The following is a 57,671-nucleotide window of genomic DNA, read 5'->3' on the forward strand; positions in this document are numbered from 1 at the left end:
GGCCGCGGGGATCACGGCGGGCATCGTCGTGGTGGCGCTCGCGTACTTCTGGTTCCACAGCAGGCACCACCTGGTCGCCGCCGCGCCCGAGGAGGAGTTCGCGGCCATCGCGCGGGCGGAGCGGGAACTGGGCTGAGGCCGGCCCGCTCGGCGGTGCCGGCGCGGCCGGCGGGACGCGGCGGCGCGGTCGGGCGGCTCTGCGCGTGATCGGCCGGTCAGGCGGCGCGGTCGGCCGGCAGACGGCGCGGCCGGTCGGTCGGGCGGCGCGGCCGGTCGGTCGGTCGGGCGGGCGGCGCGGCCGAGCGGCGGTCGCCGGGTGGTGGGCTCGCCGTCACCCACCGCGACCACCTCCGGCGGAGGTTGTGCCCGCGGGTGGCGGCCCTGGCAGGATCGGGGCGTGAGTGACATTCAACGTGTTGGAGTGGTGGGGTCCGGGCTGATGGGCTCCGGCATCGCCGAGGTCTGCGCGCGCGCCGGCCTGGACGTGCTGGTGGCCGAGGTCGACCTGGACGCCACCGAGGCCGCGAAGGGGCGGATCGCCTCGTCGTTGGGCAAGGGTGTGCGCAGCGGCAAGCTGACCGCCGAGGACCGGGACGCCGCACTGGAGCGCCTCCGGTTCACCACCGACCTCGCCGACTTCGCCGACCGGAACCTGGTCGTCGAGGCCGTCGCGGAGAACGAGCAGGTCAAGACGGACGTCTTCACCGCGCTGGACAAGGTCGTCGAGGACCCGCGGGCGATCTTCGCCTCGAACACCTCCTCCATCCCGATCATGAAGCTGGGCATGGCGACCGGGCGGCCGGAGCAGGTCATCGGGGTGCACTTCTTCAACCCCGTGCCGGTGCTGAAGCTGGTCGAGCTGGTGCCCTCGCTGCTGACCGGCGAGCGGACGCGGGCCCGCGCCGAGGAGTTCGTGACCGGCGTCCTGCACAAGCAGGTCATCCGGTCGCAGGACCGGGCGGGTTTCGTGGTCAACGCCCTGCTGATCCCCTACCTGCTGTCGGCGATCCGGATGCTGGAGTCCGGGTTCGCGAGCGCGGAGGACATCGACAACGGCATGGTGCTGGGCTGCGCGCACCCGATGGGCCCGCTGCGCCTGGCCGACCTGATCGGCCTGGACACCACCAAGGCGATCGCCGAGTCGATGTACGAGGAGTTCAAGGAGCCGCTGTACTCGCCGCCGCCGCTGCTGCTGCGCATGGTCGACGCGGGGCTGCTGGGCAAGAAGAGCGGTCGCGGGTTCCACGACTACTCGTCCTGACGCGGCGCGGGTCTCCGCCGTCGCACGGAGACCCGCTCCCGTCACGCGTGCGCGCCGTCCACCGGGGTGTCGTAGACGGCGAACCGGAAGTACACGCCGACGTCCGGCCGTTGGGAGGCCGTGCGGAAGCTCATCAGCTCGTGCAGCCCGGTGGTGGTTTCGAGCGGGCGCGGCGCCAGGGCCCGCGCGACGTCGAGGTACTGCCGGTGGTCGATGCCGAACCGGCGCATCACCGACGTGATGCGCGCGGCGGCGTCCGCGTCGGACTCCACCTCCCCGGCCAGTCGCAGGTAGACGTTCGCCTCCTCCGGCGCCGACCGCCCCGACCGGAACGCCAGGCACGTCATGGGCTCGTTGGCGGGCAGCGCGGGCGAGCCGTGCACGTCCCGGTAGGCGGGTCCCGCCAGCACCGGGTCGTGGGTGCGCGCCAGCGACGCCACGCGGTCCAGGTCGACCCGCCCGGTGTGCCGGAAGTAGACCTTCACCCGCGCCTCCGGGCGGTCCGCCAGGTCGAGCGCGACGAACTCGAGCTGGTGGCCCTCCGCCGCCAGGTCGCGGTACCCGGCGGCGACGACGTCCCACGCGCGCGACAGCCCCAGGCGGGCCATCGTCTCGCGCATCACCTCGGGCACCGCGCGCCGCCCGTGCGCCTGCGGGTTCAGGTAGACCTTGTAGCACGGCGGCTCACCCGCCCGGACGGCCAGCGAGTGCCACACCGTCGGCCGGAACGGCAGCGGGTCCTCCACGACGTAGAGGTCCTCGATCGCGAGGTACCGCGCCAGCGAGACGCCCGGCCGCCCGGCCAGCGAGCGGGTCAGCGCCCGGCCGGCGTCCTGCGCGGCCCGCGCCGTCGGCACCGCGCCCAGCGATTCGAACAGCACCCGCAGTTCGGGCACACCGCCGCGCCAGCTCACCGAGATCTCCAACGGGAATCCGTCGCGGGAAACGAAGGACGGGTATTCCCGGACGTCGCCGATCCGCTGATCCGCCCAGTCCCCGAGCACCGCGTCGAGTTCTCCGAGCGACGCCGCTAACCGCCCACCGGTGAAACGCAACGCGGTACCCGCGGCGAGCCATTTGTCGCGCACGAAGTCTCGATAGGTCGACTGCGCTGCGCCGAACAGGGCCTCACGACGTGAGGCCGGGGCCACAGCGGTGGAACTGGACACTAGGCACCTCCGGGCGCAAGGCTTACCCGGTGAACAGGGTGCACGCAATGGAGGATCGCGTTGGCGGCCGAGATCACACGTCCGGGTGACTGGACACGCAGCGTGACGGAATTGAGCCGAAAGGGTGGCCGTTCTTGTGGCTGAATTCCTCTCCAGTCAATACCCCGAACGTATGGTTCACGATCACACCTGCGTGATCGGCGCGGGCATCTCCGGGCTCGCGGTCGCCGGAACGCTTCGCTCGCGCAACCTCCCCGTGACCGTACTGGAGCGGTCCGACGGCGTCGGCGGGCTCTGGCGCTACCCCGATCCGCCCGTGCCCGGCCCGGCCTACCGCTCGCTGCACCTGAACACCTCGGCCCGGCTCACCGGCTACGGCGACTTCCCGATGCCCGCTGACTTCCCGCGCTACCCGCGGCACGACCAAGTGGCCGACTACCTGCGCCGTTACGCGGATCACAAGGGCGTCACCGGGCACGTCGAGCTGGGCGCCGAGGTCGAGTCGCTCGTCCGCGAGGACGACGGCACGTGGCTGGTGACCACCCGTCACCACGACGGCGCCCGACGCCGCAGGCGGTTCGGGCACGTGGTGGTCGCGAGCGGCCACCACTGGTCGCCGCGCCTGCCCTCGCTCCCGGGTGATGAGACGTTCCCCGGTCGCAGAACGCACTCGTTCGACTACTCCGATCCGGCGACGCACGCGGGCCGGAAGGTGGTCGTGATCGGGTTCGGCAACTCCGCCGCGGACCTCGCGGTCGAATTGTCGCGGGTCGCGGAAAAAACCGTGCTGGTGCAGCGCCGGGGTGTGCACGTGGTGCCCAAAACGATGCTGGGAATACCCATCGACGAGATCGCGTCCGCACCCTGGTGGGCCCGGATGACCTTCCCGGAACAGCGCCGGTTGATCGAGGCCCTGTTGCGGATCATGCGCGGCAGGCTGACCGACTACGGGCTGGCGGAACCGGACCACCGCATCTTCGGCGGACCGCTCACCATATCCGACGAACTGCTCAGCCGCATCAACCACGGCGCGCTGGAGGTGCGGCCCGCGATCGACCGGATCGTGAACTCCACCTTGCATTTCGTCGACGGGAGCACGACGGAGGCGGACGACCTGGTCTACTGCACGGGCTACCGCATCGAATTCCCGTTCCTGCCGTTCGAATGGGTGTTCGAACCCGGCGGTCAGGTGGCGCTGTACCAGCGGGTGGTGTCGCTGACCGCGCCCGACCTGTACTTCGCGGGCCTGATCCGGCCGTTCGGCGCGATCACCCGACTGGTGGAGGCCCAGGCCGAGTGGATCGCCGACCTGGTCGAGGGCGTCGCGGAGCTGCCGCCGGCGCGGGCGATGCGCCGCGAGGTCGACGCGCACCTCGCCGCGGCCAAGGCCCGCTACGGCCCTACGGCGGCCGACTCCGTCCAGGTGGACTTCGCCGCGTACCTGGCGGCGCTGCGCAGGCAACGCCGCTCGTCGGTGCTCACCACCCGCCGGGGGTGACCGCGCCCGCGGTCACCCGGCCGCGGGCGGTCACGCCATCGCGTCCAGCCGGTCCATCGTGTGCTGGATCAGGCTGACCAGGACGGACTTGGACGACTCGCGGTCCCGCGCGTCGCACAGCACGAGCGGGATCGCCTCGTCCACGTCCAAGGCGCGGCGCACCTCGGCCACCTCGTAGGTGTGCGCGCCCTCGAAGCAGTTCACCGCGATGATGAACGGTATGCCGCGCCGCTCGAAGAAGTCGATCGACGGGAAGCTGGAGTCCAGCCGGCGGGTGTCGACCAGGATCACCGCGCCGATCGCGCCGTAGGCCAGTTCGTCCCACATGAACCAGAAGCGGTTCTGGCCGGGCGTGCCGAACAGGTACAGCACCACCTCGGGGTTGATCGTGATGCGGCCGAAGTCGAGGGCGACCGTGGTGGTCTCCTTCTGCTCCAGGCCCAGCACGTCGTCCACGCCCACGCCCGCTTCCGTGAGCAGCTCCTCGGTGTGCAGCGGTGGTATCTCGCTGACCGAGTTGACCAGCGTCGTCTTGCCGGTGCCGAACCCGCCGGCGACGACGATCTTGACTGGGGTGGGGACCAGCAGTTCCCCGCCCGGCCGCTCAGATTCCACGGACACCATCCAGCACTGCCTGCAACAGGTTCCGGTCCGGCACTTGCGGGACACGGGAGGGGTCTCGGATCACGACGTCACCGCGCTGGATGAGGTCGCTCAGCAGCACCTTGACGACCACCAGGGGCACGTCCAGGTACGCGGCGACCTCGGCCACCGACAGCGGGCGCCGGCACAGCTCCATGATCTCAAGGTGCTCGACGGACAGCGCGTCCGGGTCCGCGGGCGACGGCATCGCCCGCACCTGGGTGACCAGGTGCAGCTCCGGGCGCAGCGGACGGGTCCGGCCGCGCACCATCGCGTACGGGCGGACCAGCGGACCCGCGGCCTCGTCGTACCACCAGTCCTCGCGCCCGGCCATCAGGACGACCTGCGGGCCGCGGGCAAGGCCGACGACGTGCCGCGCGGCGCGGACGACAGGTACGTGCCCACGCGCTTGACCAGCATGTTCATCTCGTACGCGATCATCCCCATGTCGGAGTCCTCTTCGCCCAGGACGGCGAGGCACGCGCCGTGGCCCGCCGCGGTGACGAAGAGGTAGGCGTGCTCCATCTCGACGATGGTCTGGCGCACCGCGCCGCCGCCGAAGTGCCGCCCGGTGCCGCGGGCGAGGCTCTGGAACGCCGACGCCATCGCCGACAGGTGGTCGGAGTCGTCCTTGGACAGTCCGGGTGAGCGACCGAGCAGCAGACCGTCCGCGGACAGCACCACCGCGTGCCGAGCACCCACCACGCGGCCGACCAGGTCCTCCAACAACCAGTTGAGTTCGTTGTGCTGGCTGGTCATGTCGTTCATCGCCGTTGCCTTTCCGGTTTCCAGTCGTCCGGCCACTGCTGGTCAGGGTTCGAGCGCGTCGTCCGAGCGGCGGGCCTCAAGGGTGCCCCGCTGGAACGCCGACAGGCCGTCGCGGACCCGGTCGGCGGACTGCTCGGCGTCGACCTCGGCGAGCGGTTCGGGCGAGGGGTGGAAATCGTTGCGCACCAACTGCGGCGCGAGGTTCTGCTGCCGCTTGCGGCGCGGCAGCTCCGGCCGGCCCGCGGTGCCGCCGGACGGCTCGTCGGCGGGCCACTCGGCGGTCCGCTTGCGCTGCGGCAGCTGGAGGTCGCCGCTGTGCTGCGGCAGGTCGGGGTCGTCGATCACTCGTCGGCCGTCCGCTGGAACGGGATGCTGGTTGGCCGCGGCCTCGGCCTGCGCCCAGAACCCCTCCAGCTCGCGGGAGGTGTCGGGAAACCTGGCGTCTCGCACTGAGTCGTCGCCCTGCTCCGGGATCACGGGGTCGTCGGGGAAGGGGCGGCGCGGCAGCTCGCGGGTCTCCGCGGGCTCCACGGCGCTGGTGGGGCCCGCGACGATAGCGGACGGGATCAACACCAAGGCGAGCGTGCCACCGTAGGGCGACTCGCGCAGCTCGACGTGGATGCCGCGCCGGGCCGCCAGCCGGGCCACCACGAACAGGCCGAGGCGGGACTCGCCGCGCAGCCGCATCGCGTCGAACTCCGGCGGGTCGGCCAGCATCGCGTTGTGCTGCTCGCGGTCGTCGGGGTTGATGCCCAGGCCGTGGTCCTCGATCTCGACCACGATGCCCTGCGGCACCTCGCTGGCGTGCACCTGGACCTGCGAGCGCGGCGAGGAGAACGCGGTCGCGTTGTCCACCAGCTCGGCCACCAGGTGGATGGTGTCGGCGACGGCCGCGCCCACCAGCGCCGTCTCCGGCACCGGGTTCACCTTGACGCGGACGTACTGCTCGGTCTCGGCGACGGCGGCGCGCAGCACGTCCAGCAGGCGCACCGGCTTCCGCCACTGCCGTCCGGGCTGCTCGCCCGCGAGGATGATCAGGTTCTCGGCGTTGCGGCGGGCGCGGGTGGCCAGGTGGTCGAGCTGGAACAGCGCGTCGAGCTGCTCGGGGTTCTCCTCCTCGCGCTCCAGCTTGTCCAGGATCTTGAGCTGGCGGTGCACGAGGCCCTGGTTGCGGTGGGCGATGTCGAGGAAGACCCGGTTCACGCCCTCGCGCGCCTGGCTCTCCTTCACCGCGGCGGCGACGGCGGTGTACTGGGCGGCGTTGAACGCGTCGGCCACCTGGCCGATCTCGTCGCTGCCGTAGTCCAGCGGCGGCACCTCCACCTCGACGTCGACGTGCTTGCCCTCGCGCAGCCGGTCGACGATGTCGGGCAGCCGCTCGTGGGCCAGCGCGAGCGAGTCCTTCCGCAGGGCCGCGAGGCGGGTGATCAGCGCGCGGTTGACCAGCCGGTTGGAGATGCGGACGGCGAACACGATGCCGCCGAGCACGACCACCAGGGCGACCAGCGCGCCGATGAGGACGGTGACGAACCGGTTGTTGCCGCGCTCCAGGCCGACGTCGGCCGCCTTCGACGCCTGGGCGGTCGCGAGGTCCACCAGGCGCTCGGACACCGGGCGCGACACCGCCTGCCACTCGTCCAGGGCGACCTCGGGGTCGGCGGCCGAGACCAGCGAGTCCTCCAGGCCGGTGAGCCTGCGCCAGTTGTCCGACTCCGTCAGGGCGCGGTGCTCGCGCCGGACCTCGTCGTAGGCGAACGGCGTGGTGGTGTTCAGCTGCGCGTGGTAGGAGCCGATCAGGTGGACGAACTCCAGCCGGTCCTCGGGGCGGGCCGTGTCGGAGGTCAGCGCGCCGGCGACGACCGAGGACGCGCGCGACATCCAGTCGGCGGCGCGGAACAGGTCGGTGGCCGTGAGACCGCCCTGCGAGGCCACCGCGTCCGGCACGACGCGCGCCTGCGTGCCGAACAGCGCCGTGCCCGCGTCGACCACGCTGTTGTAGTACTGGTAGATCCCGTTCTTGTCCACCTTGCCGGACTCGACACCGGCGCGGCGCTGCGGTAGTTCACCCAACAGGGCGTTCAACTCGCCGATCTTGGCGTTCACCTCGTCCGGCGCGCTGCCCGAGACCTCGGCGAACGCCTTCTTCATCGCGGCGGTCGTGTCGTCCACGACGCGCTGCTGCTGGTGCAGCTCGCCGAGGTCCGGTCCCTGCCTGCTCAGCGCCGTCATGGAGAGCTGGCGCTCCCGCTGGATGGCGACGAAGGCGTTGATCGCGGGGATGGAGGCGTCCTTGACGCTGACCGCCACGGCGCGGGTGTAGAAGCCGTCGAACACCGTGTAGGAGGAGAACGCCAACCACATCACCAGCAGGACCACGCTCGGCACCACCACCACGCCGGTGAGCCGTGAGCGGATCGTCTTCTGGTTCGTCTCCGCCTTGTTCTTCTGCTTCACAGCGCTCCGCAGCCTCGTGAACTAGTCCGCCTCGTCAGGCGCAGCACAAGGGGCGCTGCCTCCTCTTCACCCGACCGGCCACGGAACGGTAACACCAGATGATCATCATTACGAAGAGACAGCGATCACTTGCGCGGCGCGTCGCCGAGGTTACCCAGTCGAGTGAGGCGACCGACAGGGGGCCGATGTGAACATTGGGCTCATCGGCCCCCTCGCTTTCACCTGTTGGGAACCGCGATCACGCGGTACGGCGTAGTCGGGGTGGGCGGCGTGCCGAACCGGGCGTTGGGCAGGTAGAGCCGGTCACCGAACGCAGCGACCGTGGTGGGCACGTCGAACCGCTCGTCGGTGATCGTGGTCACCGGCTTTCCGCTGGTGCCGGCGCGGTTCAGGGCGAACACGGCCACCCTGTTCAAGGCGTTCTGGACGACGTAGAGCGTGCGCCCGCGCACCAGCAGCCCGTCACCGGCGGTGAGCGCCTGGCCTCCGAGGTCGACCGTGGCGGCCACCCCGTCGTCACCGACGCGGAACAGCTTGCCGGTGCTGCTCTGCACGACGAGCAGGGCTTTCCGATCGGGCGTCGGCGCGATGCCGTTCGAGTTGAACGAGTCGGGAACGAGAACGAAATCGCCGGTCAGCGGGATCGTCGTGGCGGTGTCGGGCAACTCGCCGCGCCGGCCGAACGCGATCTTGTAGAGGACGGCCTTGCTGGAATCCGTGAAGTAGGCGGCGTCGTCGGTCAGCGCGACGTCGTTGACGAAGGCGCCGGGCCCGCCGAATTCGTACGACTTGAGCACCGCGCCATTCCGGGCGTCCACGACGCGGGCGTTCCCGGCGTTCCCGCCCGCGACGAACAGCCGGTCGCGGCGGTCGACCTTGAGCCCGACCGAGGGCGTGCCGGGCCCCTGGCTGATCACCGCGCTCCGGCCGGTGCGCAGGTCGAGGCGCAGGATGTCGCCGTCGGCCAGCGAGCCGAGGTAGGCGGTGGGCTCGTCGCCGATGGCGATCCCCTCGGGGCGGAAGCCGTCGGGCAGCGGCAACTCGGTCGGGTACCGGTGATGCGCGCCCTCGGCGGTGGCGGGCGCGGCGGTGACGAGCGAGAGCCCGACGACCACCGCGGCCAGCGCACCGGACATGCGAGACATGACCACTCCTTACGGTTGTCCGTTTCGCGAGTCTTCCGCAGCACCCCGGCCGCGGGTAGCGCCGATCGGCACCGGCGATGCGCCCGATCCGGTCCTCGTCACCAGCCAGTCGAGACGGTCGCGCCCGCTTCGGACGCTCCTCTCGGACACCCCGCCGGCGGAGTCCCACGTCCCTGCCGCAGCGTCCGCCCGAACCTCGGCAGTGGTCCTGTGCGCCGGAGAGGTCACGGGCATCGGCGGGATTCAGGGCCCCGGGTGATAGCGCCGATGGCGACGGCGAGACGAACTGTCCGGCGACGAGGGCGAGATCCAGCGGCCCGAGGTCGGCGACATCGCCTTCCGCGCGGCAGCCCACCGGTGGGGTCGGGCAGGCACCGGCCCGACCCGGCTCAGGGATCACCGGTCCGGCGGCTCGCACCGCCGCTGCCACGACGTTCGAGCCGGCCACTTGACCGTCGCTTAATTCCTCTCGACTGGGAATTACCTGAACAGTCCGAGCCCGTTCGGGTGAAACCGATGTGCGGCACGCGTGGTGCCGTACCGTGTGCGGGCAATCTAACCATTCTTACACCGTAACAAGAGCGTGCCCGGCTCGGCGGCAACCAAGCCGGGCACTATGCGAATGGGGCGTCACCTCAACACTGGCTCAAACCAGTGTGTGCACCAGGTTGTCATCCCCATCGCATGGAATCGGAGCCCACCTCGCAATTCGCGTGGTGGGCACCAGTCGGGTCGACCGACGCGGCGGCCGCGCCGGCAGGCGTGGCCGCCCCCAAGACGACCATCACCGTGTAGACGGCCCCTACGACGGTCCGGGCAAGTGCTCGGCTCCGCCGGGCGTCGGTGCTTCCCTGTGTTCTTGGGTTACTCATAGTGACAGATCAAACAGCATGGCCTTGGTCAGCTTGCTAGCCCCCCACTACAAGTGACGGCACCGCACCGGCCAGGTGAGTGGATCACCCCTGAGTGAGAGGGCGCAAGCCGCACAATGGCGGAACACCCGGTCGCAGTAGTTCAAGAACCTCGAACAGGTGAAGAATCGCCCACGGTTCCCTCCACCCGACCGGGTGGCACTTCAGGCTCGCTGTACTCGGTCAACTGTGCGGATATTCCGAATGCACGGGAATCACCCAGCGCAGCGTACAGGTCGTGCGCGATCTCCCAGTACCGCTTGGCGTCCAGGTGGGCACCTTGGCGCCACCGGACCTGCGCCAGCACGTCGGCGGCGGACGCCTGGCGGCGTGCGTCACGGGCGGTTTCCGCCAACTCCACCGCGCGTACGGCGTAGAAGCCGGCCTTCCTCAAGTCGCCAAGATCGCGGTGCACAGCCGCCAGGGTGACGCACACCTGCGATTCCAAGCCGATCTCACGCACTTGGCGCAGTTCCAGGGAAGCGCGGTGCCCGATGCCGAGCGCACCGTAGTGATCCCCTTGCTGATGATGTGCGGCCGCCATCGACGCCAGCGTGGCAGCGGCACCGGCACGGTCACCGATCCGCTCGCGCAGCGACCACGCCAGGTTCAGTTGGGCGATCGCCTCACCCAGCCGATCGCTGAGGCGCATCGCCTCGCCCATGCGGTGCAGCACCCCGGCTTCGGTGTCCAGGTCTTTCTCGGCGCGCGCGATGGCCAACGCGCGCTCGAACATCTCGAACGCCGGTATCGTGTCACCGGTCATGGCGCGCCGCTCGGCCATGTTCCGCAGCGCGACCGCCACGCCGATGCGATCGTCGATCTCCGACGAGATCGTGTAGGCGGCGCGGTAGCAGCGGTCGGCTTCCTCGTGCTCGTTGAACCGCGACAAGGCGAACCCGAGGTTGGCCAGCGAGCCGGCCTCGCCGAACCGGTCCCCGGCCGACCTGGCCGCCTCCACCGCCGCACGCAGCCCGTGCACGACCTCGTCCCGGAAGCCCAGTCGCATCAGGACCTCCTGCGCGTTCGTCAGCCGCCACAGGTGCTCGTCGAACCCGTTCGCCGCCGCGTACTGGCAGACCGCGCTCAACTCGCCGCGCTCGCGGACACACCAGTCCATCGCGGACTCGGCGTCGTCGAACACCAGCGGCGTCACGCCGGCCGACAGCTCCAACATCGGCACGCTCTCCCGGTGCGCGTAGATCCGGCGGTCGGCGTTGTTCGACGTGTGCAGGAACCAGTCGAGCATCCGCCGCGTGGCCAGGTCGCGCCCGTCCTCCTCCTCGTCCCGGTCGACACACTCGGCGGCGAAGTCCCGCAACAGGTCGTGCAGCGCGTACCGGTCGCCCTCCCGAGCCTCCAGCAGCCTCGCCCAGACCAACGACTGCAGTTGGTCGTGCACCTCCTCCGCGCGCAGGCCCACCAACGCGGCGGCCACACCCGTCGGGATGGCGAGTCCGGGGTACAGCCCCAGCAAGCGGAACAGCCGACGCACCGCAGGATCCAACGCCCGGTACGAGCAGTCGAAGACCGCGCGCACGGAGAGCATCGCCCGCCCACCGTTGATCTCCAGGCCGAGGATCGCTCGGCTCGCGCGCAACCGGTCGACGAAGTCCCGCAGCGGCTTGTGCGGCTGGGCGGCGACGTACTCACCGATGATCCCCAGGGCCAGCGGCAGGCCGGCGGCCAAGGAGGCCAGGTGGTCCACCGCCTCAGGCTCGCGGGCGGCGCGGAGGCCCAGCCGGTCGCGCAGCCAGCCGGCGGCGAGCGAGCGGTCGAACGGCGGGACGGTGAAGCAGCGGGCGCCGTGGTGCAGGGTCAGCTCACTGAGCCGAACCCGGCTCGTCACGACGACGACCGAACTCGAGACGAGCGGGAGCAGCCCTTCGACGTGCGCCGCGTCCGCCGCGTTGTCCAGGACCAGCAGCAGTTGCCTCGTGGACAGCAGATCGCGGAGCTTGGCCCTCCTCACCTCGGTGGTGGGCAGGCTGTCGATCGACACCCGCAGCGCTTCCAGGAGGCCGGTGACCACCTCTTCCCCGGTGACCGAGGGACCGTCGCCGAACCCGTTCAAGTTGACGAACCAGAAACCGTTCGGGAACCGGTCACGCACGCGGTGCGCCCAGTGCACCGCGAGCGTTGTCTTGCCCACACCCGGCAGGCCGTCCAACGCGATGAGACGGGGCTTGGGCCGGTCGGTGAGCAATCCGTCCAGCTCGGCCAGCAGGTCGGCGTGCCCTGCGAAGTCGTCGATGTCATAGGGCAGGTGGCGTGGTGGGACAACAACGTCGCCGGTGCGCGGTGGCACCGGCTCATGTTCCGGGCCCGCGAGGAGGCTGTCGTGGAACCGGCGCAGTTCGTCGGCACGTTCCGGGTCGTCCGCGGCCTTCGCCCGCCCGTAGAAGTCGAACAGGTACTGCACCGCCTCCTCCTTGCGGCGCAACGCGTACAACGCCTGCAACCGCCGTTTGGCGAGCAGCACGTCGGTGTCGTGATCGATCTGGGCGACCTTGACGAGGCGGAGCATGTCCTCGTACTCGCCCAACTGGTACAGGCCGTATAGCAACGCGTCGTTGGCCGAAAGCCACTCGTCCCGGATGACGACCCGGCGCCAGTTCGCCGCGCGATCGGTGTCCAGGTCCGCCAGCGGGTCACCGTCCCACCACTCCAGCGCCGACGCGACCAGCTCGCAAGCGTTCTCGTGGTCGCCCGCTTTGCCGAGTCGTCGCGCGGTTCGCACCGTGCGCTGGAAGGCGTGGAAGTCGACCGCAGCCGGGTCGACTTCGAAACGGTATCCGCCGACCTCGGTCCTGAGCTGTCCGGGCAGTTCGAACCGTTTCAACGCGGCCCGTATTCGTGCGGTATAGGTGGACAATGTCGCGGCCGGGTCGCGCGGCGACTTGCCGTCGGCCCACACCCATTCCGCCAAAGTGCGGACGGGTACCGCTCGACCGATGTTCAGGAGCAGCACCGCCAGCACACCGCGATCTTTCGGCGCACCCCACACGTCGGTGAAGCCATCCGGTCTCAGCACCTGGGTGTGGCCGAGGATCTTGTAGTGTATGCCCACCAGCGCCACCCCCTCACCGATCTCGATGATGACCCGAGTGTGCCGTACGCACGGGGGCGTTATCAGCGTTTCGACATTTTCTGATATCTCGCTGTGACACCAGGTGGTCCGGTCGGCCTAACAGCGTGCTGAAGGCGCTTTGAAAGGTCGACCCGGTCACTATTCCGTCCCATCACGCAACATATCGGCGAACCCCCTGGAAAACGATCACGAACAGCCTTTCGAGCTGGGTATTCAGCACACCGTCCGGCTGCTGAACGGGAATCGACAGAAGGTCCGTCGACCCTGGAATCGGTCGCCGCGCGGGACGGGCCCGGTGCGGTGGTACGGAGGACTCGATGGACACTGCTGATGTAGTCGTGATGGGGCTGGGTTTCACCGGCCTGCCTACCGCGGTCGCGGCGGCCGGCGCCGGTTTGCGGGTCACCGGGCTGGACAGCTCGGCCCAACGGGTGCGCGAGGTGGCCGAAGCCCGGCCCGGCTGTGGCCTCGGCACAGTCTCCGAGCACGCCTTGCGGGCCGCGTTGGCTACCGGGCGATTGACGGTGCGCGACGCCGCGTCGGGGCCGCCCGTGGCGGAAGTGCATGTGCTGTGCCTGCCCACGCCAGCCGATCGGCGTGGTGGCGTCGACCTGCGGCCACTGACCACCGCCGCGCTGGCCGTGGGGTCGGTGTTGAGGCCCGATGACCTGGTGCTCGTGCAGAGCACCTGTCCGCCCGGCACCGTGGCCGAGTCGCTGGTCCCCACCCTGGAACGGAGTTCGAGACTGCGCGCGGGAGCCGATTTCCACGTCGCGTGTGCGCCGATGCGCATCGATCCCGGCAACCGGTCGCACGGGTTCGCCGCGCTGCCCCGAGTGGTCGGCGGGCACACCACCCGATGCGCGGACCGGGCCGCTCGGTTCCTGTCGGGCGTGGCGCACGAAGTCGTCGGGGTGACCAGCACGTGTGCCGCCGAGTTGGCCAAGGTCTTCGAGAACACGTTCCGACTGGTCAACATCTCCTTGGCCAACGAGTTCGCCGCGCTGTGCCGGGCGTACGGGGTGGACGTCGCCGAGGCCCTGCGCGCGGCCGGGACGAAGCCCTTCGGCTTCCTGGGCCATGAACCCAGCGCGGGAGCGGGCGGGGACTGCGTGCCGGTGTCGGCGCGGTTCTTCACCGCTGCCGCTCGTCGCCGTGGCCTGCACAGCCCCTTGGTCGACACTGCCATCACCGTCAACGACGCGATGCCCGTGCACACCGTCCACAGGTTGCGTGAAGCGGTGCACTCGACCGGCAGGTCGCTGCGTGACAGCAGGGTGCTGCTTCTCGGGGTGGCCTACAAACCGGACATCCCCAACGTGCGCCAATCGGCGGCCATCGCCGTGTTGGAGGAGTTGCACCGCGAGACCGCCGTCGAGTACCACGACCCGTACGTGCCGGAGGTCGTGCTGTCCGATGGAACACGCCTGGCGAGCAGGCAGCTGGGTGACTTCCGGAGTACGGACCTGGTGGTGGTGATGACCCCGCATCGGGTCTACCGCGGCCTGGAGATCCTGGACGTGCCGGTGTACGACTGCGCATCCGGGTACCCCGTCCGGTCCGCGACGACGTTTATGAGGGTGGCATGACCGGCCAGTGGATTCGGGGGCCGATCGGCCCCGATGCCGACCGGAGGGTTACCGTCGCCGATTGTCGGACGGTGCTGGTCATGGTGCCCCACCCGGCTGCCGGGATTCGCCTGGTGTCCGATGTCGTTCCGTTGTTGCGCAACGACTCTCGGGTACAGGTCGTGTTCTCGGTGACCGACACCGGTCGCTGGTGGCAAGGCACGGAGGAGTACGTCCAGCGGCAGGGTGGTGTCGTAGTGCCCTGGCAGCAGGCCGCTCAGCACGACTTCGACCTGGTGCTCGCCGCCGCGTACAACGACCTGGACCAGGCACGGGGCCCGGTACTGTTGCTGCCGCACGGGGCGGGCCACCTGGCGTCCCGGAAGTTCAGCCGGCACGCCGGGTCGAACGCGGTGCCGCACCGCGGGCTGAGCCGTGAGTCGCTGACCCGGCGTGGGCGGGTGCTCCCGGCGGCGATCGGCCTCACGCATGACGACGAGTGGGACGCGTTGCGCTCGTCGTGCCCAGAGGCGTCGCACACCGGTGTAGTGGTCGGCGACATCTGCCTGGACCGGATGGTGGCGAGCCTGCCGCTGCGCGGGGACTACCGCGCGGCGCTGGGGGTGCCGGACGGCGCGCGCCTGGTGACGGTGAGTTCCACGTGGGCGCCCGACTCGACGTTCGGCCGGCGGTTCTCCCTGTGCCGAACGCTGCTCGACGAGCTGCCGGACGACCGGGTCGCGCTGGTGCTCCACCCGAACGTCTGGACGGTCCACGGCCGGTGGCAGATCCAGGCTTGGTTGTACGACTGCATGGCTGCGGGGCTGCTGGTCATCCCACCCGAGGAAGGGTGGCGTGCCACCATGATCGCCAGCGACTACGTGTTGGGTGACCACGGCTCCACCACCCAGTACGCCGCAGCGGTCGGCCGGTCCGTGGCACTCGCCTCATTCCCGGAGGACAACGTCCGGGCGGGCAGCCTCGCCGACGCGGTGCGCAGCCGCTTCCCGCGACTGGACCTCGACCTGCCGATCGCACCACAGCTGCTCCCGATCCGCGCTGCGGATCGGCTGTCCGGGCTCGTGTCATCGCGCCCCGGCACAGCGGCCGCGACGCTGCGCGCCACCATGTACCGGCTCATGGACCTGTCGGAACCGGTGCACCGGGCGATCACCGCGCCGGTGCCGCCGCCGGCGCCGGTGCGCTTGGAGCAGACGTGATGGCGTTGCTGGTGGCGAACGGCTTGGGCCCGGGACTGCACCAGCTGATCATCGCCGGTTGCGCCGGCCGTGCAGAGCAGCTCGTCATCGGAGAGGTCGACCGCGCCGCACCGGATCTGCTGAGGCTGGCCGACGTGGTGATCGGCCCCGATCAGGGTTCACCGAGTGCGGCGAGCCTGGCCTTCATCGTGGTGGCCTTCGGGTTCCCCGCAGCGGCGAACAGACCGAGTGCCTGCGCGTAGTGGTTGCGTGCGACGGGGAGGTCGCCGATGCCCTCGGCGGCTTCCCCGAGCAGCGCGAGCGTCTCCGCCTCGTAGAACGGTGATCCGACCCGCCGCAGTACGTCGAGCGCGGACTCAAGATGGCTGAGCGCTTGCGCAGGTCGCTTCCGACGCAAGTGGATCACGCCCACCGACACCAGGCACCGGGCTTGGCCGACGTGGTCGCCCAAATCCGCCATCGTCTCGGCCGCGGCGGCCAACTCGGCGCCGGCCTCGTCGTCCCGACCCAGTTCGGCGAGCACTTCGCCCACGCGACGCCCACACAGTGCCTCCGCCCGACGCGGACCGATGTCCCTGCGGATCGCGCGTGCTCGTGACAGGCGTTCCAGCGCGTTCTCCAGCTCTCCCACTCCCTGCAAGACCCCGCCGAGTTCCGTGAGCGCCACCGCCATGCCCTGCCGGTCACCGTCCTGCTCGGCGATCTCCAACGCGCGAAGCCCCTCGCGCTCCGCCTCCGAGAACTGGCGCAGTCCGCTGTAGGTGTAGGCGAGTTGCGCGCGGAGCTTGGCTTCCGCCGCGCGGTTGCCCGTGCGCACCGCCGCGGGAACGCCCAACTCGTGCAGCGCGAACCAGTCGTCGTAATGGCGGGTGTGCAGGAAGTAGCCCCACATGGCCTCGCAGAACTGCCAGGTCAGGTCGTCCCACGCCTGATCGGCGGCGAGCCGGCACGCTTCGCGCACATTGACCCGTTCATCGTCCAGCCACGCCAACGCAGCACGCGGGCTTTCCAGTGGCGCGACACCGCCGTGGAACCTCGGGCCGACCCTGTGCCTCGTGGGGCGCAGGGCGAGGTCGGCACCGACCAGCCGATCCAGGTACCACTCGACGACCCGCCGGGAGGCGGCGTTGCGCTGCGCCGCGGAATCCCACTCCGCCTGCTGTCGGGCGTGTAGCCGCAAGAGGTCATGGAAGCGGAAGCGCTCATCACCCACTTCGGTGAGCAGGTTCTTCTCCACCAGGCCGGCGAGCACGGGCTCCACCTCCGACACGGGCTCACCCACCGCGGCCGCCGCCGCGTCGATCCCGAACGAGGCACCGGGGTGCAGCGCGCACAGCCGGTAAGCGCGGGCATGGCGTGGTGGCAGCTCCACATAGGACAGGTCGAACACGGCCTCCACCGAGATGCCGTCCTCCAACGTGAGGCCGGCCAAGCGTCCGCTCTGCAAGGAACCGACTTCCTTCGACAACGTCCGACGGGGGCGAGTCGACAGTCTGGCTCCGACGACGGACAGCGCGATGGGCAGTCCACCGCACAGTTCGGCGAGTTCACGGGCGGCGTCAGGTTCCGACGCGACCCTGGGACCGACGGCCCGCGCCAGGAGCTCAAGGGACGACTCCACGTCGAAGGATTCGACATCGACGAACCTCGCGCCGTCGGCCGCGAGACCGCTGAGCCGCCACCTGCTGGTCACCACGACCGCGCTCCGCGGCGACGTGGGCAGCAGGGGTCTCACCTGAGCCGCGGACACCGCGTTGTCCAGCAGCACGGACACCGAGCGCTCGGCGGTGACCGTGCGGAACATGGCCTGTCTTCGGGACAGACCCGGCGGAATGTCGGCAGCCTGGACGCCCAGCGCCAGCAGGAACCACTCCAATGCCGTTTCCGGCGTGATCGGCCCCTCGGACGAGTGTGCTCCGAGGTCGACGTACAACTGGCCATCGGGGAAGCGCGATCTCGTGGTATGCAGCCAGCGCAGCGCCAATGACGTCTTGCCCACGCCTCCAGGACCGCTCACCACCGCGACCATCGCTTCGTCGTTCGCGAGCCAGCCGTCGAGCACCGCCAACTCCCGACGCCTGCTGGTGAACAGCTTCGGCGCCGGTGGGAGTTGGTGTGGGATGACCGGCTCCGGCGTCCGCTGGTGGTAGTGCACTTCTCCGACGCTGCCCGCTTGGACCACTTGCCCGTGCACCGTTCCCGGCACCGAGTTCTCCCCGCCTCGCTCCACGCGCGCTCCTCCCGTGCACTCCCTGTGATTCGAGTTTCACAGAAAGACGCCTGCACAGGTCCGCACGAAGGAGTCAGGATCAATCGCACTATAACGAATGCGCAACGATGATATTGTGGGTCAGCCTTGGTGCCGAAGAGCGGCACTGCCGGACGGATCGGTCCATACGTGTGGCGGCTGTGTTGGATGGCCCGCCTTCGTCGGGCGGCTCGGCCGCCATTGAGTCGGCGGCTCGCGGGGCGGGTTGTGGCGATCGAGAAGCGTGATCGGCACAACCCGCGCCGTGAACCACCGACGCGGCCTCGCGGGGAGCGACTTGGGTGGCGTGGGGAGCGACTTGGGTGGTGGTTTGGCGTGGTCAGCTCACGTGCAGTGCCAGGTACAGGTCTACGCGGCACGTGAAGTCCGAAAGGTCCGCGTTCAGTAGTTCCGCCACCCGCCCGATCCGGTAGCGCAGCGTGTTGACGTGCACGTGCAGGCGGGCGGCGGCGGTTGTCCATGAGCCCGAGCAGTCCAGGAACACGCGCAGCGTGCCGACCAGGTCGGTGCCGTGCTCGGCGTCGTAGTCCAGCACCGGGCCCAGCACCCGCCGCCGCAGCGAGCCCCGCAGCTCCTCCGGCACGCCCGCGAGCAGCAGCCGGTGCAGTGCGATCTCCTCGCCCGCCACCACGCACGTCCGGCCCGCGCGCCGCTCACCCAGCCGGCGCGCGTGCGACGCCTCCTCGGCCGCGCCCCGCAGCCCGCCCACCGCCACCGGCGACGACACGCCCACCAGCACGCGCGTCGCGCCCAGCCCCGGCTCGACGGTCCGCAGGGCCGCGCGCACCTCCTCCACCCACCCCGCCCCGGCCGGCGCGACCGCGTGCACCTCGGCGCCGACCACCCCGATCAGGGCCTGCGGCGCGACCGGGGCCAGCGCCTCCGCCAGCAGCGCCGCCACCAGCTCCACCCGCCCGTCGGACGCCGAGGCCACCAGCACCCGCAGCGGCACGTCGGTGGGCCGGCCGGCGGCCACGAGCCGGGCCGCCACGTCACCCGTGCCGGACCGCACCTCGTGCAGCAGCGGCCCGGCCGCGCGGTTCTCGATCTCCCGCGCCAGCACGACCCGCGACCGCACCACGCCGACGAGGCCGGCCAGCTCCGCCGCCACCTCGTCGCGCACCCGGTCCCCCGCCACGACCAGCACCCAGCCGGCGGTCCGGTGACCGCCGCGGTCGGGCACCGGCAGCAGCGTCTCGCCCCGCGCGACCAGCGGCTGGCGGTCGGCCCGCAGGAACTCGCGCACCAGGGCCGCCGCGTCGGGCGGCGCGGCACCCGCCACGACGTGCCCGGTGGTGGACAGCACCCGGCACGGCGCGCCCAGCTCGGTCGCGCCCGCCGCGACCAGCTCGGCGAGGCCGCCGCCCTCGGCGACGACGGTCAGCAGGCGTCGGTGCCTGCCGAGCTGGGCCCCCGCGTCGCCGACCCGCTCGGCGGCCAGCTCCCGCACCACCCGCTCGATGATGATGGCGAACGACAGGTCGACCGGCACCTCCAGCAGGGGGACGCCGTGCCGCCGGCACGCCTCCACCAGCGCGTCCGGCAGCCCGCCGCCGTCGGTGGCGGCGGCCGCCAGCGCCGCCGCCCCGGACCTCGCCAGCGCCGCCACGAAGGTCTCGCAGTCGGCCGCGGTCCGGTGCCAGAGCAGGCCGGAGAGCACCAGCTCGCCGCCGGACAGGTACCGGCCCGGATCGGGTAGCTCGGTGCCGTACAGGCCGGTCACGACCCGGTCCGGCGACGGACCGCCGACCACCGGGCGCAACCGCAGCTCGGGCATGCGCAGCAGGGCGTCGACGCGCAACACGGCCGCCTCCTCCCGTGGGCCACAGCGGTCCGCTTTCGTCCGATCGTGTTCGTAGGAAAGCACAAAACACCGCGTTGCAGGAGCCTGGGATTCCGGGCGCTCCGCCGTAGCCGGGCGGCCGGCGCTCCCGGTGTACTGGTGCGCGCACCGAGGGAGGACGAGTGACGGTCAGCACCCACGTGCTCGACGCGGGACGCGGCAGGCCCGTCGCCGGGATGGCGGTGCGGCTGGAGCGCGACGGCGAGACCGTCGCCGAGGGCCGCACGGGCGTCGACGGCCGCGTCACCGGCTGGCCGTCGGACGCGCCGGGCGTCTACCGGCTGGTGTTCGACACCGGCGGGGTCGCCCCGTTCTTCCCGGAGGTCGTGCTCGCGTTCCGGGTCACCGACCCCGACGAGCACCACCACGTGCCGCTGCTGCTGTCCCCGTTCGCGTACTCCACCTACCGGGGCAGCTGATGGACTTCCTGCGGCCCGACACGGTCGCCGAGGCGCTGGCGCTCAAGGCGGAGCGGCCCGAGGCGGTGCCCATCGCGGGCGGCACGGACGTGATGGTGGAGCTGAACTTCGACCGCCGCAGGCCGGCCGCGCTGCTGGACCTGACGCGGATCGCGGAGCTGCGCGAGTGGTCGGCGGGCGACGGCGTGGTGCGCGTCGGCGCGGGCGTGCCCTACGCGCGGATCATCACCGAGCTGGGCGACCGGCTGCCGGGGCTGGCGATGGCGGCGCGCACCGTCGGCTCGCCGCAGATCCGCAACCGGGGCACGGTCGGCGGCAACCTCGGCGCGGCCTCGCCGGCCGGTGACGCGCACCCCGTGCTGCTGGCCGCGGGCGCGAGCGTGGAGGTGGCGTCCACCCGCGGCCGCCGGCTGGTCCCGGCCACCGACTTCTACCTCGGCGTGAAGCGCACCGCGCTGGCGCCCGACGAGCTGATCACGGCCGTCCACGTGCCCGAGACCGGCGCGCCGCAGCAGTTCTCCAAGGTCGGCACGCGCAACGCGATGGTGATCGCGGTGTGCTCGTTCGCCATCGCGCTGCACCCCGCGCAGGGCCGCGTCGGCGCGGCGGTGGGCAGTGCCGCGCCGACGCCGCGCCGGGCGGCCGACGCGGAGGCGTTCCTGGCCGGCGAGCTGGCGGACGGTGACCGGTGGGCGTCGCCGCGACCGCTGCCGGACCCGGTGGTGCGGCGGTTCGGCGAGCTGGTGGCGTCGGCCGCGAGCCCGATCGACGACGTGCGCGGGTCGGCCGCGTACCGCAGGCACGCCCTGTCCGTGCTGGCCCGTCGGGCGCTGGGCTGGGCGTGGCGTGACTACACCGGGGAGGTGGGCTGAGCCGTGCGCGTGCGGTTGACGGTCAACGGCGAGCAGCGCCACGCCGACGACGTCTGGGAGGGCGAGAGCCTGCTGTTCCTGCTGCGCGAGCGGCTGGGCCTGCCCGGCTCGAAGAACGCGTGCGAGCAGGGCGAGTGCGGCTCGTGCACGGTCTACCTGGACGGCCTGCCGGTGTGCGCGTGCCTGGTCGCGGCGGGCCAGGCGCAGGACCGCGAGGTGCGGACCGTGGAGGGGTTGGCCACCGGCGACCCCGCGCGCGGCGACCGGCTCGACCCCGTCCAGGAGGCGTTCCTCGCGGCGGGCGCGGTGCAGTGCGGGTTCTGCACGCCGGGCCTGGTGGTCGCGGCGCACGACCTGGTCGAGCGGGTGCCCCACCCGACCGACCGGGAGATCCGGGAGGCGCTGGCCGGCAACCTGTGCCGCTGCACGGGTTACGAGGCGATCCTGGCCGCCGTGCGGCTCGCCGCCCGGTGGAAGGCAGGCCGATGACACCCACCGTGCCGGACGGGGTCGCGGTGTCCACGGTGGACGCCGATGGCACCGAGTTCCCGTTCGGGTACGTGGTGTTCGACGGTGACCGGATCACCGCCGTCGGCCCCGGCCGGGCGCCGCGACCGACCGGGCCGCACACCCGGGTCGACGGCAGCGGCTGCCTGGTCACGCCCGGCCTGGTCAACACCCACCACCACCTCTTCCAGTGGGCCACGCGCGGCCTCGCGCAGGACGCCACCCTGTTCGAGTGGCTGACCGCGCTGTACCCCGGTGTGGCGGGGGCTGGACCCGGGTATCACGCGCGCGGCGGCGTCGGCGGGCCTGGCCCGCCTCGCGACCACCGGCTGCACGACCGCCGCCGACCACCACTACCCGTTCCCCCGCGCGGGCGGCGACCAGTTCGACGCGCTGGTGTCCGCCGGCGGGCTGCCGCCGGACGACCAGGTGGAGACCACCGACGCCGCCCTGGCGGCGACGGAGCGGGCGATCGACGCCTACCACGACCCGTCGCCCGAGGCGGTGGTGCGGGTCGCCGTCGGGCCGTGCTCGCCGTTCTCGGTGAGCCGCGAGCTGCTGACCGGCGCGGCGGAGCCGGCCCGCGCCAAGGGCGTCCGGCTGCACACCCACCTCGCCGAGATCACCGACGAGGAGGGACCGGCACCGCGCCGGGTTCGGCCGCACCCCCGTCGAGCACGCCGAGGCCACCGGCTGGCCAGCTCGCCGACCTCGCCGTGTGGCGGCTCGACGGCCCGGACCACGCGGGCATCGACGACCCGGTGGCCGCGCTGGTCCTCGGTCCGCGACCGGTGGTGGAGCTGCTGGTGGTCGGCGGCCGGACCGTGGTGGCCGGCGGCGAGCTGCGGACCGCGTCCGACACCGCGCTCGCCAGGGACCTGCGCGCGGCGAGCGCCCGCCTGAAGGAGGCCCGATGAGCCCGTCACCCACCGGACTCGCCCCGTCCGCGGTCGGCGTCGTCGGCACCGACTCGCCGCGCCCGGACGGCCACCTCAAGGTGCGCGGCGAGTTCGCCTTCGCCTCGGACCTGTGGCACGAGGACATGATCTGGGGCGCGACCCTGCGCAGCCCCCACCCGCACGCCAGGATCACGTCGGTCGACGTGGGCGACGCGCTGGCGGTGCCCGGCGTGCACGCGGTGCTGACGCACCGGGACGTGCCGGGCCGCAACCGGTACGGGCTGGAGCACAAGGACCAGCCGGTGCTGGCCGAGGACGTGGTGCGCTACCAGGGCGAGCCGGTGGCGCTGGTCGGCGCGGACCACCCGGAGACGGCGCTGCGCGCGATGAAGCGCATCCGCGTGGCGTACGAGGTGCTGCCGCCGGTCGTGGACATGGAGACCGCGCTGGACGCGCCCCCGCTGCACCCCGGCGGGAACCTGGTGCGGCACGTGCCGGTGCGGCGCGGCGACCAGGCGGCCCGCGCCGAGGTCGTCGTCACCGGCCGGTACGAGGTCGGCATGCAGGACCAGGCATTCCTGGGCCCGGAGTCGGGCCTGGCGGTGCCCGCCGAGGACGGCGGCGTCGACCTGTACGTGGCGACCCAGTGGCTGCACGTCGACCAGGCGCAGGTCGCGGTCGCGCTGGGGATGCCGCTGGAGCGGGTGCGGCTGACGCTGGCGGGTGTCGGCGGCGCGTTCGGCGGGCGCGAGGACCTGTCGATGCAGATCCACGCGTGCCTGCTGGCGCTGCACACCGGCAAGCCCACCAAGATGGTCTACAACCGCGAGGAGTCGTTCTACGGCCACGTGCACCGGCACCCGGCGGTGCTGCACTACGAGCACGGCGCGGACCGCACCGGGAAGCTGGTGTACGTCAAGGCGAGGATCGTCCTGGACGGCGGCGCGTACGCGTCCAGCACCCCGGCGGTGGTCGCGAACGCCGCGACGCTCGGCGTGGGCCCGTACGAGGTCGAGAACGTGACCGTCGACTGCTGGGGCGTCTACACCAACAACCCGCCGTGCGGCGCGATGCGCGGGTTCGGCGCGGTGCAGGCCGCGTTCGGCTACGAGTCCCAGATGGACCGGCTCGCCGAGGCGCTGGGCGTGGACCCGGTGGCGGTGCGGGTGCGCAACGCCCTGTCCGAGGGCTCGGTGATGCCGACCGGTCAGGTGGTCGACTCGCCCGCGCCGGTCGCGCGGCTGCTGGAACTGGTGCGGGACAAGCCGCTGCCGCCGCCGCCCGGCGCGCTGGACCTGCGCGACGTGCCCGGCGGCGTCGCCAACACCACCCACGGCGAGGGCGTCGTGCGCGGGATCGGCTACGCGGTCGGTGTCAAGAACATCTGCTTCTCCGAGGGTTACGACGACTACTCGACGGTGCGGCTGCGGCTCCAGGTCGTCAACGGCGAACCGGTCGTGTCGGCGCACACCGCCGCGTGCGAGGTGGGCCAAGGGCTGGTGACGGTCATCCAGCAGGTCGTGCGCACGGAGCTGGGCGTGGACAAGGTCGTGCTGCTGCCACCGGACACCTCGATCGGCAACGGCGGCTCCACCTCCGCGTCCCGGCAGACCTACGTGACCGGTGGCGCGGTGCGGGCCGCGTGCGCCGCGGTCGCCGCGCGGCTGGCCGAGCGGTCGGCCGGCCGGGACGCGGACCTCGTCGAGCTGCTGGGCGACGACGTGATCGACGAGACCGCGGAGTGGCGGCACCGGGCGACCGAGCCGCTCGACCCGGTGACCGGGCAGGGCGACGCGCACGTGCAGTACGGGTTCGCCGCGCACCGCGCCGTGGTGGACGTGGACGTGGAGCTGGGCCTGGTGAAGGTGGTGGAGCTGGCCTGCGCGCAGGACGTCGGCAAGGCGGTCAACCCGAGGGCCGTGCTGGGCCAGATCCACGGCGGCTCGGCGCAGGGCCTCGGCCTCGCGGTGATGGAGGAGATCCTCACCGACGGCGGACGGGTGCGGAACCCGTCGTTCACCGACTACTTGATCCCGACCGCGCTGGACATGCCGCCGATGACCGTGGACGTGTTGGAGCTGGCCGACCCGAACGCGCCCTACGGCCTGCGCGGCGTGGGCGAGCCGCCGACGATCTCGGCCACGCCCGCCATCGTCGCGGCCATCCGGGCGGCGACCGGTCTGCCGCTGGCCCGCGTCCCGGTCCGCCCGGAGCACCTGTGCGCGCTCCCCGGCCCGGAGGAGGGCGGGACCGGGCGGTGACGGCCGCGCCGGGCGGTGCGCGGGTCCGTGCGACTCGGTCGACGGAGGACCGCCGCGTTCCCGGCTGCCCGCGTGCCCGGCAGCCCGCGTGCCCGGCAGCCCGCGTGCCCGGCAGCCCGCGCTCGTGGGCCGCCCCCCGTGCGCGGCTGCCCGGCGCGGCCGGCCGTCACACCCCCAGCAGCCCGCGCTCGTAGGCCACCGCCACCGCCGCGGCCCGGTCCTTCACCCCGAGCTTGGCGTAGACGTGCACCAGGTGCGTCTTCACCGTCGCCTCGCTGATGAACAGCCGGGCCGCCGCCTCGCGGTTGGTGCACCCGCGCGCGATCAGCCCGAGCACCTCGACCTCCCGGTCGCTCAACGGCTCGGCCGCCGGCGTCCGCACCTGGCCCACGAGCCGCGTGGCCACCGACGGCGACAGCACCGCCTCGCCGCGGGCCGCCGACCGCACCGCGCGGAACAGCTCGTCGCGCGGCGTGTCCTTGAGCAGGTAGCCGGTCGCGCCCGCCTTGATCGCGGGCAGCACGTCGCTGTCGGTGTCGTAGGTGGTCAGCACCAGCACGCGGGCGGGCACGTCGCCCAGCCGCCCGATCGCGGTCACCCCGTCCACACCCGGCATCCGCAGGTCCATCAGCACGACGTCCGGGTTCCGCGCCCGCACCACGGACTCGGCCTCCGCGCCGTCCGCCGCCTCGCCGACCACGTCGATGTCGCCCGCCGCCGCGAGCATCCCGCGCAGCCCGTCCCGCACCACGGGGTGGTCGTCCACGATCACGACCCGGATCACCGCGCCACCTCCGCCGGGATCGCGGGCACCGACGCCGACACCGCCGTGCCGCCGCCGGGCTCCGACTCGACCGCCAGCGAACCCGCCAGCCGCGCCACCCGCTGCCGCATCCCGAGGAGGCCGTAACCGCCGGTCGGCCGCTCCGGGTCGAACCCCGCGCCGTCGTCGCGGACGTCCAGCGTCACCACGTCCTCCATGTACGACAGGGTGAGCCCGACGCGGTCCGCCGACGCGTGCTTGGCCACGTTGGACAGCGCCTCCTGCGCGGTGCGCAGCAGGGCGACCTCCACCTCGGGGTGCAGGGGCCGCGCCGCGCCCGTCGTGGACACCGCGACGGGCACGCCCGTCTGGTCGGTCCAGCCCGTCACCACCTCGACGAGGGCGTCGGGCAGGTTGGCGCCCTCCAGCGCGGGCGGGCGCAGCGCGTGCACGGAACGGCGTGCCTCGGCCAGGTTCTCCCGCGCCAGCCGCAACGCCGTCCCGACGCGGTGCGACGGCCGGTCCTCGGCCTGGAGCTGGGTGATGATGCCGGTGAGCCCCTGGGCGAGCGTGTCGTGGATCTCGCCCGCCAGGCGCTGCCGCTCGTCCAGCACGCCCGCCTCGCGCGCCTGGATGAGCAGCTGGGCGTGCAGGCCGGCGTTCTCCTCCATCATCGCCGCCAGCTCCGCGACCATCTCCTTGCGCCGCCGCGACTGCTCGGCGGTGATGTGCCCGAGGAAGGTGAAGGTGATCGCGATCGTCACGATGAACACGACGATGAGCGCGAAGACCGCGATCGCCGCCGGTTCGGCCGGCGGCAGGCCGCCGTGCAGCGCGGTGGCGGCGAGCACCGCGTTGGCGACGACGCCGGCCACCTTGCGCCACCCCGGCAGCAGCTCGATCGCGAACACGTACCCGGCGAAGGAGAAGAACCCGAACACCGGGTCGCGCAGCCCCAGCACGCCGTAGCAGACCAGCACGCCCAGGAAGAACACCGTCATCAGGCCGTCGCGCGACCGCCACCGCGGGTGCAGCGTGTACCACCACAGCATCCACAGCGCGGTCGCGGCGGCGACGGCGAGGTTGATCGCGCGGTCCCCCGCGCCGTCCGCGGTGAGCAGCGCGTACATCACCGTCGGCAGCACGAGGGCGAAGTAGGGCACGACGTGGCCCGCGACCTCCAGCCGCCGCTCCCAGACGTCCAGCCGGTCTGCCACCTGCGCACCTACTCCCAGCGGAAGGACTTCGCCGCGACGGTACCCGCCGCCAGCGCCGTCACCGCGAGGATGCCCAGGTGCACCGGGCTGGGCGCGGCGCCCAACCACGCCTCCTGGAGCGCGCCCACGCCCGGCGGCAGGTGCTCCCCCACCCGCACCAGGAAGTCCGGCATCAGGAAGCGCGGCAGGTACGCGCCGCCGAAGAACATGACCAGCATGAAGACCGCGGTGGCCCACCCACCCGCGGACCGGGCCGTCGGCGCCCACGCGGCGATCAGCAGCCCCAGCGCGGACAGCGACAGCAGCCCGAGCAGGAACGCGGCGGCGAACCCGAGCGGGTGGTGCGGCAGGTCGATGTCGAACACCGCCTTGCACACCACCATGAGCAGCCCGATCGACAGCACGCCCGCGATCAGGTTGACCACGACCTGGGCGACGAGCAGCCGGGCGGGGTGGACCGGTGTGGTGGAGAAGCGGCGCAGCACGCCCTTCTCCCGGTAGGTCGCGACGGTGGCGGGCAGCCTGTTCAGGCCGAGGAACGCCAGCGCGATGACGACCAGCGTGGACACGTAGGCGTCGATGAAGCGCTGGTCGCCGAAGTTGGGGTCGGGCGTGCGCAGCGCCGGCACCGCGCCCAGCACCAGCAGCAGCGCGGTCGGGAAGAAGACCGCGAACGCCACCATGCCCGGCTCGCGGAGGAACAGCGCCCACTCGGTCCTGACGATCCTGATCACGGTGCTCACTCCGGGAGGGTCTTGCCGGTCAGGCGGATGAAGGCGTCGTCCAGGCCGGCCTGCTCGACGCGCAGGTCGGCGGCGACCACCTGGTTGCGGGCCAGCACGGACGTGACGGCGTGCAGGAGGTTCCCCCGGCCGGTGACGACGACCTGCGGGCCGCGCCGCTCGACCGCGTCCACCTCGGGCAGCGCCGCCAGCAGCGCCACGTCCAGCGGGGTGGTCGGCCGGAACCGCACCGTCTGCCCGCCGTCGACGCGCGCCACCAGCCCGGCGGGGCTGTCCACGGCCACCAGCCTGCCCGCGTCGATCAGGGCGAGCCGGTCGCACAGGCGCTCGGCTTCCGCCATGAAGTGCGTGACGAGGACGACGGTGACGCCCGAGTCGCGTACCCGCTCCACCAGGCCCCAGGTGTCCCGGCGGGCCTGCGGGTCCAAGCCGGTGGTCAGCTCGTCCAGCACGGCGATCCGCGGCCTGCCCACCAGCGCCAGGGCGATCGACACGCGCTGCTTCTGCCCGCCGGACAGCTTGCGGTACTCGGTGCGGACCTGGTCCGCGAGCCCCAGCAGCCCCAGCAGCTCGCGCCAGTCGGCGGGCTCGCGGTAGAAGGAGGCGTACAGCGCCAGCGCCTCGCCGACGCGGATCCGGTCCGGCAGCTCGCTGCTCTGCAACTGCGCGCCGAGCCGTTCCCGCACCGCGTCCCGGTCCCGGCGGGGATCGAGCCCGTCCACCCGGATGACGCCGGAATCCGCCGCGCGCAACCCCTCGACGCACTCGACGGTCGTCGTCTTCCCCGCACCGTTCGGTCCGAGGATGCCGAAGACCTCCCCCTCGTCGACGGAGAACGACACCCCGTCCACCGCGACCTTCCGGTCGTACCTCTTGACGAGGTCGACCACCTCGATGATTGCCATGCGCCCAGCCTCGCCGCCGACCCGTGCGGCCGAATCGCTCGTCGGGTCGGACCCGGATCAACCGATCGGTTGACCTGCGGGTCGACCGGGTGGAACGGCCGGTCCGGTCACGCGCGGGGGATCGCAGGAGCCGCGGTGTGCTCGTGGAGCAACGGGACCACAGCAGGGAGGGCACGGCGGGCTTCAGGGCGGCGGTGCACGGTGGGCGCCGTTCGGCGAGTCCGTTCCACGTGGAAGGGCCCGCCCGGATCGTCCGGGCGGGCCCCTCGGTCCGGCGGGCCGGGACTACCTCGGGAACAGGTCCCGGTACTGGCCCTGGGTCTGCACGTTCAGCTCACCCACGCGGACGAGCTTCGCGGAGAGGACCCGCGGGTCGCGGATGTCGAGGACGTCCAGGCCCTTGGCCATGTCGGAGGAGTAGATGTAGCCGTTGTAGTAGTACGTGGACCACGCGCCGCCGCCCTTGCCGTCCGGCAGCGGGCCGCGCTCGAACCAGCCGATCTCCTTGGGGTTGCGGGAGTCGGTGAAGTCCCAGATCGAGATGCCGCCCTGGTACCACGCCTGCACCATGATGTCGCGGCCCTGGACGGGGATCAGCGAACCGTTGTGCGCCACGCAGTTCTCGGTGTCGCCCTGGGTCCGGGAGATCTTGTAGTACGAGCGGAACTCCAGCTTGCGGCCGTCACCGCGACCGGTGATGTCGTAGATGCCGTCCGCGCCGCGGGTCTTGCCGATGGTCTCGTTGCAGGTCGCCGCGCCGCCGCCGCCCAGCTCGTCGGTGAAGACGACCTTGGTGCCGGCGTTGTTGAACGTGGCGGAGTGCCAGAAGGCGAAGTTCACGTCGTCCTGCACCCGGCTGATCTCGCGGGGCCGCTCCCGGTCGGAGATGTCCCACAGGACGCCGTCACCCATGCACGCGCCCGCCGCGAGGTCCTTGGCCGGGTACACGGTGATGTCGTGGCAACCCGAGGTCGCCGTCACGTAGCCGTCCGGGATGGTGCCGGGCCGACCGGCGTTGCCGCCGTCGGGGAACAGCACGGTCTCGGACAGCACCGAAGCCGCCGCCGGGTTCTTCAGCGGCACCTTCACGACCGAGATCAGGTCGTGCGGCGGTTGGCAGTCCGGGAAGGCCGCGTTCGGGCTGTACGACGAGACGTACAGGTAGACGTTGCGGCCCTTCTTGTCCGGCACCAGCGTGTGGGTGTGCGAGCCGCACTTGGTCTCGACGGCGGCGATGTAGCGCGGGTTGCGCTTGTCGCTGATGTCGAAGACCTTGATGCCCTCCCAGGCGTCCTTGTTCGTGGCCGGCAGCGGAGTGCTGGCGCACGAGTTGTCGCTGCGCGAGGAGTCGGTCGACAGGAACAGCAGGTTGCCGCTCACCGAGACGTCGTTCTGCGAACCGGGGCACAGCACCGTGCTGACGATCTTCGGCCGGTGCGGGTTGCGGACGTCGTAGATGACGAACCCGTCGTAGTTGCCGTCGAACGCGTAGCCGTCCTGGAACGCGAGGTCCGTCCACGTGGAGTTCTCGGTGAACGGGGCGGGCTTGGGCAGGTTCGCGATGTGCTTCACGTTGCGGCTGTTGCGGATCTCGTCGACACCGGGAAGACCCGTTCCCGGTTGTTCCTGCGCCGCCAGCTGGGCTTCCGACAGCCCGGCCAGGTCGGCGTCGACGCCGGGGTCCGCCACCGCCTGCGGAGCCAGGGTCAGGGTCGAGAACGCGAGCGCCACCGCGCCCAGGGTCGCGACGGTTCTGCGCCGTCGCGACGAATCGCGTGCATTCACTTCAGGTCGCCCCTTCCAAACCTGTAGCAGGAATTGCAGTATTGCCCGTTCGCATCGCTAACCACCAGACCCGTTCGTCGGTAAGGTGACGCTTTCCGGCAGGTGGGAACGCCGGGTACGGTGTCGCCGAACCTAGGGGGTCGGTCGGATGAGGGTCCTGCTCGTCGCGGTCTTGGTCGCGTCCCTGGCGTCCTGCACGGCCCCGGCCGGTGACTCTCCGCCCGTCATCGTGCCCAAGGGGCCTGGTGAGCAGGCCGCGACGGTGGCGCCGGAGGACGTCGGCACCGACCGGTGGTCCGCGCCGAGCGAGGCCGACCTGAAGTACGTGGCGAGCATGATCGAGCACCACCGGCAGGCGCTGGTGATGTCCGCACTGGCACCCGAACGGGCGTCCAACGAGACGGTGAAGGGCCTGGCCTCCCGCATCCACGACACCCAGGGCCCGGAGATCGGGGCGATGGAGCAGTGGCGACGCCAGTTCGCCGAGCAGGCGCCGGCCCACGGCCACCGCGGCGAGCTGCCGCACGTCGACCACCGCTCGATGCCCGGCATGGCGACCGACGAGCAGTTGGCCGCGCTGCGGGCCGCCCGAGGCCCCGAGTTCGACCGGCTGTTCCTCCAGTTGATGATCGCCCACCACGAGGGCGCGCTGACGATGGCGAACGAGCTGCTGGCGAGTGGCTCGGACGTGCGCGTGGAGGAGATGGCCAACGACGTCGTCGCGTCGCAGTCCGACGAGATCGCGCGGATGCGGGCGATCACGATCCCGTAGCGGGTCCCGCAGCGCCGGCGGTTCAGGGTCCCGTAGCGCCGAGCACCAGGTCCTCCGACGGCTGGAACGTCTCGACGGCGTTGCCCGTGACGTGCCGCGCGATGCCGGCGTTGCGCCGGTGCGCCTCCCGGAAGGAGTCGGAGGCGACCCACGCGCGGAAGTCGTCCTCGCTGTCGAACTCGTTGACCGACACGTACGGCTGGTCCGGGCGGGTGGGGCGCAACAGCGTGCTGCGGCGCAGGCCGGGCACGCCCGGCAGGTACTCGCGCATGTTCCGCCGGAAGTGCGCCTCGAACTCCTCGGCGCGGTCGGCGGGCACGAACAGGCGGTTGGTCGCGACGAACATGCGGCACCTCCGGGTTACCGACGCTACGTAGGCAACTATCCCAACGGCGCGTCGGGAACACCAGGGCTACCATCCGGTCCGTGCCGAGGATCAGCGCCGAGACCGTCGCGCAGCACCGCGCGAACCGGCTCCGGGACCTGCTCGACGCGGGCCGGGCGATCGTCGCCGAGGAGGGCCCGGAGGCCCTGACGCTGGCGGCCCTGGCGCGCCGGGTCGGATTGTCCCGGCCCTCGCTGTACGAGTACTTCCGGTCCCGCGAGGAACTCTTCGCCGCCATCGTGACCGACGAGCTGCCCGACCGGGCGCGTCGGCTGGCGGAGGCGGTGCACGCGGCGGACGACGTGCCCGCCAAGGTCGAGGCGTACCTGCGCACCGTGCTCGCGATGGTGGTCGACGGCAGTCACGGTGCGGTCGTCGCGCTGTCCGCGCACGCGTTGCCCGAGGCGAGCAGGCGGCAGATCCGGGCCGAGCACGAGAAGCTGCTCGCGCCGCTGGCCGGCGTGCTGGTCGAGGCGGGGGTGCCGCAGGCGGGGCTGCGCGCCCTGCTGATCCACGGTGCGGTGGAGGCGGCGGCGCGAACCGTGCGGCCGGGTGACCCCGAGCAGGGCGAGGCCGTCCTCCAGGCCCTCCTGGACCAGGTGCTGCACGGGATCACTTCGGCTGGGTGACCGGGAGCCGGCCGTGAACTGCGTTGTGCTTTCGAAGCAACGGGACCACAGCAGGGGGACCACGGCGGCGAGGCGACCGGAAGCCACGCAGGTCTTGGACGGTCGTCGGGGACGCTACGCAACAGGACCACCCCATCGTTGAGACCCGATACGCCGCCGCGACCCCCATCTGTTCGGCCTGGCGCAACAGGGATGCGACTCGGTCGCTTGCGGCTCCGAGTCGAACTGATGCGGGGGCGGTGCGGCGGATTCGTACCCGATCGAGGGGGTGGTCGAGCTGCGTAGCGTTCCCCACGACCATCCAAGACTTGCCGGCCTTCCGGGCACGCTGAGTCCGTGCTCACCCTGCTGTGGTGACGCTGCGTAGAAAGCATGGCGCGCTTCAGAGCGGCGGTGTGCCGGCAGGACCGGTGCCCTCCGGCGGTGGTCCTCAGACCTCGACGACCATCAGCCGCCCTGGTGACGGGTCGAGGGCCACCGTCGTGCCCGGCGGGAAGTCGACCGCCCGGCTCGACGGCTGGTCCACCCGCACGACCTGGTCGCCGCCGTCGAGCCGGACCGACAGCCGCGTCACCGCGCCCAGGAAGCTCTGCGTCAGCACGTTCCCGACCAGCGCGCCGTTGTCCTGCCCGCTGTGCTGGGCGATCCCGATGTCCTCCGGTCGCACGAGCACCTTCACCGCCGCCCCGGCCGCAAGCCCGTCCGCCGCTGCGGTGGTCAGGCGGTACGCCCCCAGCCGCACGCCGCCTTCCTCGGCGGTGCCGAGCACCGCGTTGGTGACGCCCACGAACTGCGCCACAAACGCCGACGCGGGCTGCCGGTACACGACGGCGGGTGTGTCCAGCTGTTCCAGCCGCCCCTGGGACAGCACGCCGACGCGGTCCGAGACGGCCAGCGCCTCCTCTTGGTCGTGGGTGACGAACAGGGTCGTCATGCCCAGCTCGGTCTGGATGCGGCGGATCTCCTCCCGCAGGTTCACCCGCACCTTGGCGTCCAGCGCCGACAGCGGCTCGTCCAGCAGCAGCACGCGGGGCTGGACGGCCAGTGCCCTCGCCAGCGCCACCCGCTGCTGCTGGCCGCCGGAGAGCTGGTGCGGGTACCGCTTGCCCAGGTGCCCCAGGCCGACGAGGTCCAGCAGCTCGCCCGTCCGCCCGGCCCGGTCGCGGACCTTGCGCAGGCGCAGGCCGAACGCGATGTTCTGCGCGGCCGTCAGGTTGGGGAACAGGCTGTACGACTGGAACACCATGCCCATGTCGCGCTTGTTCGCGGGCACGCCGGTGAGGTCGCGCCCGTCGACCCGGACCACGCCCTCGTCGGCGGTCTCGAACCCGGCCACGATGCGCAGCGCGGTGGTCTTGCCGCAGCCGCTCGGCCCCAGCAGGCTCACCAGCTCGCCCCGCTCCAGCACCAGGTCCAGCCCCGCCAGCGCGGGCTGGCCGCCGAACGACTTGCGCAGCCCGCGCAACTCCAGGTAACCCATCTCAGCCTTCCTCGGCGACGGTGTCCCGCCGCCGCCCGCCGACGAACGACAGCAGGAACAGCAGCGCGAACGCGAACAGCAGGCTCAGCAGCGACACCGCGATGGACACGCCCGCGTTCCGCTTGCCCAGCAGGTTCACCCGGACCTGCAGGGTGTCGAAGTTCAGCAGCGACGCGATGGTGAACTCGCCCAGCACCAGCGCGACCGACAGCAGCGACGCGCCGATCAGCGCGGTGCGGATGTTGGGCACCACCACCCGCAGCAGCACCGCGCCCCAGGACGCGCCGAGCCCGCGCGCGGCCTCCGCCAGCGTCTTCAGGTCGATCGCCGACAGGCCCGCGTCGATCGCCCGGTAGGCGAACGGCAGCACCAGCACGGCGTAGGCGAAGGCGAGCGTGAGCGGCGAGTCGCCGAGGAAGTAGTCCACCCACGCGTACAGCGGGGCCAGGCCGACGACCAGGACGATCGCCGGGATCGTGATCGGCAGCAGGCACAGGAACTCCACCGGTCGCCGCAGCACCGGCAGCCGCAGCCGGATCCAGGTCATGGTCGGCACCAGCAGCACCAGCACGAGCAGCGAACTGGCGGCGGCGAGCTGCACGGACACCGCGATCGCCTCGACCAGGTCCGGGTCGGACACGATGCCCGACCACGACTCCAGGCCGCGCGTGCCGTTCGGGCCGCGCGTGGCGAACTCGGCCATCGCGACCAGCGGCAGCAGGAAGAACGCGCCGAGCAGCGCCAGCACCAGCCCGCGGACCACCTTCACTGCCATCGCGCGAACCTCCGGTGCAGCAGCGCGTAGAGGCTCATGGCGACCGCCACGACCACGACCATGCCCAGCCCCAGCGCCTTGCCGACGTTCTCCTGGCCGAGCAGCACCTCGCCGGTCAGCGCGCCGCGGATCTGCAACGGCACGATGGGGCTGCCCTGCGACACCAGCGCGGCGGCCGTCGCGTACGCGGAGAACGCGTTGGCGAACAACAGCAGCAGCGCGCCCAGGAACGCGGGCAGCAGGACGGGTCCGCCCACGTGCCGCCAGTAGGTCCACGCGGTGCCGCCGAGGCCGTCGACCGCTTCCCTCCACTGTGGACGGAGGCCGTCCAGCGCGGGCAGGAACACGATGACCATCAAGGGTACCTGGAAGAACGTGTAGACCAGCACGAGTCCGGGCATCTCGAACAGCCACGCGCCGCCCGCGAACAGGTCGAGGCCGAACACGTCCTTCAGCAGCCGCGTGACGAAACCCTGGAACCCCACGGTGGCCAGGAAGGCGAACGCCAGCGGCACACCGCCGAACTGGGCCAGCACACCGGACCCGGCCACCACCACGCGGCGCGGCAACCCGTCCGGCCGGCCCACCGACACCGCCCACGACAGCAGCGCGCCGAACACCGCGCCCAGCAGGGCCGTCCACGCGGACAGCTCGACGCTGCGCAGGAACGCCTGCCGGTGCACGCCCTCGCCCAGCGCGGCCAGGTTCTCCAGCGTGAACGCGCCGTCCGCGTCCTGGAAGGCGCCGGCCAGCACCACCCCGGTCGGGTAGACCAGGAAGACGCCGACGTAGACCAGGAACGGCACGACGACGAGCCAGGCGAGCCACGGCCGCGTGCCGGGGCCCCGGCCGGGGGCGGCGTCCGCGCGCGGGGCCGGGGCGGCGACGGGTGCGACCACCGGTCAGCCCACCGCCCGAGCCCACGTCTCGGACAGCGCCTTCTTCGCCTTGTCCGCCTGCTCCTGGGTCAGGAACACCGGCTCGCCCCCGGTCTCGGGCAGCTTGGCCGCGGCGGCGGCGTCGACCTTGCCGGACCTGGTCAGCGCGTCCAGCCGCACCGGGCGCGACAGCCCCTGGAGGTACAGGTTCTGGCCCTTGTCGGAGAACAGGAACTCCTGCCACAGCCGCGCGGCGGCCGGGTGCGGCGCGTCCTTGTTGACGGCCTGGTTGTAGTACGCGCCGACCTGCGCGCCCTGCGGCACGACGACCTTCCAGTCCGCCTTGCCGGCGAGCTTGGCGGTCTGCGCGGCGTTGGTGTAGTCCCAGTCGATGACGACCGGCGTCTGGCCGGACTCGATGGTCGCGGGCGACGGGTCGACCGGGAGGAAGTTGCCGGCGGCCTTGAGCTGCTTGAAGAACTCGACACCGGGCGCGATGTCGTCGGCGGAGCCGCCGTTGCCCAGCGCGGCCATCACGACGCCGGAGAACGCCGCGCCGGCCTGCGTCGGGTCGCCGTTGAGCGCGACCTTGCCCTGGTACTCGGGCTTGAGCAGGTCCTTGACGGACTTCGGCGCGGGCACCTTGGCCGCGTCGTAGCCGATGGACATGAAACCGCCGTAGTCGCCGTAGTACCGACCGTCGGGCTCCTTCAGCTCGGCGGGGATGTCGGCCCACGTCTCGACCTGGTAGGGCGCGAAGAGGTCCTTGTTGGCCAGCGCCACGTTCAGGCCGAGGTCGAACACGTCCGGCGCGCGGTCGTTGCCCTTGAGCTGCTTGGCGGCGTTGATCTCGTCCTGGCTGGACGCGTCGGGCTGCGCGGACTCGACCTCGATGCCGTACTCGGCCTCGAACGCCTTGATGATCTCGCCGTAGTTCGCCCAGTCCGGCGGCAGCGCGATGACGTTGAGCCTGCCCTCCTTCTTGGCCGCCTCGACGAGCTTGGCCAGTCCGCCGAACCCGGCGGCGGACTTGGCGGACGCGGCGTCGGCGTCGACCGCCGCGCCGTCCTTCGCGGGCGGCGCGCCGCAGGCGGCGACCAGCGCCGCGGCGGCGGCGAGGCCGACCAGCCGGAGGGCTCCGGCGAACCGCCGACCGCCGTGCGGCTCGGCCACGCCCCGCCGGGCGCGGGACCTCTCAGCGCTGTGGGTCACGGTGCGGACCTTCCTCGTGGACAAGGGATTCCGGACCGGCGATCGGTTCGGCCCAGCGGAGGATTCGCGACGCCGCGCGTGCTTGTCAAGCCGGCCGGGGCGAGTGAGACCCGTACGACCGTTCGGACGAATTCCCGGTGCTCCACGGGTGTCCGCACGGTGAACGAACGCCGTCTGCGGACGCGGCGAACGGACGCGGCGGAACGCCCGACGGGCGGGGGCGGCGGGGGCGCGCCCGGACCGCCGCACTACCCGACAGGTAGTCGTACTATGTGTAGCGTACCTACTCGTTTGGAGGCACTGTGGCACGGAAAGCGCTGGTCTGGTTGCACGTCGTCACGTCGACGGGCTGGATGTGCATGGCACTGGCCCTGTTCGTCGCCGTCACCTACGCGTTGGGCGCGTCGGGCCCGGCCCGTGCGGCGGCGTTCGACGTGGCGCTGCTCATCGACGTCGAGGTGTTGCAGTTCATGGCGACCACGTCGGCGTTCACCGGCCTGATGCTGTCCGGCCTCACGCCATGGGGCTACTTCCGCCACTGGTGGGTGCTGGCCAAGACCGTGATCACGGTCAGCCAGCTGTACGCGGGCATCTTCGTCCTGAGCCCGAACCTGCACCCCGACGGCTCGCCCGCGCTGATGCGCGTGGGTTCCCTGCTGATGGCGTCCGCCCTGGCGGTCCAGGTGTGGCTGTCGGTGGCGAAACCCTTCAAGCGCACGCCGTGGGCGCGGCCGGGCAAGCCGCCCGCCGCGCCGGCCGGTGCGTTCGCCGCCTGCCTCGCCGTGCCCGTCGCCGACTACGCGCTGGGCGAGTACCTGCTGGGGCAGTCCGTGCCCGCGCTGTCCCTGCTGGTGGTGATCTGCCACTCGATCGCGCGGGCGCGCCGCCGGCCGGAGCCGGCCCGCGTGCCGTAGGCGCCCGGCCGGGCGACCCGCCGCTCGACGGCACGGCGGCGGGCGCGGTCCACCGGCTCGCTCAGGGCCGGAGCACCAGGCGGATCGGGTCGCCCTCCTTGCGGATCAGCCGGTCCACCGCCTCCTGCGCCGCGGTCAGCGGCAGCACGTCGGTGATGGACCGGGCGAAGTCGATCCGCCCGTGCGCGACCAGGTTCACCAGCTCGGTCAGGTGCCGGGGCTCGGAGCCGTAGTGACCGCGCACCTGCTGCTGGAAGTAGCTGAACGCGGTGCCGTCGGTGATGGTGAGCGGTCGGTCGGTCAGCCCGACCAGCACCAGCCGGCCGTGTGCCGCCAGGCACGCCACGGCCTGCTCGCGCACCGCCGCCACCCCGGCGAAGTCGAACGCCGCCGCCAGGCCGCGCCCGCCGTTGGCCTGGCGCACCCGGCGCGGCAGCTCCGCGTCGGCCGGGTCGAAGGCGAAGTCCGCGCCGAACGCCAGCGCGCGGTCCCTGGCCGCGGGCAGCGGGTCGACGGCGATGATCGGGGCCGCGCCGGCCAGCCGCAGCAGCTGCACGCCGTGCGCGCCCAGCCCGCCCGCGCCCCAGACGCCGACGGCCTCGGCGGGGCGCACCTCGCCGGTCGTCGCGATCGCCGCCCACGGCGTGCTGACCGCGTCCGGCAGGATCGCCGCCTGCTCGAACGGCAGGCTGTCCGGGATGGGCACGACCGTGTCGGCGGCGGCCAGCGCGTACTGCGCCCACCCGCCGTCGTAGTCGACCCCGCGCGTGTAGACGACGCCGGCGCGCTCCTCACCGGCTTGCAGCAGGACCCGCTGCCCCTCGGCCGGCGCGGTCACGCCGGGGCCGAGCGCGTCCACGGTGCCCGACACCTCGTGACCGAGGGTGACCACGTCACCCGTGAGGAACAGCGGCGAGAGGCTGCCGTCGATCAGGTGCACGTCGGACAGGCACACGCCGGCGGCGGCCACCCGGACGCGCACCTGCCCCGGCCCCGGCTCGGGCGTGGGCACCTCCTCCACCGCCAGCGAGCGGGTCTTCACGTTCAACCGGGCAGCCAGCATGAGGACTCCTCGAACCCGACGGTGGCACCGGACAGCTCCGTTCCTACTTTCCACTGTGGACGGCCGCAACAGGAGCCCGGACGACGTGCCACCACCGGGGTGTCACGGCCGGCCGGTGAGCGCCTGCCGCCAGTGCTCGGCCGCCTTCGCCATGTCCTGCCCGATGTGCCGGAAGAACCGGCTCGTGGTGTGCAGGCGAGCGCCCGCCGGCGTCGTGCGGCCGAGGACGTCCGCTCCCCGCCCGGCGGTGGCCGCCCACATCGCCATCGAACGGGTGCTCGCCAGCCACGCCCGGTACCAGACGTCCTCGTCGATGGCGTACCGCTCGCGCCGCCCGCCGGGCTCGCGCTCGCGCTTGACCATCTCCAGCGGCTCCAGGTACTTCACCGCCTTGGACACCGACGCGGGGCTGACCTGGAGCCGCCGGACCAGCTCGGCGGCGGTGAGGCTGCCGGTGTCGCTGGTGAACAGGCAGGCCAGCACCCTCGCCATCATCGGCGGCAGGCCGGTCTGGACCATCATCCGCGCGAACATCCGCTCGAACTCCCGCACCGCCTCGAAGGCGCGGCCGGAGCGGTCGGCGGCCTGCCCGGTGGCGGCCGACCCGGCGACGCGGCCCGGTCGGCGGCGGGCGCGCCGCGCGGTCGCCTGGTGCGCGCGGTTGGCCCGGTAGTCGCGGGGCCCGCCGTTGCGCGCGACCTCGCGGCTGACGGTCGACGTCGGCCGCGCCAGGCGGCGGGCGATCTCGGCGTACCCGAGCCCCTCGGCCAGCCCCTCGGCGATGACCCTGCGGTCCTCGTGGTCGAGGCGTCCTCCCGGCATCCGTCCTCCCCTGCCAGCGGCGCGCCGCCCGGCCGTGCGGCGTCGTGCCGCCAGTGTGCGTTCGCATCCATCCCATTGCAACATTTGACTCGCCAGCGTTGCGTTCGCCGACACGCTCTTCGCAACGATTGTTCGAGATTTAGCTGCGGAGATAAAGGGAATCGACGCGACGGACATTGCCGCTACGGGTAACCGGTCGTAGCTTTTTCGACATCGTGAACACACCGGAGCGCGTCGCCCGCGTGCGACGCGCCGACCAGGAAGGAACCGACGTGACCACACCGCCGCAGGTGCCCCCGCTGCCCACCGGGCGGGCGCCCGGCCGCCCCTTCGACCCGCCCGACGGCCTCGCCGAGCTGCGCGAGCGGCAGCCGCTGAGCCGCCTCGCCTACCCGGACGGGCACGTGGGCTGGCTCGTGACCGGCCACGCCCTCCTCCGGGAGGTGCTGGCCGACCCGCGCTTCAGCGCCCGGAGCGAGCTGCGGCACGTCCCGATCCCCGGCGTCGCCGCCGCGGGCACCCCCGCGCCGCCGGGCAACTTCACCGCCACCGACCCGCCGGAGCACACCCGCTACCGCAGGCTGCTCACCGGCCAGTTCACCGTGCGCCGGATGCGGCAGCTCACCGAGGAGGTCCGCCGGATCACGGCCGAGCACCTCGACGCGATGGAGCGGCAGGGCCCCGTCGTGGACCTCGTGGAGGCGTTCGCGCAGCCCGTGCCGGCCCGGGTGATCTGCGAGCTGCTGGGCGTGCCCGACGCGGACCGCGAGCGCTTCCGGCACCACGCGACGCAGCTCGTCCGCCTGGGCGCCGCGCACGAGGAGGTGATGGCCGCCTACACCGCCGTCAACGAGATCGTCCGCGAGCTGGTGGCGGCCAAGCGCGCCGCGCCCACCGACGACCTGCTCAGCGGCCTCACCGAGAGCGACCTCACCGACGAGGAGCTGGTGAACATCGGCTTCACGCTGCTCGGCGCGGGCCTGGACACCACCGCGAACATGATCGCGCTCGGCACGTTCGCCCTGCTGTGCGCGCCCGACCAGCTCGCGGTCCTGCGCGCCGACCCGGGGTCCACCGACCAAGCGGTCGAGGAGCTGCTGCGGTACCTGAGCATCATCCCGTTCACGGTCCGCGTGGCGCTGGAGGACGTGGAGCTGGCCGGCGTGGTGATCAAGGCGGGCGAGTCGGTCACCGCGTCGATCCCGGCGGCCAACCGCGACCCCGCGCGGTTCACCGAGCCCGACGCCCTCGACCTGCGCCGCCCGTCCGGCGGGCACGTGGCGTTCGGCCACGGCGTCCACCAGTGCCTGGGCCAGCAGCTGGCGCGCGTGGAGCTGCGGGTCGCGCTGCCCGCGCTGTTCGAGCGGTTCCCGGACCTGCGCCTGGCGGTCGCCGCCGACGACGTCGCCACGCGCGGCGACATGCTCATCCACGGCGTCCACCGCCTGCCCGTCACCTGGGACCGGTGAGCCGTGACCGCCAAGGTATGCCTCGTCACCGGCGCATCGTCCGGGATCGGCCACGCCACCGCGCTCGAACTCCTGCGCGCCGGGCACGTCGTGTACGGGGTCGCGCGCCGCCTGCGGAGGATGGACCCGATCCGCGCCGCCGGCGCTCGCGCGCTGGCCGTCGACGTCACCGAGGAGGACGACCTCCGCCGCGCGGTGGACACCGTCCTGGAGGAGCAGGGCCGGATCGACGTGCTGGTGAACAACGCCGGTATCGGGCTGCACGGCGCCATCGAGGACGTGCCGCTCGACCAGGCGCGCAACCAGTTCGAGGTCAACCTCTTCGCGCCCGCCCGGCTGGTGCAGCTGGTCCTGCCGCGGATGCGCGAGCAGCGCTCCGGGCGGATCGTCAACGTGTCCTCGATCGGCGGCGAGATCGCCCTGCCGCTCGGGGCCTGGTACTACGCGTCCAAGCACGCGCTGGAGGCGTACTCCGACACGCTGCGGCAGGAGGTGCGGCCGTTCGGCGTGGACGTGGTGCTCATCCAGCCCGGCATCATCAGGACGGAGTTCGAGGACGGGACCGCGCGGGAGCTGCGCGAGATCTCCGGGCGGGGCGCGTACCGGGAGGTCGCCGAGGCGATGGCGGCCCGCGCCGAGACGCAGCTGGGCGCGGGCAGCAGGGCGTCGGACCCGTCGGTCGTCGCGCGGGCCATCGTGCGGGCCGCCGGGGCGCACCGCGTGAAGCCGCGCTACGCCGTCGGCTACCTGGCCGGGACCCTGTTGCGGCTCAACCGGTTCCTGCCGGACCGCGCGTTCGACAAGCTGGTCACGCGCGCCACGTGACCGACCCGCCGCCGGACCGCGCCGCGCGACCGGCCGCCGGACCGCGCCGCGCGACCGGCCGCGACCGGCCCGCCTGCCGCTATCATCCGGCGGGTGACCGCCTACCACGATCCCGACGCGTTCGAGCACCTGGACACCTCGACCCTGCCGCCGCGTCAGCAGCGCATCCTGGTCGCGATCCGGGACTGGGTGGTCCGGCACGGGTACTCGCCGAGCACCCGCCAGCTCGCCGACGCCGTCGGCCTGCGGTCCACGTCGGCGGTGTCGAAGCACCTGGCGAGCCTGGAGGACAAGGGGTTCCTGCGGCGCGGGTCGGCGGTGGCGCGACCGATCGACGTGCGCGCGTTCCTCGGCGAGCGACCCCGGCGGGAGCCCGAGGACGCGGTGGCCGTGCCGGTGGTCGGCGACATCGCCGCGGGCAGCCCCATCGCGGCCGAGGAGCACGTCGACGACGTCCTGTCGCTGCCCCGCCGGATCACCGGGCGCGGTGCCGTCTTCGGCCTGCGGGTGCGCGGCGACTCGATGGTCGACGCGGCGATCTGCGACGGCGACATCGTCGTGGTCCGGCAGCAGCACGAGGCGCACTCCGGTCAGATCGTCGCCGCGATGATCGACGGCGAGGCCACCGTCAAGGTGTACCGGCGGCGCGACGGCCACGTCCGGCTGGAGCCGCGCAACCCGGCCTACGACGTCATCGACGGCGACGAGGCCGTCGTCCTGGGTGTGGTCGTGTCGGTCCTGCGCAGCGTCTGACCGGTTCGCCGGCCCCTCGCGGGTCGCCGACCACCCGTCACGCTCCGGCGCGCCGGGCGCCGGACCGGCCCAGCACGCGCCCGAGGACGCGCGCGCCCTCGGGGAACCGGTCGGGGTCCGGGCCCGCGAAGTTGAGGCGGATGAAGCGCCCGCTGGGCTCGGCGGGGAACCACTCGGTGCCGGGCGCGATCACGACGCCCTCGGCCTCGCAGTCGCGGGCGAGCCGGCCGAGGTCGGTGTCGTCGGGCAGGCGGGCCCACAGGTTGAGGCCGCCGGGCGGGACGTGGTCCAGGTGCGCCTGCGGCACGTGCTCGGCGAGGCCGGCCGCGAGCAGGTCACGGCGCGCCCGAAGCTGGTGGCGCACCGCGCGGAGGTGGGTGCGCCACCCCGGCTGGGTGACGACGTCGAGCGCGGCGGCCTGGAGCAGGCCGCTGACGTACATCGACTCCGCGCCCCGGTCCGCGAGGACGCGGTCGCGCGCGGGGCCGCGGGCGACGACGGCGGCGACCCGCACGGCCGGCGACACGCTCTTGGTCAGGGACCGCAGGTAGACGACGTGGCCCGCGTCGTCGCGGGCCGCGATGGGCCGGGCGGTGGTGTCGATGCCGAGGTCGTGCGCCCAGTCGTCCTCGATCAGGAACGCGCCGCGGGCGCGGACCACGTCGAGGACCCGGTCGGCCAGGTCCGGCGACCACTGCGCGCCGGTGGGGTTGGCGTAGTTCGGCTGCGCGTAGAACACGCGCGCCCCGGTCTCGGCGAAGGCCCGCGCCAGCTCGTCGGGGTCCGGGCCCGCCGAGCCGCTCGGCACGGGCACCACCCGCACGCCGGCCTGCGCCGCGGCGAGGATCGCGCCCCAGTAGCTCGGCGACTCGATGAGCAGCGGGCGGCCGGCGCCGACCAGCGAGCGGAACAGCGTGCTCAGGCCGCTCTGGCTGCCGGGCAGGATCACCACGTCGCGCGGCGCGGGCGGGGTGACGCCGGGCGGGGTGGCCCCGGCCAGCTCGGTGGCGAACCAGGCGCGCAGCTCCGGCAGCCCGTCCGCGGCGGACCTCGCCAGCGCGGCGTCGCCCCTGGCGGCCCGCGCGAGCGCGGCGCGCACCAGCCGTTCGGGGAGCAGGTCGCGGTCGGGGTAGCCGGCGTGCAGGCCGATCGCGTCGGACGGGTTGAGCCGCAGCGGGGTGGCCAGGACGGGCGCGCGGGTGTGCGACGAGCGCAGCGCGCCGGTCTGCCAGCCGTAGTCGGGCGGTGCGACGGCGCGCGCGGCGCGGACGAACGTGCCCACGCCGGGCCGGGACTCGACCAGCCCGAGCGCGCCGAGGGTGCGCATGGCCTTCTGGACGGTGACCGGGCTCGCGCCGTACTCGGCCACCAGCGCCCGGTTGGAGGGCACCCGCGCGCCCGGTGGGGCTTGGGCGAGCCAGGTGCGGAGGCCGGCCACGATCCGGTCGGCGCTATCGTTGGACATGTCAGGACACGATAGCGTTACTCTGCAATCGCCGCGGGTGCTACCGCCGCCGGGCGCGGGCCTGGGGTGGGGGCTGCTGGGCGTGGTGGCGTTCTCCTTCACCGTCCCGTTCACCCGCGTGGCCGTCGGCGGCCTGTCCCCGCTGTTCATCGGCGCGGGGCGGGCGGTCGTGGCGGCGCTGCTCGCCGCCGCCGCGCTGGCCCTGACCAGGCAACCCCGACCGCGCGGCGGGCAGTGGGCGCGGCTGGCCGTGGTCGCCGGCGGGGTGGTCGTCGGCTTCCCGGTGCTGACCTCCTACGCGCTCACCACCGCGCCCGCCGGCCACGGCGCGGTGGTGGTCGCGCTGCTGCCCGTAGCGACCGCCGTGCTGGCCGCGGCGCGCGGCAAGGAGCGCCCGCCGGCGTCGTTCTGGGTGCTGTCCGCGGTCGGCGCGCTCGCGGCGCTGGTGTTCGCGTCGGTCCAGGGCGGCGGGTTCGGGCGGCTGCACTGGTCGGACCTGCTGCTGTTCGGGGCGGTGGTCGCGGCGGCGATCGGCTACGCGGAGGGAGGGCTGCTCGCCCGCGAACTCGGCTCGTGGCAGACCGTGTCCTGGGCCCTGGTGCTCGCCGCGCCCCTGATGACCGCGCTGACGGTCGCGTCGGCGGTGCAGCGGCCACCGTCCGGGACGGCGGCGCAGTGGGCGGCGTTCGGCTACCTGGCCGTGGTGAGCATGTTCCTGGGCTTCTTCGCCTGGTACCGGGGCCTGGCGATCGGGCCGATGGCGCGGGTCAGCCAGGTGCAGCTGGTCCAGCCGGTGATGACCATCTCGTGGGCGGCCGTGCTGCTGCACGAGGAGCTGACCTGGCCCACGGTGATCGGCGGGGCGGTGGTCATCACATCTGCGGCTGTGTTGAATTGCCCTCCTTCGTCGGGCGGGCTCGGCCGCCTCTTGGTCGGCGGCACACGGGGCGTCTCCCGCCGATCGAAAAGCATGATCGACGAAAGACGCGCCGTGAACCACCGACGCGGCCTCGCGGAACCGAGCGGGAGCACTAGCGAGCAGGGAAGTTGAATTTGCCCTCCTCCGTCGGGCGGGCTCGGCCGCCTTTTGGTCGGCGGCACACGGGGTGTCTTTCGCCGATCGAACAACGTGATCGACGAAAGACGCGCCGTGAACCACCGACGCGGCCTCGCGGAACCGAGCGGGAGCGGTAGCGAGCGAGGGGATGGTGGCGGTCGCGTCACTTGGCGCATGAGGCCGGTGGCCGGGCGCGGGTGGCCGTGGTCAGTCCGAGAAGCTGCCGGTGAGGGTTGCGGTGTTGTCGCTGCCGGGCGAGCCGCTGCCCCCGGTCCGCGTCACGAGCTGCCCGTTGGTGGTGGCCGTCGCGGACAGGGTGCCGCCGCTGTGCTTCATCGCCAGCCGCCACTCGTGGCGGCCGGTGCCGCGCGGCACCTCGACGGTCTTGTGCCAGGGCAGCGCCACCTCCTTCTCCTCGCCGGAGTTCCCGTCCAGCGTGAAGACGAGGGAGGTGAGGACTGCGGTGCCGGTCACGTCGATCTCCAGGACGTGCGCGCCCGCCGCCGGGCTCGACGTCGGCGCGGGCGCGTCCGACGAGGTGGTCGGCGGTGCGGGGGTGACCGGCGGCGGGTTACCGCAGGCGGTGAGCAGGCCGGCGGCCACCAGTGCGAGGACGGCTGTGCGCGACATGGTCGCCAGTGAACACCCGGCCGGTGGGACCGGTCCCCGGTGCGGGCCGGTCTTCCACCGGACGGGTGGCCGTCGGCGTCGGGTGCCCACCGGGCTCAGTGGCCCCGGAACGCCTCCTCCAGCCACCAGGCGCCGCGCCGGCCGGTCACCTTCGCGTCGACCACCAGCGGCCGGTCGCGCGGACCGGCCAGCCAGTCGGCCAGCCCCGCCAGGTCCTCGGCTCGCCGCACGGTCAGCCCGGCGCAGCCGAAGCCCCGGCCCAGCGCGGCGAAGTCGGTGTCCGGGAACCGCACGGCGTCCAGGGGGTGCCCCGCCGGCCCGAAGTGGTGCACCTCCGCGCCGTACGCGGCGTCGTTGTACACCACCACGACCATCGGCAGGCCGAGCCGCACGACCGTCTCCAGCTCGGCGACGCCCATCAGCGCGCCACCGTCGCCGAGCGCCGCCACGGGCAGGTGGTCGGGCCGGGCGAGGGCCGCGCCGATGGTGGTCGCCAAGCCCAGCCCGACCGACTGGAACGCCTGCGTGAAGCAGAAACCGCGCTCGTCGGGCACGGACAGGTACGCGCTCGGGTAACCCATGAAGTTGCCGGAGTCCACGCCCACCACCCGCCGCGCGGGCAGCAGGTCGTCCAGCCGGACCGACAGGGCGCGCGGGTCGATCCGCCGCCCGTCGGACTCGTCGGCGAACGGCACGTCACGCCACCGGCCCGCGCCGGCGATCCGGGCGGCGACCTCGGCCGACCGGTAGCCGGGCGCGGGTTCGACCACGTCCGCCAGCGCCTCGGCCACCGCGCGCACGTCGCCGACCACGCCGCCGTCCACCGGTCGGTGCCCGCCGATCGCCGCCGGGTCGACGTCGACCTGGGCGACCCGCGCGTCCGGGCCGATCAGCGTGCCGTGCCGCGTGGTCCACCCCGTCAGCGCGCAACCCCACGCGACGACCAGGTCCGCGGCGGCGATCAGCTCCGCCGCCAGCGGGGTGGCGAACCCGCCCGAGATGCCCAGTGACCACGGGTCGTCGCGGAACAACCCGTGCGCCACCGCCGAGGTCGCGAGCAGCGCGCCGCACCGCGCCCCCAACGCGGCCAGCGCGGGGCCGGCGTGCCGCGCGCCCCGACCGGCCACGAACACCGGCCGCCGGGCCGCCGCGAGCAGCGCCGCGAGCTGCGCGACGTCCGGTGGTGGCGCGGGCGGTGCGGGTGGCGCGGGCGGCAGCACGTCCGTGGCGGGCTCGCCCTGCACGTCCAGCGGCAGGTTGAGCAGCACCGCGCGGTTCTCCCGCGCCAGCCGGACGGCGTGGGCCGCGTCCCGGTGCGCGGACGCGGCGCGCACCCGCAGCGGCACCGCGCCGACCGCGGCGGCCAGCGCGCACTGGTCGACGGCGAAGTTCGACCGCGGCGAGGTCGCCTCGCCGGCCAGCACCAGCAGCGGCGTCCCGCTCTTGGCCGCCTCCGCGATGCCGGTCATGGCGTTGGTCAGCCCGCAGCCCTGGTGCACGGACAGCACGCCGAGCCCGCCGCCGGTGCGCGCGTAGGCGTCCGCCATCGTCGCCGCGCCGCCCTCGTGCCGCGCCGCGACGTACCGCGCGCCGGCCGCGACCAGGGCGTTGGTGACGTGGAAGTTGCCGCTGCCGACCACGCCGAAGACGTGGTCGGCCCCGAGGTCGGCGAGGACCCGGCCGACGGCCTCGGCGACGGTCACCGCTCGACCAGGGCCAGCACCCTCGTCGGGCTGCCCGACCCGCCCACGATCGGCAGCGGCGAGGCCAGCACCACCGCGCCGGTCGGCGGCAGCGCGGCGAGGTTGCGCAGCTGCGTCAGGCCGTACTTGTCCGCGCCGAGCAGCAGGGAGTGGCACGGGAACGCGGGGTCGAGGGTGGGCGCCGCGCCCGCGTCGGTGCCCACCGTCTCCACGCCGATCCCGAGGATCGAGGTCTCGTCGGCCAGCCACCGCGCGCAGTCCGGCGAGATCCCCGGCGTGTGGCCCGAGTTCAGGAACGCCTCCTCGTCCTCGCCCCGCGCGTCCCAGCCCGTGCGGTACAGCACCCAACCACCGTCCGGCAGCGGGCCGTGCTCGGCCTCCCAGGCGCGCACGTGGTCGACCTCCAGCAGGAAGTCCGGGTCCGCCGCGGCGGCGTCGGCGAAGTCCAGCACCGCGGCGGGGCCGACCAGCCGGCGCGGCGGCACCTGCGAGACGTCGTGCCCGTCGCGCCCGGTCACCCAGTGCACCGGCGCGTCGAAGTGGGTGCCGGTGTGCTCGCCGGTGTGGATGTCGTTCCAGTACCACGCGGGACCCCGGTCGTCGTAGCGGCTGATCTCGCTGAGCTGGAACGGGACCGTGTTGGCGAACGGTTCGGGCAGCCGCAACACCGGGGTGCCCGAGTGCAGCGGCGCGGTCAGGTCGACGATCTCCACCCGGCCGGAGCCGAGGGCGTCGAGGAGGTTCCGGAGAACCGACATGGGTCCACTCCTGTCTGGGGTCTGCGAAGTCGGCGGTGCCTTCGGTCATGCCACGGGTGTGTGCTGCGCGGGGCTGCCCGCCGGGGTGAACACGCCCAGCAGCCGCAGGAAGCCGGACCCCGTGTTCTCCACCCGGTGAGGCACGCCGGCGGGCAGGTGGAAGCAGCTGCCGGGCCCGAGGGCGGACACCGCGCCCTCGATCTCCACCCGACCCGAACCGCCCACCACGAACGCCATCTCGCTGTACGGGTGGTAGTGCCGCGGTGTCCGCACCGCGGGGATGTGCCCGAGGAACTGGGTCACGCCTGAGCACCCGGTCGCCGGGTCGAACAGGACCTGGTACTCGCGGTCGCTCACGGCGTCCTGCGTGGACCGGTCGGCGAGGTCCAGCACCGCGTGCGGCGGGCCGCAGGCGACCTCGGGCCGTTCGTCGGCGGAGACCGACACCAGGACGAGTTCCCCGTCCGTGCTGATCTCGCAGGGTTCCGCGCCCACGAGCAACGCCGCCGACTCCGGTCGCAGCGGGTGGCCGCCGTCCCGGCGGTGCAGGGTTCCCGTGCCGGACAGGACGTACAGCGCCTCCAGCCGGCCCGCGCCGGGCGCGCGCGGGCCCGACCGGCCCGACCGGTAGTGGTGGACCGCCTGCCGCAGGCCGGTCACGTCGTCCCGGTGCGTCGCGTAGGCGGTGAGCGCGCCCTCACGCGAAGGTGTGCCGTCGGTGTAGTGGAAGACCCCGCTCACGGCAGCTCCAGGGCAGTTTCGGGGTGGTGCGGCCGGGCGCGATCGGCCGGTTCCGCGTTCTCCCGCAGGTTCGGCACGAGCGCTCCTCAGTTTTCGGCCCGGTAGTCCGCGATCGCGGAGCACACGGCGTCCACATCGGACTCGTCGGTGTAGTAGTGGAACGACAGCCGCAGCACGGGACCGCGCGGCGCGGTGAAGATGCGCCGCCGGGACAGGTGGGCGGCCAGCCGGTCGGGGTGGTCGTCGAGCAGCGCCACCACCGGGCCGGTCGCGGTGGGCGAGGGCGGCGCCCAGATCCGCTCGCCCGCGGCCACGAGCCGGTCACGGGTCCGCGTGGCCAAATCCACGACGTGCCCGCCGATGGTCTTGGTGTCCACTTTGGACAGAAGTCGCATACCGGCGTTGGCGGCGTACACGGCGGGGATGGCCGGTGTGCCGGTCTCGAAGCGGCGGGCGCCGGCGGGGAAGTCGAGGGCGCGGGGGTCGAACCGGAACGGGTCGGTCCGCCCGAACCAGCCCGTCAACTGCGGCGGCAGGTCGTCCGCGACGCCGTCGCGTGCGTAGAGGAACGCCACACCCGGCAGGCCCAACAGGTACTTCAACGCGCCCGCGACGAGGTAGTCGCAGTCCAGCTCGCGCACGTCGACCGGGAGCACGCCGACGGCCTGGTAAGCGTCGACGAACACCTTCGCGCCCACCTCGCGCGCACGGGTCACCGCGGTGGCGACGGGCATCCGCGCGCCGTTGCGGTAGGACACCAGGGGGATCGACACCAGGCCGGTGCGCTCGTCGACGGCCGCGACGAGTTCGCCTTCGTCGACCGCCGCGCCCCGCTCGGGCACGTGGACGACCTCCGCGCCGCGTGCGCCCTGCGCCAGCCACACGTGGCCGATCGACGGGAACTCCATGTCCGTGGTGACGACCACCGGCCGCGCCGCCCAGTCCCTGGTCGACGCCACCTGGTACGCGCCCTCCGACGCCGAGGGCACCACCGCGACCTCGTGCGGGTCGGCACCCACCAGCGCGGCGAACCGGCGGCGGGCCTGGTCCACCTCGGCCATCCACAGGTCCCACGGCGCACCCTGCTCCCGCATGGCGGAGGTCATGCCGCCGAGCGCCGCCAGCAGCTCGCCGGACAACGCGCCCTGGCTGCAACTCGCCAGGTGGACGGTGTCGGCGAGCACCGGGAACTCCTCCCGGAACTGGCCACTGGTCGGTTCCGTGTGCATCGCCCCCCACGCCGAAAGGCTTCCGGTGCCGACGATCCCGATGTTAGGAGCGCGTCGAGCCCGGCGTCAACGACCCGACCGGCCGCCCACCTTCGCGACGCCGCAGGCATCTCCGCGCCCACACGACCGCGCTTCACCCACCGCGCCGTCGCACCACTCCGCACCACCGCACCACGTCGCCGACCGCATACCGGCACCCGGTCCGCGAGCCGCCTCCCACGGCCGCCACCGCAAGCCGCCGTTCGCCGGTTGACGGCACCCCTCCCCCACCGGACACTCACGAGGACGACTCGGTCCCCGTGCACCGGCTGGAGGGTCGCGTGGCGGTCCCACCTCCCACCACCGACACGCGCGGCCTGCGGCGCGCCCTCACCGGGCCCCAGCTGAGCATGATCGGCCTCGGCGGCGCGATCGGCACGGGGCTGTTCCTCGGCTCGGCGCTCGCCATCTCCCACGCCGGACCCGCGATCGTCGTCGCGTACGCGTTGTGCGCGCTCGTCGCGTTCGTCATCGCCTGGGCCCTGACCGAGATGGTCGTGGTGCACCCGGAGGCCGGGTCGTTCGGGGCCGTCGCGCACCGCTACCTCGGGCCGCTGGCGGGTTTCGTGCAGCGCTGGACGTACTGGACCATCCAGGCCATCGCGGTCGGCGGCGAGATCGTCGCGGCGGGGCTGTACGTCCGGTTCTGGTGGCCGGACCTGCCCCTGTGGCCGCTCGTGGCCGCGTTCTCGGCGGTGGTGCTCACCGCGAACGCCCTGGCGGTGCGGTTCTTCGGCGCGGTGGAGTACTGGTTCGCGATGGTCAAGGTGGTCGCCGTCGCCGTCTTCATCGCGCTGGGCCTGCTGCTGATCGCGGTGGGGTTGCCCGAGTCGCCCGCCACCGGCCTGTCCCACCTCACCGCGCACGGCGGTTTCCTGCCCAACGGCGTGTCGGGCCTGTTCCTGGCGATGGTGTTCGTGCTGTTCAGCTACCTCGGCACCGAGGTCGTCGCGGTCACCGCCGCGGAGTCGGAGAACCCCGGCCGGGACCTGCCGCGCGCCGCGCGCCGCATGGTGCTCCGGCTCGTGCTGTTCTACGTCCTGGCGATCGCCGTCATCGTCACCGTGGCGCCCTGGACGGTGACCGCGCAGGGCGGTTCCGTCGACGCCAGCCCGTTCGTCCGCGTCGTCGCGGGCGCGGGCGTGCCGGCCGCCGCGACGATCATCAACTTCGTCGTGCTCACCGCCGCGCTGTCCAGCGCCAACACCAACCTGTACCTGTCGACGCGGATGCTGCACTCGCTGGCGGCCGACGGGTACGCGCCCGCGTGGACCGCGCGGGTGAGCCGGACCGGCGTGCCGCGCAACGCGCTGGCGCTGTCCGCGCTGGGACCCGCCCTCGCCGTCGCCCTGTCCGCGACGTCCGGCAGCGCCTACCTCGCCCTGTTCGGCGTCTCCGTGTTCGGCGCGTTGCTGGTCTGGATGCTCATCCTGGCGACCCACTGGGCGTTCCGGCGCGCCGCGACCCACCGGTCGCCGGTCCGGCTGTGGGGCGCGCCCGTCACGTCCGGCCTCGCGGCGCTGTTCCTGCTCGCCGTCCTGGTGTCCACGGCCTTCATCGACGGGCTGGACACGGCGTGGCGGGTCGGCCTGCCGTTCTTCGCGGCACTGGTCGTCGTCCACACCGTGATCACCCGGCGGCGCTCGCGGTCCACGCCGTGAGCTGCCGACCGCGTCACCCATCCGTCCTCAGTAGAGTGTCCATTGAGGACAAATGGGGGACGCGCACCGATATCCGGGTGTTCAGTCGCGGGCGAACACGCGGCGTCCCGCGAACCACGTCTCCATCACGCGAGTCGTGTACAGCTCGTCCACGGCGCTCTCGAAGGGGTTGCGGTCCAGCACGACGAAGTCGGCGGACTTGCCCGGCGTCAGCGACCCGGTGACGTCGTCGACGCCCATCGCGCGAGCGCCCGAGAGGGTGAACGCCTCGACGGCCTCGGCGAGCGTGATCGCCTGCTCGGGCCACAGCGCGCCGGGGTGCGCGCCCGCCGGGTCCTGCCGGGTCACCAGGCCCTGGATGCCCTCCCAGGCGTTCGGCGACTCGCTGACCGGCCAGTCCGACCCGCCCGCGACCAGCGCGCCGCTGTCCAGCAGCGCGCGGTTGGGCTGCATCCGGGTCGCGCGCTCGGCGGGCAGCACGTTGGCGATGGCGTCGGGGATGACGCCGGGCACCCACAGGAACGGCGAGATGTCCGCCGCCACGCCCAGCTCGCCGAACCGCGCGAGGTCGTCGGGGTGCACGAACTGCCCGTGCGCGACCTGGAACTTCGTGTCGGTGTGACCCTCCGCGCGCAGCTTGGCCACGGCGTCCAGCGTGGCGCGCACCGAGGCGTCGCCGGTGCAGTGGACCTTGGCGGACAGCCCGGCCACCGCGGCGGCGCGCAGCCAGCCCTCCAGCTCGGCGGGCGGCATGGTGGGCGCGCCGTGGAAGCAGGCGCCGTGCACCTCGTCCGGCAGGTAGGGCTCCAGGAACGCGGCCGTCCGGGTCGGCGGCACGCCGTCGAGGAAGATCTTGACGAAGTCCGGCCGGTGGTGCTCGCCGCGGTAGCGACCGCCCACCGCCAGCAGTTCCGAGCCGATCGGGTCGTACCCGAAGATCGGGTCGTTGATCAGCAGCGACGTGACCACCCAGGCGGTCAGCTCGCCCGCGTCGTCGAGCGACTTGAGCGCGCGGAGGATGTCGACCGACACCCCGGCGTCCTGGAACGCGGTGATGCCGTAGGAGTGCAGGACGCCGATGGCGTGCCGCGACGCGCTCGCGTGCTGCTCCTCGGTCAGGATGCCGGTCTCCCGCACCGCCCGCTCCACCCGGACGCCCGCGGCCTCCAGCAGCACGCCGGTCGGCGCGCCGGTGACCGGGTCGCGGACGATCACGCCGCCCGCCGGGTCCGGGGTCGAGGCGGTGACGCCGGCCAGCTCCAGCGCCCGGCTGCTCACCCACCGGTTGTGCCTGCTGTCGTCGGAGAGCATGACCGGCCGGCCGCCCGCCGCCGCGTCGAGCGCGTGCCGGGCCGACTCGTGCGACAGCGTCTCCACCAGCGTCGACGCCCACGCGCCGCCGACCACCCACTCGTCGGGGCCGAGGTCGCGCGACCGGGACCGGACCGCGTCCAGGATCGCCTCGAACCCCAGGTCGCCGCCGAAGGCCAGCTCGAACAGCGCGGCGCGGCCGGCCAGCGCGTGGTGGTTGTGCACGTCCACCAGGCCGGGCATGACGAACGCGCCGCCCAGGTCGCGGACCTCGGTGTCCGGCCCGTGCTCGACGTCGTCGAGCGCGCGCACCCGGCCGCCCTCGACGGCCAGCGAGGTGGCCCACGGGCGCGCGCGGTCGACCGTGTAGACGGTGGCGTTGGTGAGGATCAGGTCGGCTGCCAAGGTGCGGTCACTCCCCGGTCGGGACGCGGGCGGCACCGCGGCGGCACCGGGCAGCCGTCAGGGCGCGCGCCGAAGGCGGATGGCGGAGTGCGGGCCCCGGCCGGCCCGAGGCGCCCGGAGCGGACGTGCGGCGCCGCACTCCCTGACCCCGGCAGTCTCGGTGGACGCGGACGCCGGTGGAACCGGCCTGCGGCGAGCCGTGCGGCGGCGGACAAGAAGGATGCGCTGACGGCCAACTGCACACCGCGCTCCCCGCTCGCGGCGGCGAACCGCCGCCGCCAGGGTGCGGGGCCGGGTCGCCGACGCCCTCGTGCGAGGGCGACCGGCGGGTGGCGCCGCCGAGCCCGCTCCCCGCCAACCCGCCGACCAGGCCGGACCCCGTGGGACCCGGCCGGGCAGGTCGCGGCCGTGCGCCGAATTGTCGGTGCTCGCGGGTAGCTTGTGGACCGTGGACGCTCAGGAACGCATCCGGGAACTCGCCGACCAGGTCGTGGTGCTGCGGGACGCCTACTACCGGGGTTCGCCGCTGGTGGCGGACGCCGAGTACGACGCGGTCGAGGACGAGCTGCGCGGGCTGATCGCCGCGCACCCGGAGTGGGCGCCCGACCCGAACCCGCTGGAGCAGGTCGGCGCGCCCGCCGTCCTGCACGCGCCGGTCCGGCACTCGCGGCCGATGCTGTCGCTGGAGAAGGCGACCCGGCCGGAGCAGGTGGCGGCGTTCCTCGACCGCTTCCCCGGCCAGCCGGTGGTGGTCATGCCCAAGCTGGACGGGCTGTCGCTGGCGCTGGTCTACGAGGACGGCAGGCTGCTCCGGGCCGTCACCCGCGGTGACGGCACGACCGGCGACGACGTGACGCTGCTGGTCCGCGCCCTGGTCGACGGGGTGCCGGAGCGGGTCGACGCGCCCGGCCGGGTCGAGGTGCGCGGCGAGGCGGTGATGCTCCGGTCGACGTTCGCCGCGTACAACGCGGCGCACCCGGACAAACCGCTGATCAACCCGCGCAACGCCGCCGCGGGCACGCTGCGCGCGAAGGACCCGGCCACGGTCGCCGAGCGCAGGCTGCGGTTCTTCGGGTTCGACCTGGACACCTCCGCCGAGGCCGCCGCCGACCTGGAGGAGGGCCTGCGCGCCCTCGGGTTCGCGGGTGCCGACATGCGGCGCTGCGCCGACGCCGAGCAGGCCCAGGCCGTGATCACCGCGATCGAGCAGGGCCGCGACGACCTCGACTACGACCTGGACGGCGCGGTGCTGCGGCTGGCCGACCGCGACGCCTACGCCGCCGCCGGTACGCGGTCGAACTCGCCGCGCGGCGCGCTGGCCTACAAGTTCGCCGCGGAGGAGAGGACGACGGTCCTGTCCGACGTGGTGTGGGACGTGGGCAAGACCGGCAAGATCGCCCCGGTCGCGTGGTTGGAGCCGGTGTTCGTGGGCGGCACGACGGTCACCCGCGCCACCCTGGCCAACCAGGAGGTGATCCGGGCGCGCGGCATCCGCATCGGCGACACGGTGCTGGTCCGCCGGGCGGGCGACGTGATCCCGTTCGTCGCGGGCGTGCTGGACGAGTCCAAGCGCACCGGCCAGGAGCGGGAGATCGTGCCGCCCGACCGGTGCCCGTCCTGCGACCAGCCGCTGACCGAGCAGGGCAACAGCCGGGAGCTGTTCTGCACCAACGTCTCGTGCCCCGCGCAGACCGTGCGCCGGCTGATCCACTGGGCCTCGCGCGCGGCGGCGGACATCGAGGCGGTCGGTCCGGTGTGGATCGAACGGCTCGCCGAGGCCGGGATGCTCGAACACCCCTCGGACTTCTACCGCCTGACCAAGGAGCAGCTGCTGGAGTTCGACCGCATCGGCGAGGTGTCGGCCACGCGGATGATCGAGTCGATCGACGCCGGCCGCCGGGTCGGGCTGCGCCGGGCGCTGATCGGGCTCGCCATCCCGATGGCGTCGGAGGGCACCGCCACCCGGTTGTGCCGAGCGGGGTTCACCTCGCTGGAGGAGGTGGCCGACGCGGGCGAGGAACGCCTCGTGGCCGTCGAGGACATCGGCCCGAAGGTCGCCGCGTCGCTGACCGAGCACCTGAACCGGCTGCGGCCCGAGCTGACCAGGCTGCGCGAGTGCGGCGTCTCGCTCGACGTGCGCGAGGAGGACCTGCCGCCGGTCGTCGCGGCCGACGCGCCGCTGGCAGGCAAGACGGTGGTGGTCACCGGCGCGATCAACGACCCGAGGTCCGGTGAGAAGGTGCCCCGCCCGGCCTTCCAGCGGCTGTGCGAGAAGGCGGGCGCGACCACCGCGTCCTCGGTGTCGGCGAGCACCGACTACCTGATCACCGGCGCGGACGTCGGCGCGAGCAAGATCGCGAAGGCCGAGAAGCTGGAGGTGGAGGTGGTCGACCAGGCGGTGATCTGGCAGCAGCTGATCGCGGCAGGCATCGCGTGAGACCTCGCGTGGGACCGTTCAGCCGTCGCGCCGCGCCCGGTGTGCCGGGGACGGGGTGGTCGGCAGCCCGGCCGTGCCGCAGGACGGGGCCGTGCACGGACCGCGCCGTACCGCAGGGCGGTTGCGCCGGGGCCGGGCGGACCGGCGGTGCTGCCGTTCTGCTGCGCGACGCGCCGCCGGCCCCGCCATGCCCGTGCGCCGACACGCCGCCTGCCGCGCACCGACACGCCGCCTGCGCTCTCACCCGACACGCCGCCTGCCGCGCACCGACACGCCGCCTGCCCGCGCACCGATGCGCCGCCTGCGCTCTCACCCGACGCGCCGCCTGCGCTCTCACCCGACGCGCCGACCGCCCTGTCAGCCGGTGAGCCCCACCAGCCGACACACCGCCCGCCCCACCAGCCGGTGAGCCGACGGCCCTGTCAGCCGGTGCGCCGACGCGTCGGTGGCCCTGCCGACATGCCACGGCGGCATGGCGGGGTCACGTCCGGGCCGGTCGCAGCAGCGAGAGCGCGGTGTCGACGACCTCCCGGCTGTCCGCCAGGAGCGCCTCCGCCGCGGTGCGCCCCGTCGCCGCCAGGTAGGCGTCGACCAGCCGGTTGCCCACGGCGTAACCGGCGCCGGTCGGCAACCCGACCGGCGGCACGCCGTACCGGGCCGCGACCTCGTCGCCGAGCACCCACGCCGTGAAGTCTCGCATCCCGGTCACCCCCAGCCCGGAGACGACCTTGTCGAACACCGCCTCGTCGCGCAGGTGCGGCACCCCGATCCGGGCGTGACCGAGTTCGTCGCCGTAGAGCTGACGGGCGAAGGCGTCGGCCAGCCCCTCCGACACCACCTGCTCACCGACCGTGACCGTCGCCGGGTCCCACACCACCGCGCCGGGCCCGTACCGCAGGTTGTGGTGCAGCTCGTGGACCGCCGTCGCCTCCACCCGCGCCAGGTTCTCCGGGAACGGCCAGAGGTTGAGGTACAGGTACCCGGTCACGCTGCCGTTCGCCGTCATGCCCAGGGTCGTGCGCAGGAAGTGCTCGTCACCCGGATCGCCGAGGACCACCAGCACAGTCAGGTCTGGCACGACGACGTCCGGGGTCGCCGCGAGCTGCACGGCCAGCGCCTCCTCCAGCGCGCGCCCCACCCGACCCCACACGTCGGCGTCGGCCATCGCGTCCAGCGCCGCCAGGCACCGCTCCTCGTCCCGGTCGAGCGGGAACCCCGACCCCATCCGGTGCAGCTCGACGAGGTCCACCTCATCCGGGAAGTACCGGTACATTCCGGCGGCGGGCGCGACCATCGCCCGCAGCAGCTCGGGCCGGTCGGCCGACGGCGCGCGCAGGATCCGCCGCATCGCCGGGCAGGTGTCCAGAACCGTGATCGTCATGGCCGGGACGCTAAACCTTGCCGTAACCGGAGAATCAAGCCCGTTCGCGCCGGACGCCCGCCCGCGGCGAGCCGGCGGCGGCTGATCGGGGCAGGCGTCGCGCGACACCGTTCCGCCGCGGGCGGCCGGTTCCGCGGCACGTGCGCGCACCGACCCGACTACTCGCCGAGCCTCGCCACCAGTTCCCGCTCGACCATCGGTGTCATGGTGGCCGCGTAGGTGGCGCTGACGTGGTTGTCGTCCAGGTACACGTGCACGTTGCCGATCACGGGCGGGCACAGGGTGTCGTCGCAGAACAGGTCGCTGAAGTCCGCGAAGGACACGTTGGGCGGCAGGTCGGGCAGCTCCGCGTACGGCGGCTCCACCGTGAGCAGTTCGGCCCTGGGCGTGCTGCACGGCTCCGCGTCCATGCCGTTGGCGACCAGGCAGGCCGACGGCGAGAACCCGAAGCGCGGGTTGTCCCGCACGGCCAGGACCGGGATGCCCGCGCGGTCCAGTGCCCGCCACTGCTCGACGAAACCGGGCGGTGTCCGCTCGGTCAGGCCGACCCGCACGTCGCGGCTGCCGTTGGTGACCACCAGGTCGGGCCGCAGCGCGCGGATCTCCTCGGCGGCGTCCGCGTTCCACTGGACGCACCCTCGGTCGCCGGGCATGGCGTCGGCGTCGA

The 57,671-nt window shown here is 73.0% G+C and carries 49 protein-coding genes (2 of these 49 running past the window's edge); 19 read left to right on the top strand and 30 right to left on the bottom strand.

Annotated features, from left to right (window positions below; translation table 11 throughout):
• Both eat and C8E97_RS23555 read left to right on the top strand, forming a co-directional pair.
• Positions 1 to 136: the 3' end of an ethanolamine permease gene (eat, locus tag C8E97_RS23550; RefSeq protein WP_121007667.1), read on the top strand. It extends 1,280 nt beyond the left edge of the window; 136 of the gene's 1,416 nt are visible here — the last part of the coding sequence; its start codon lies beyond the left edge, outside the window; the stop codon is at positions 134 to 136.
• Positions 137 to 397: 261 nt separating this feature from the next.
• Positions 398 to 1,261 (top strand): 3-hydroxybutyryl-CoA dehydrogenase, encoded by an 864-nt coding sequence (locus tag C8E97_RS23555; protein WP_121007668.1) that lies wholly within the window; start codon positions 398 to 400, stop codon positions 1,259 to 1,261.
• Between the two features lie 41 nt (positions 1,262 to 1,302).
• Here the strand turns inward: C8E97_RS23555 and C8E97_RS23560 are convergent, their stop codons facing one another.
• Positions 1,303 to 2,349, bottom strand: coding sequence for a tryptophan dimethylallyltransferase family protein (locus C8E97_RS23560; protein ID WP_246019100.1), 1,047 nt, complete (start codon positions 2,347 to 2,349; stop codon positions 1,303 to 1,305).
• Positions 2,350 to 2,602: 253 nt separating this feature from the next.
• Here C8E97_RS23560 and C8E97_RS23565 point away from each other — a divergent pair, with 253 nt between their 5' ends.
• Positions 2,603 to 3,928 carry a flavin-containing monooxygenase gene (locus C8E97_RS23565; RefSeq protein ID WP_170211972.1) on the top strand — a complete coding sequence of 442 codons (1,326 nt, stop codon included), beginning with the start codon at positions 2,603 to 2,605 and terminating at the stop codon, positions 3,926 to 3,928.
• Between the two features lie 30 nt (positions 3,929 to 3,958).
• Here C8E97_RS23565 and C8E97_RS23570 read toward each other — a convergent pair whose 3' ends face one another.
• The 6 genes from C8E97_RS23570 to C8E97_RS23595 form a co-directional block, all read right to left on the bottom strand.
• Positions 3,959 to 4,552, bottom strand: coding sequence for a GTP-binding protein (locus tag C8E97_RS23570; protein ID WP_121007671.1), 594 nt, complete (start codon positions 4,550 to 4,552; stop codon positions 3,959 to 3,961).
• Positions 4,533 to 4,904, bottom strand: a complete 372-nt coding sequence (locus tag C8E97_RS23575; RefSeq protein WP_121007672.1) for a DUF742 domain-containing protein — start codon at positions 4,902 to 4,904, stop codon at positions 4,533 to 4,535. The genes C8E97_RS23570 and C8E97_RS23575 overlap by 20 nt, the downstream gene beginning before the upstream one ends.
• Positions 4,904 to 5,338 carry a roadblock/LC7 domain-containing protein gene (locus C8E97_RS23580; protein WP_184688314.1) on the bottom strand — a complete coding sequence of 145 codons (435 nt, stop codon included), beginning with the start codon at positions 5,336 to 5,338 and terminating at the stop codon, positions 4,904 to 4,906. The genes C8E97_RS23575 and C8E97_RS23580 overlap by 1 nt, the downstream gene beginning before the upstream one ends.
• 42 nt (positions 5,339 to 5,380) lie before the next feature.
• Positions 5,381 to 7,792 (bottom strand): sensor histidine kinase, encoded by a 2,412-nt coding sequence (locus tag C8E97_RS23585; protein ID WP_121007673.1) that lies wholly within the window; start codon positions 7,790 to 7,792, stop codon positions 5,381 to 5,383.
• Between the two features lie 218 nt (positions 7,793 to 8,010).
• The gene (locus C8E97_RS23590) at positions 8,011 to 8,937 is read right to left on the bottom strand and encodes an SMP-30/gluconolactonase/LRE family protein (protein ID WP_121007674.1); all 927 of its coding nucleotides are present in this window, start codon (positions 8,935 to 8,937) and stop codon (positions 8,011 to 8,013) included.
• A gap of 1,014 nt (positions 8,938 to 9,951) precedes the next feature.
• Positions 9,952 to 12,918: an AfsR/SARP family transcriptional regulator gene (locus C8E97_RS23595; protein WP_147455210.1), complete on the bottom strand. Its 2,967-nt coding sequence runs from the start codon at positions 12,916 to 12,918 to the stop codon at positions 9,952 to 9,954.
• Between the two features lie 362 nt (positions 12,919 to 13,280).
• On the opposite strand from C8E97_RS23595, the gene C8E97_RS23600 reads away from it, so the two are divergent.
• On the top strand, positions 13,281 to 14,528 hold the full coding sequence (locus C8E97_RS23600; protein WP_246019406.1) for a nucleotide sugar dehydrogenase: 1,248 nt from the start codon (positions 13,281 to 13,283) through the stop codon (positions 14,526 to 14,528).
• Positions 14,525 to 15,727, top strand: coding sequence for a hypothetical protein (locus tag C8E97_RS23605; protein WP_121007677.1), 1,203 nt, complete (start codon positions 14,525 to 14,527; stop codon positions 15,725 to 15,727). The genes C8E97_RS23600 and C8E97_RS23605 overlap by 4 nt, the downstream gene beginning before the upstream one ends.
• A 151-nt stretch (positions 15,728 to 15,878) precedes the next feature.
• Here the strand turns inward: C8E97_RS23605 and C8E97_RS23610 are convergent, their stop codons facing one another.
• Positions 15,879 to 17,882, bottom strand: a complete 2,004-nt coding sequence (locus C8E97_RS23610) for a tetratricopeptide repeat protein (protein WP_147455211.1) — start codon at positions 17,880 to 17,882, stop codon at positions 15,879 to 15,881.
• A 433-nt stretch (positions 17,883 to 18,315) separates the two neighbouring features.
• Positions 18,316 to 19,800 (bottom strand): helix-turn-helix domain-containing protein, encoded by a 1,485-nt coding sequence (locus C8E97_RS23615; protein WP_246019101.1) that lies wholly within the window; start codon positions 19,798 to 19,800, stop codon positions 18,316 to 18,318.
• Between the two features lie 161 nt (positions 19,801 to 19,961).
• Here C8E97_RS23615 and uraH point away from each other — a divergent pair, with 161 nt between their 5' ends.
• The 5 genes from uraH (at position 19,962) to C8E97_RS23640 (ending at position 24,797) form a co-directional block, all read left to right on the top strand.
• Positions 19,962 to 20,258: a hydroxyisourate hydrolase gene (gene uraH / locus C8E97_RS23620; protein ID WP_121007679.1), complete on the top strand. Its 297-nt coding sequence runs from the start codon at positions 19,962 to 19,964 to the stop codon at positions 20,256 to 20,258.
• Positions 20,258 to 21,130 carry an FAD binding domain-containing protein gene (locus C8E97_RS23625; RefSeq protein ID WP_121007680.1) on the top strand — a complete coding sequence of 291 codons (873 nt, stop codon included), beginning with the start codon at positions 20,258 to 20,260 and terminating at the stop codon, positions 21,128 to 21,130. Before uraH ends, C8E97_RS23625 begins: the two co-directional genes overlap by 1 nt.
• 3 nt (positions 21,131 to 21,133) lie before the next feature.
• On the top strand, positions 21,134 to 21,619 hold the full coding sequence (locus tag C8E97_RS23630) for a (2Fe-2S)-binding protein (protein WP_121007681.1): 486 nt from the start codon (positions 21,134 to 21,136) through the stop codon (positions 21,617 to 21,619).
• 273 nt (positions 21,620 to 21,892) lie between these two features.
• Positions 21,893 to 22,540, top strand: a complete 648-nt coding sequence (locus C8E97_RS23635; protein ID WP_425470575.1) for an amidohydrolase family protein — start codon at positions 21,893 to 21,895, stop codon at positions 22,538 to 22,540.
• Between the two features lie 10 nt (positions 22,541 to 22,550).
• Positions 22,551 to 24,797 (top strand): xanthine dehydrogenase family protein molybdopterin-binding subunit, encoded by a 2,247-nt coding sequence (locus tag C8E97_RS23640; RefSeq protein ID WP_121007682.1) that lies wholly within the window; start codon positions 22,551 to 22,553, stop codon positions 24,795 to 24,797.
• A gap of 166 nt (positions 24,798 to 24,963) precedes the next feature.
• On the opposite strand, the gene C8E97_RS23645 is transcribed toward C8E97_RS23640, so the two are convergent.
• The 5 genes from C8E97_RS23645 to C8E97_RS23665 all read right to left on the bottom strand — a co-directional run bounded on the left by C8E97_RS23645 (position 24,964) and on the right by C8E97_RS23665 (position 30,156).
• Entirely contained in the window at positions 24,964 to 25,581 is a 618-nt protein-coding gene (locus C8E97_RS23645) for a response regulator (protein ID WP_121007683.1), read from the bottom strand.
• Positions 25,578 to 26,777, bottom strand: a complete 1,200-nt coding sequence (locus C8E97_RS23650) for a sensor histidine kinase (protein WP_246019102.1) — start codon at positions 26,775 to 26,777, stop codon at positions 25,578 to 25,580. Before C8E97_RS23650 ends, C8E97_RS23645 begins: the two co-directional genes overlap by 4 nt.
• Positions 26,778 to 26,785: 8 nt before the next feature.
• Positions 26,786 to 27,520 carry an ABC transporter permease gene (locus tag C8E97_RS23655; RefSeq protein WP_121007684.1) on the bottom strand — a complete coding sequence of 245 codons (735 nt, stop codon included), beginning with the start codon at positions 27,518 to 27,520 and terminating at the stop codon, positions 26,786 to 26,788.
• The gene (locus tag C8E97_RS23660) at positions 27,517 to 28,425 is read right to left on the bottom strand and encodes an ABC transporter ATP-binding protein (protein ID WP_121007685.1); all 909 of its coding nucleotides are present in this window, start codon (positions 28,423 to 28,425) and stop codon (positions 27,517 to 27,519) included. The genes C8E97_RS23655 and C8E97_RS23660 overlap by 4 nt, the downstream gene beginning before the upstream one ends.
• Positions 28,426 to 28,710: 285 nt before the next feature.
• The gene (locus C8E97_RS23665) at positions 28,711 to 30,156 is read right to left on the bottom strand and encodes an LVIVD repeat-containing protein (RefSeq protein ID WP_121007686.1); all 1,446 of its coding nucleotides are present in this window, start codon (positions 30,154 to 30,156) and stop codon (positions 28,711 to 28,713) included.
• Between the two features lie 202 nt (positions 30,157 to 30,358).
• On the opposite strand from C8E97_RS23665, the gene C8E97_RS23670 reads away from it, so the two are divergent.
• On the top strand, positions 30,359 to 30,982 hold the full coding sequence (locus tag C8E97_RS23670) for a DUF305 domain-containing protein (RefSeq protein WP_121007687.1): 624 nt from the start codon (positions 30,359 to 30,361) through the stop codon (positions 30,980 to 30,982).
• A 22-nt stretch (positions 30,983 to 31,004) separates the two neighbouring features.
• Here C8E97_RS23670 and C8E97_RS23675 read toward each other — a convergent pair whose 3' ends face one another.
• Positions 31,005 to 31,328, bottom strand: coding sequence for an antibiotic biosynthesis monooxygenase family protein (locus tag C8E97_RS23675; protein WP_121007688.1), 324 nt, complete (start codon positions 31,326 to 31,328; stop codon positions 31,005 to 31,007).
• 80 nt (positions 31,329 to 31,408) lie between these two features.
• Between C8E97_RS23675 and C8E97_RS23680 the strand changes: the two genes are divergently transcribed.
• On the top strand, positions 31,409 to 31,996 hold the full coding sequence (locus tag C8E97_RS23680; protein ID WP_121007689.1) for a TetR/AcrR family transcriptional regulator: 588 nt from the start codon (positions 31,409 to 31,411) through the stop codon (positions 31,994 to 31,996).
• Between the two features lie 430 nt (positions 31,997 to 32,426).
• Here the strand turns inward: C8E97_RS23680 and C8E97_RS23685 are convergent, their stop codons facing one another.
• From C8E97_RS23685 to C8E97_RS23700, 4 genes are read right to left on the bottom strand one after another with little or no spacing between them, the layout of a single operon-like run.
• On the bottom strand, positions 32,427 to 33,476 hold the full coding sequence (locus tag C8E97_RS23685; RefSeq protein WP_121007690.1) for an ABC transporter ATP-binding protein: 1,050 nt from the start codon (positions 33,474 to 33,476) through the stop codon (positions 32,427 to 32,429).
• A gap of 1 nt (position 33,477) precedes the next feature.
• Positions 33,478 to 34,251, bottom strand: coding sequence for an ABC transporter permease (locus C8E97_RS23690; protein ID WP_121007691.1), 774 nt, complete (start codon positions 34,249 to 34,251; stop codon positions 33,478 to 33,480).
• A complete protein-coding gene (locus C8E97_RS23695) occupies positions 34,242 to 35,150 on the bottom strand; it encodes an ABC transporter permease (RefSeq protein ID WP_121007692.1) in 909 nt (302 codons plus the stop codon). Before C8E97_RS23695 ends, C8E97_RS23690 begins: the two co-directional genes overlap by 10 nt.
• A gap of 3 nt (positions 35,151 to 35,153) precedes the next feature.
• Positions 35,154 to 36,341, bottom strand: coding sequence for an ABC transporter substrate-binding protein (locus C8E97_RS23700; protein ID WP_246019103.1), 1,188 nt, complete (start codon positions 36,339 to 36,341; stop codon positions 35,154 to 35,156).
• Positions 36,342 to 36,643: 302 nt separating this feature from the next.
• Here C8E97_RS23700 and C8E97_RS23705 point away from each other — a divergent pair, with 302 nt between their 5' ends.
• A complete protein-coding gene (locus tag C8E97_RS23705) occupies positions 36,644 to 37,255 on the top strand; it encodes a hypothetical protein (protein WP_121007693.1) in 612 nt (203 codons plus the stop codon).
• Positions 37,256 to 37,316: 61 nt separating this feature from the next.
• On the opposite strand, the gene C8E97_RS23710 is transcribed toward C8E97_RS23705, so the two are convergent.
• Both C8E97_RS23710 and C8E97_RS23715 read right to left on the bottom strand, forming a co-directional pair.
• The gene (locus tag C8E97_RS23710; protein WP_121007694.1) at positions 37,317 to 38,318 is read right to left on the bottom strand and encodes a zinc-binding dehydrogenase; all 1,002 of its coding nucleotides are present in this window, start codon (positions 38,316 to 38,318) and stop codon (positions 37,317 to 37,319) included.
• A 102-nt stretch (positions 38,319 to 38,420) separates the two neighbouring features.
• Entirely contained in the window at positions 38,421 to 39,140 is a 720-nt protein-coding gene (locus tag C8E97_RS23715; RefSeq protein WP_121007695.1) for a GbsR/MarR family transcriptional regulator, read from the bottom strand.
• A gap of 272 nt (positions 39,141 to 39,412) precedes the next feature.
• On the opposite strand from C8E97_RS23715, the gene C8E97_RS23720 reads away from it, so the two are divergent.
• From C8E97_RS23720 to lexA, 3 genes are all read left to right on the top strand, one after another.
• On the top strand, positions 39,413 to 40,609 hold the full coding sequence (locus C8E97_RS23720; RefSeq protein ID WP_121012213.1) for a cytochrome P450: 1,197 nt from the start codon (positions 39,413 to 39,415) through the stop codon (positions 40,607 to 40,609).
• A 3-nt stretch (positions 40,610 to 40,612) separates the two neighbouring features.
• The gene (locus C8E97_RS23725; protein WP_121007696.1) at positions 40,613 to 41,434 is read left to right on the top strand and encodes an oxidoreductase; all 822 of its coding nucleotides are present in this window, start codon (positions 40,613 to 40,615) and stop codon (positions 41,432 to 41,434) included.
• Between the two features lie 93 nt (positions 41,435 to 41,527).
• Positions 41,528 to 42,187 carry a transcriptional repressor LexA gene (gene lexA, locus C8E97_RS23730; RefSeq protein ID WP_121007697.1) on the top strand — a complete coding sequence of 220 codons (660 nt, stop codon included), beginning with the start codon at positions 41,528 to 41,530 and terminating at the stop codon, positions 42,185 to 42,187.
• 37 nt (positions 42,188 to 42,224) lie between these two features.
• Here lexA and C8E97_RS23735 read toward each other — a convergent pair whose 3' ends face one another.
• A complete protein-coding gene (locus C8E97_RS23735; protein WP_121007698.1) occupies positions 42,225 to 43,652 on the bottom strand; it encodes an aminotransferase-like domain-containing protein in 1,428 nt (475 codons plus the stop codon).
• A gap of 37 nt (positions 43,653 to 43,689) precedes the next feature.
• On the opposite strand from C8E97_RS23735, the gene C8E97_RS23740 reads away from it, so the two are divergent.
• Complete coding sequence (locus C8E97_RS23740) at positions 43,690 to 44,703, top strand: DMT family transporter (protein WP_246019104.1); 1,014 nt, start codon at positions 43,690 to 43,692, stop codon at positions 44,701 to 44,703.
• 213 nt (positions 44,704 to 44,916) lie between these two features.
• On the opposite strand, the gene C8E97_RS23745 is transcribed toward C8E97_RS23740, so the two are convergent.
• From C8E97_RS23745 to C8E97_RS23765, 5 genes are all read right to left on the bottom strand, one after another.
• Positions 44,917 to 45,339 carry a hypothetical protein gene (locus C8E97_RS23745; RefSeq protein WP_121007700.1) on the bottom strand — a complete coding sequence of 141 codons (423 nt, stop codon included), beginning with the start codon at positions 45,337 to 45,339 and terminating at the stop codon, positions 44,917 to 44,919.
• Positions 45,340 to 45,434: 95 nt separating this feature from the next.
• Positions 45,435 to 47,042 (bottom strand): thiamine pyrophosphate-binding protein, encoded by a 1,608-nt coding sequence (locus C8E97_RS23750; RefSeq protein WP_121007701.1) that lies wholly within the window; start codon positions 47,040 to 47,042, stop codon positions 45,435 to 45,437.
• Entirely contained in the window at positions 47,039 to 47,800 is a 762-nt protein-coding gene (locus C8E97_RS23755; RefSeq protein ID WP_121007702.1) for a cyclase family protein, read from the bottom strand. The genes C8E97_RS23750 and C8E97_RS23755 overlap by 4 nt, the downstream gene beginning before the upstream one ends.
• Positions 47,801 to 47,845: 45 nt before the next feature.
• The gene (locus tag C8E97_RS23760) at positions 47,846 to 48,541 is read right to left on the bottom strand and encodes a cupin domain-containing protein (protein ID WP_170211974.1); all 696 of its coding nucleotides are present in this window, start codon (positions 48,539 to 48,541) and stop codon (positions 47,846 to 47,848) included.
• A gap of 86 nt (positions 48,542 to 48,627) precedes the next feature.
• Positions 48,628 to 49,770: an aminotransferase class V-fold PLP-dependent enzyme gene (locus C8E97_RS23765; protein WP_121007704.1), complete on the bottom strand. Its 1,143-nt coding sequence runs from the start codon at positions 49,768 to 49,770 to the stop codon at positions 48,628 to 48,630.
• A 320-nt stretch (positions 49,771 to 50,090) separates the two neighbouring features.
• On the opposite strand from C8E97_RS23765, the gene C8E97_RS23770 reads away from it, so the two are divergent.
• Positions 50,091 to 51,470 carry an amino acid permease gene (locus tag C8E97_RS23770; protein WP_246019105.1) on the top strand — a complete coding sequence of 460 codons (1,380 nt, stop codon included), beginning with the start codon at positions 50,091 to 50,093 and terminating at the stop codon, positions 51,468 to 51,470.
• An 81-nt stretch (positions 51,471 to 51,551) separates the two neighbouring features.
• Here C8E97_RS23770 and C8E97_RS23775 read toward each other — a convergent pair whose 3' ends face one another.
• A complete protein-coding gene (locus C8E97_RS23775) occupies positions 51,552 to 53,186 on the bottom strand; it encodes an amidohydrolase (protein ID WP_121007705.1) in 1,635 nt (544 codons plus the stop codon).
• A 448-nt stretch (positions 53,187 to 53,634) separates the two neighbouring features.
• On the opposite strand from C8E97_RS23775, the gene ligA reads away from it, so the two are divergent.
• The gene (gene ligA / locus C8E97_RS23780) at positions 53,635 to 55,623 is read left to right on the top strand and encodes an NAD-dependent DNA ligase LigA (RefSeq protein ID WP_121007706.1); all 1,989 of its coding nucleotides are present in this window, start codon (positions 53,635 to 53,637) and stop codon (positions 55,621 to 55,623) included.
• Between the two features lie 481 nt (positions 55,624 to 56,104).
• Here ligA and C8E97_RS23785 read toward each other — a convergent pair whose 3' ends face one another.
• Together C8E97_RS23785 and C8E97_RS23790 are read right to left on the bottom strand one after the other, a co-directional pair.
• Positions 56,105 to 57,004: a DUF2268 domain-containing putative Zn-dependent protease gene (locus C8E97_RS23785; protein WP_121007707.1), complete on the bottom strand. Its 900-nt coding sequence runs from the start codon at positions 57,002 to 57,004 to the stop codon at positions 56,105 to 56,107.
• A 158-nt stretch (positions 57,005 to 57,162) separates the two neighbouring features.
• A protein-coding gene (locus C8E97_RS23790) for an acyltransferase family protein (RefSeq protein WP_281275453.1) crosses the window boundary here: on the bottom strand, positions 57,163 to 57,671 show its 3' portion. Its footprint extends 1,573 nt past the window's final position; the window shows 509 of its 2,082 coding nt (coding positions 1,574-2,082); the start codon falls outside the window, past its right edge; it ends in the stop codon at positions 57,163 to 57,165.

Origin of the sequence: Saccharothrix australiensis, from assembly GCF_003634935.1 — a bacterium.
GTDB lineage: Bacteria > Actinomycetota > Actinomycetes > Mycobacteriales > Pseudonocardiaceae > Actinosynnema > Actinosynnema australiense.

Bases quoted from the DNA above. Each gene is read 5' to 3' on its own strand.
- C8E97_RS23565 (WP_170211972.1), top strand. From the start codon at position 2,603: ATGGTTCACGATCACACCTGCGTGATCGGCGCGGGCATCTCCGGGCTC.
- C8E97_RS23570 (WP_121007671.1), bottom strand. From the start codon at position 4,552: ATGGTGTCCGTGGAATCTGAGCGGCCGGGCGGGGAACTGCTGGTCCCC.
- C8E97_RS23575 (WP_121007672.1), bottom strand. From the start codon at position 4,904: ATGGCCGGGCGCGAGGACTGGTGGTACGACGAGGCCGCGGGTCCGCTG.
- C8E97_RS23580 (WP_184688314.1), bottom strand. From the start codon at position 5,338: ATGAACGACATGACCAGCCAGCACAACGAACTCAACTGGTTGTTGGAG.
- C8E97_RS23590 (WP_121007674.1), bottom strand. From the start codon at position 8,937: ATGTCTCGCATGTCCGGTGCGCTGGCCGCGGTGGTCGTCGGGCTCTCG.
- C8E97_RS23600 (WP_246019406.1), top strand. From the start codon at position 13,281: ATGGGGCTGGGTTTCACCGGCCTGCCTACCGCGGTCGCGGCGGCCGGC.
- C8E97_RS23605 (WP_121007677.1), top strand. From the start codon at position 14,525: ATGACCGGCCAGTGGATTCGGGGGCCGATCGGCCCCGATGCCGACCGG.
- C8E97_RS23625 (WP_121007680.1), top strand. From the start codon at position 20,258: ATGGACTTCCTGCGGCCCGACACGGTCGCCGAGGCGCTGGCGCTCAAG.
- C8E97_RS23640 (WP_121007682.1), top strand. From the start codon at position 22,551: ATGAGCCCGTCACCCACCGGACTCGCCCCGTCCGCGGTCGGCGTCGTC.
- C8E97_RS23660 (WP_121007685.1), bottom strand. From the start codon at position 28,425: ATGGCAATCATCGAGGTGGTCGACCTCGTCAAGAGGTACGACCGGAAG.
- C8E97_RS23670 (WP_121007687.1), top strand. From the start codon at position 30,359: ATGAGGGTCCTGCTCGTCGCGGTCTTGGTCGCGTCCCTGGCGTCCTGC.
- C8E97_RS23675 (WP_121007688.1), bottom strand. From the start codon at position 31,328: ATGTTCGTCGCGACCAACCGCCTGTTCGTGCCCGCCGACCGCGCCGAG.
- C8E97_RS23685 (WP_121007690.1), bottom strand. From the start codon at position 33,476: ATGGGTTACCTGGAGTTGCGCGGGCTGCGCAAGTCGTTCGGCGGCCAG.
- C8E97_RS23690 (WP_121007691.1), bottom strand. From the start codon at position 34,251: ATGGCAGTGAAGGTGGTCCGCGGGCTGGTGCTGGCGCTGCTCGGCGCG.
- C8E97_RS23710 (WP_121007694.1), bottom strand. From the start codon at position 38,318: ATGCTGGCTGCCCGGTTGAACGTGAAGACCCGCTCGCTGGCGGTGGAG.
- C8E97_RS23715 (WP_121007695.1), bottom strand. From the start codon at position 39,140: ATGCCGGGAGGACGCCTCGACCACGAGGACCGCAGGGTCATCGCCGAG.
- C8E97_RS23735 (WP_121007698.1), bottom strand. From the start codon at position 43,652: ATGTCCAACGATAGCGCCGACCGGATCGTGGCCGGCCTCCGCACCTGG.
- C8E97_RS23745 (WP_121007700.1), bottom strand. From the start codon at position 45,339: ATGTCGCGCACAGCCGTCCTCGCACTGGTGGCCGCCGGCCTGCTCACC.
- C8E97_RS23755 (WP_121007702.1), bottom strand. From the start codon at position 47,800: ATGTCGGTTCTCCGGAACCTCCTCGACGCCCTCGGCTCCGGCCGGGTG.
- C8E97_RS23765 (WP_121007704.1), bottom strand. From the start codon at position 49,770: ATGCACACGGAACCGACCAGTGGCCAGTTCCGGGAGGAGTTCCCGGTG.
- C8E97_RS23785 (WP_121007707.1), bottom strand. From the start codon at position 57,004: ATGACGATCACGGTTCTGGACACCTGCCCGGCGATGCGGCGGATCCTG.